This is a genomic window from Litorimonas cladophorae (assembly GCF_014652455.1).
Classification (GTDB): Bacteria; Pseudomonadota; Alphaproteobacteria; order Caulobacterales; family Maricaulaceae; genus Litorimonas; species Litorimonas cladophorae.
On record NZ_BMYV01000003.1, the window covers coordinates 343,742 to 399,298 of the forward strand.

Annotated in this window: 55 protein-coding genes (1 of these 55 running past the window's edge); 20 read left to right on the plus strand and 35 right to left on the minus strand. The window is 52.6% G+C overall.

Annotated features, from left to right (window positions below; all coding sequences use genetic code 11):
• Window positions 1-1,613, plus strand: the 3' portion of a protein-coding gene (locus IE073_RS13510) for an FtsK/SpoIIIE family DNA translocase (RefSeq protein WP_189587128.1). It extends 835 nt beyond the left edge of the window; the window shows 1,613 of its 2,448 coding nt (coding positions 836-2,448); its start codon lies beyond the left edge, outside the window; the stop codon is at window positions 1,611-1,613.
• A gap of 2 nt (window positions 1,614-1,615) precedes the next feature.
• On the opposite strand, the gene IE073_RS13515 is transcribed toward IE073_RS13510, so the two are convergent.
• Together IE073_RS13515 and IE073_RS13520 are read right to left on the minus strand one after the other, a co-directional pair.
• Window positions 1,616-2,764, minus strand: a complete 1,149-nt coding sequence (locus tag IE073_RS13515; protein ID WP_189587054.1) for a YaaC family protein — start codon at window positions 2,762-2,764, stop codon at window positions 1,616-1,618.
• Window positions 2,765-2,773: 9 nt separating this feature from the next.
• On the minus strand, window positions 2,774-4,009 hold the full coding sequence (locus tag IE073_RS13520; protein WP_189587055.1) for a M24 family metallopeptidase: 1,236 nt from the start codon (window positions 4,007-4,009) through the stop codon (window positions 2,774-2,776).
• 108 nt (window positions 4,010-4,117) lie between these two features.
• Here IE073_RS13520 and IE073_RS13525 point away from each other — a divergent pair, with 108 nt between their 5' ends.
• Window positions 4,118-4,381, plus strand: coding sequence for a TIGR03643 family protein (locus IE073_RS13525; protein ID WP_189587056.1), 264 nt, complete (start codon window positions 4,118-4,120; stop codon window positions 4,379-4,381).
• A 450-nt stretch (window positions 4,382-4,831) separates the two neighbouring features.
• Here the strand turns inward: IE073_RS13525 and IE073_RS13530 are convergent, their stop codons facing one another.
• From IE073_RS13530 to truB, 5 genes are all read right to left on the minus strand, one after another.
• Window positions 4,832-5,302, minus strand: coding sequence for an FKBP-type peptidyl-prolyl cis-trans isomerase (locus IE073_RS13530; RefSeq protein WP_189587057.1), 471 nt, complete (start codon window positions 5,300-5,302; stop codon window positions 4,832-4,834).
• Window positions 5,303-5,367: 65 nt separating this feature from the next.
• The gene (locus IE073_RS13535) at window positions 5,368-5,934 is read right to left on the minus strand and encodes a tetratricopeptide repeat protein (protein WP_189587058.1); all 567 of its coding nucleotides are present in this window, start codon (window positions 5,932-5,934) and stop codon (window positions 5,368-5,370) included.
• A gap of 189 nt (window positions 5,935-6,123) precedes the next feature.
• On the minus strand, window positions 6,124-8,322 hold the full coding sequence (gene pnp / locus IE073_RS13540; protein WP_189587059.1) for a polyribonucleotide nucleotidyltransferase: 2,199 nt from the start codon (window positions 8,320-8,322) through the stop codon (window positions 6,124-6,126).
• 191 nt (window positions 8,323-8,513) lie between these two features.
• A complete protein-coding gene (gene rpsO / locus IE073_RS13545) occupies window positions 8,514-8,783 on the minus strand; it encodes a 30S ribosomal protein S15 (RefSeq protein ID WP_189587060.1) in 270 nt (89 codons plus the stop codon).
• An 18-nt stretch (window positions 8,784-8,801) separates the two neighbouring features.
• On the minus strand, window positions 8,802-9,725 hold the full coding sequence (gene truB / locus IE073_RS13550; protein ID WP_189587061.1) for a tRNA pseudouridine(55) synthase TruB: 924 nt from the start codon (window positions 9,723-9,725) through the stop codon (window positions 8,802-8,804).
• Between the two features lie 119 nt (window positions 9,726-9,844).
• Between truB and IE073_RS13555 the strand changes: the two genes are divergently transcribed.
• Window positions 9,845-10,273, plus strand: coding sequence for a hypothetical protein (locus tag IE073_RS13555; RefSeq protein WP_189587062.1), 429 nt, complete (start codon window positions 9,845-9,847; stop codon window positions 10,271-10,273).
• Between the two features lie 67 nt (window positions 10,274-10,340).
• On the opposite strand, the gene rbfA is transcribed toward IE073_RS13555, so the two are convergent.
• Window positions 10,341-10,745, minus strand: coding sequence for a 30S ribosome-binding factor RbfA (gene rbfA / locus IE073_RS13560; protein WP_373298714.1), 405 nt, complete (start codon window positions 10,743-10,745; stop codon window positions 10,341-10,343).
• A gap of 206 nt (window positions 10,746-10,951) precedes the next feature.
• Here rbfA and IE073_RS13565 point away from each other — a divergent pair, with 206 nt between their 5' ends.
• On the plus strand, window positions 10,952-11,299 hold the full coding sequence (locus IE073_RS13565; protein ID WP_189587064.1) for a helix-turn-helix domain-containing protein: 348 nt from the start codon (window positions 10,952-10,954) through the stop codon (window positions 11,297-11,299).
• 188 nt (window positions 11,300-11,487) lie between these two features.
• Here the strand turns inward: IE073_RS13565 and infB are convergent, their stop codons facing one another.
• A complete protein-coding gene (gene infB, locus IE073_RS13570; protein WP_189587065.1) occupies window positions 11,488-14,112 on the minus strand; it encodes a translation initiation factor IF-2 in 2,625 nt (874 codons plus the stop codon).
• Between the two features lie 186 nt (window positions 14,113-14,298).
• Entirely contained in the window at window positions 14,299-14,985 is a 687-nt protein-coding gene (locus tag IE073_RS13575; protein WP_233350102.1) for an RNA-binding protein, read from the minus strand.
• A 225-nt stretch (window positions 14,986-15,210) separates the two neighbouring features.
• Here IE073_RS13575 and IE073_RS13580 point away from each other — a divergent pair, with 225 nt between their 5' ends.
• Window positions 15,211-15,801: a thymidine kinase gene (locus IE073_RS13580; RefSeq protein WP_189587067.1), complete on the plus strand. Its 591-nt coding sequence runs from the start codon at window positions 15,211-15,213 to the stop codon at window positions 15,799-15,801.
• 114 nt (window positions 15,802-15,915) lie between these two features.
• Window positions 15,916-17,292, plus strand: coding sequence for a pyridoxal phosphate-dependent decarboxylase family protein (locus IE073_RS13585; RefSeq protein ID WP_189587068.1), 1,377 nt, complete (start codon window positions 15,916-15,918; stop codon window positions 17,290-17,292).
• On the opposite strand, the gene IE073_RS13590 is transcribed toward IE073_RS13585, so the two are convergent.
• The 6 genes from IE073_RS13590 to gshB all read right to left on the minus strand — a co-directional run bounded on the left by IE073_RS13590 (window position 17,275) and on the right by gshB (window position 24,253).
• Window positions 17,275-18,003 (minus strand): sulfotransferase family protein, encoded by a 729-nt coding sequence (locus IE073_RS13590; RefSeq protein ID WP_189587069.1) that lies wholly within the window; start codon window positions 18,001-18,003, stop codon window positions 17,275-17,277. The two genes, IE073_RS13585 and IE073_RS13590, sit on opposite strands and share 18 nt — an antisense overlap.
• Window positions 18,004-18,141: 138 nt before the next feature.
• On the minus strand, window positions 18,142-19,797 hold the full coding sequence (nusA, locus tag IE073_RS13595) for a transcription termination factor NusA (protein ID WP_189587070.1): 1,656 nt from the start codon (window positions 19,795-19,797) through the stop codon (window positions 18,142-18,144).
• A 1-nt stretch (window position 19,798) separates the two neighbouring features.
• Window positions 19,799-20,365 (minus strand): ribosome maturation factor RimP, encoded by a 567-nt coding sequence (gene rimP, locus IE073_RS13600; protein ID WP_189587071.1) that lies wholly within the window; start codon window positions 20,363-20,365, stop codon window positions 19,799-19,801.
• 154 nt (window positions 20,366-20,519) lie between these two features.
• Window positions 20,520-21,866, minus strand: coding sequence for a CCXG family PEP-CTERM protein (locus IE073_RS13605; protein WP_189587072.1), 1,347 nt, complete (start codon window positions 21,864-21,866; stop codon window positions 20,520-20,522).
• Window positions 21,867-22,100: 234 nt separating this feature from the next.
• Entirely contained in the window at window positions 22,101-23,258 is a 1,158-nt protein-coding gene (locus IE073_RS13610; protein ID WP_189587073.1) for an AAA family ATPase, read from the minus strand.
• A gap of 47 nt (window positions 23,259-23,305) precedes the next feature.
• Window positions 23,306-24,253, minus strand: a complete 948-nt coding sequence (gene gshB, locus IE073_RS13615) for a glutathione synthase (RefSeq protein ID WP_189587074.1) — start codon at window positions 24,251-24,253, stop codon at window positions 23,306-23,308.
• Window positions 24,254-24,443: 190 nt separating this feature from the next.
• On the opposite strand from gshB, the gene IE073_RS13620 reads away from it, so the two are divergent.
• From IE073_RS13620 to IE073_RS13645, 6 genes are all read left to right on the plus strand, one after another.
• On the plus strand, window positions 24,444-25,136 hold the full coding sequence (locus tag IE073_RS13620; protein WP_189587075.1) for a fasciclin domain-containing protein: 693 nt from the start codon (window positions 24,444-24,446) through the stop codon (window positions 25,134-25,136).
• Window positions 25,137-25,281: 145 nt separating this feature from the next.
• Window positions 25,282-25,980 carry a fasciclin domain-containing protein gene (locus IE073_RS13625; RefSeq protein ID WP_189587076.1) on the plus strand — a complete coding sequence of 233 codons (699 nt, stop codon included), beginning with the start codon at window positions 25,282-25,284 and terminating at the stop codon, window positions 25,978-25,980.
• A 95-nt stretch (window positions 25,981-26,075) separates the two neighbouring features.
• Window positions 26,076-26,390: a YbjQ family protein gene (locus IE073_RS13630; RefSeq protein WP_189587077.1), complete on the plus strand. Its 315-nt coding sequence runs from the start codon at window positions 26,076-26,078 to the stop codon at window positions 26,388-26,390.
• Window positions 26,390-26,830: a YbjQ family protein gene (locus tag IE073_RS13635; protein ID WP_189587078.1), complete on the plus strand. Its 441-nt coding sequence runs from the start codon at window positions 26,390-26,392 to the stop codon at window positions 26,828-26,830. Before IE073_RS13630 ends, IE073_RS13635 begins: the two co-directional genes overlap by 1 nt.
• Entirely contained in the window at window positions 26,827-27,657 is an 831-nt protein-coding gene (locus IE073_RS13640; protein ID WP_189587079.1) for an alpha/beta hydrolase, read from the plus strand. Before IE073_RS13635 ends, IE073_RS13640 begins: the two co-directional genes overlap by 4 nt.
• On the plus strand, window positions 27,654-27,995 hold the full coding sequence (locus IE073_RS13645; RefSeq protein ID WP_189587080.1) for an ArsC/Spx/MgsR family protein: 342 nt from the start codon (window positions 27,654-27,656) through the stop codon (window positions 27,993-27,995). The genes IE073_RS13640 and IE073_RS13645 overlap by 4 nt, the downstream gene beginning before the upstream one ends.
• Before the next feature lie 33 nt (window positions 27,996-28,028).
• Here IE073_RS13645 and IE073_RS13650 read toward each other — a convergent pair whose 3' ends face one another.
• From IE073_RS13650 to rsmI, 3 genes are read right to left on the minus strand one after another with little or no spacing between them, the layout of a single operon-like run.
• Complete coding sequence (locus tag IE073_RS13650) at window positions 28,029-28,994, minus strand: BON domain-containing protein (RefSeq protein WP_189587081.1); 966 nt, start codon at window positions 28,992-28,994, stop codon at window positions 28,029-28,031.
• 57 nt (window positions 28,995-29,051) lie between these two features.
• Window positions 29,052-29,432 carry a YraN family protein gene (locus IE073_RS13655; RefSeq protein ID WP_189587082.1) on the minus strand — a complete coding sequence of 127 codons (381 nt, stop codon included), beginning with the start codon at window positions 29,430-29,432 and terminating at the stop codon, window positions 29,052-29,054.
• Window positions 29,433-29,442: 10 nt separating this feature from the next.
• Window positions 29,443-30,348 carry a 16S rRNA (cytidine(1402)-2'-O)-methyltransferase gene (gene rsmI / locus IE073_RS13660; protein ID WP_189587083.1) on the minus strand — a complete coding sequence of 302 codons (906 nt, stop codon included), beginning with the start codon at window positions 30,346-30,348 and terminating at the stop codon, window positions 29,443-29,445.
• Window positions 30,349-30,389: 41 nt separating this feature from the next.
• On the opposite strand from rsmI, the gene IE073_RS13665 reads away from it, so the two are divergent.
• Window positions 30,390-31,787 (plus strand): penicillin-binding protein activator, encoded by a 1,398-nt coding sequence (locus IE073_RS13665; protein WP_233350104.1) that lies wholly within the window; start codon window positions 30,390-30,392, stop codon window positions 31,785-31,787.
• Window positions 31,788-31,828: 41 nt separating this feature from the next.
• Here the strand turns inward: IE073_RS13665 and IE073_RS13670 are convergent, their stop codons facing one another.
• Both IE073_RS13670 and IE073_RS13675 read right to left on the minus strand, forming a co-directional pair.
• Window positions 31,829-32,443, minus strand: a complete 615-nt coding sequence (locus IE073_RS13670) for a hypothetical protein (RefSeq protein ID WP_189587085.1) — start codon at window positions 32,441-32,443, stop codon at window positions 31,829-31,831.
• Between the two features lie 60 nt (window positions 32,444-32,503).
• The gene (locus IE073_RS13675) at window positions 32,504-33,268 is read right to left on the minus strand and encodes a hypothetical protein (RefSeq protein ID WP_189587086.1); all 765 of its coding nucleotides are present in this window, start codon (window positions 33,266-33,268) and stop codon (window positions 32,504-32,506) included.
• Between the two features lie 793 nt (window positions 33,269-34,061).
• Between IE073_RS13675 and IE073_RS13680 the strand changes: the two genes are divergently transcribed.
• Entirely contained in the window at window positions 34,062-34,244 is a 183-nt protein-coding gene (locus IE073_RS13680) for a hypothetical protein (protein ID WP_189587087.1), read from the plus strand.
• Here the strand turns inward: IE073_RS13680 and IE073_RS13685 are convergent.
• The 5 genes from IE073_RS13685 to rdgB all read right to left on the minus strand — a co-directional run bounded on the left by IE073_RS13685 (window position 34,228) and on the right by rdgB (window position 39,800).
• Window positions 34,228-35,250 carry an endonuclease/exonuclease/phosphatase family protein gene (locus tag IE073_RS13685; protein WP_189587088.1) on the minus strand — a complete coding sequence of 341 codons (1,023 nt, stop codon included), beginning with the start codon at window positions 35,248-35,250 and terminating at the stop codon, window positions 34,228-34,230. The two genes, IE073_RS13680 and IE073_RS13685, sit on opposite strands and share 17 nt — an antisense overlap.
• A 160-nt stretch (window positions 35,251-35,410) precedes the next feature.
• Window positions 35,411-36,340 carry a D-Ala-D-Ala carboxypeptidase family metallohydrolase gene (locus IE073_RS13690; RefSeq protein ID WP_189587089.1) on the minus strand — a complete coding sequence of 310 codons (930 nt, stop codon included), beginning with the start codon at window positions 36,338-36,340 and terminating at the stop codon, window positions 35,411-35,413.
• A 25-nt stretch (window positions 36,341-36,365) separates the two neighbouring features.
• A complete protein-coding gene (locus IE073_RS13695) occupies window positions 36,366-37,874 on the minus strand; it encodes a L,D-transpeptidase family protein (RefSeq protein WP_189587090.1) in 1,509 nt (502 codons plus the stop codon).
• Window positions 37,875-37,976: 102 nt separating this feature from the next.
• Window positions 37,977-39,149, minus strand: a complete 1,173-nt coding sequence (gene hemW, locus IE073_RS13700; protein WP_233350105.1) for a radical SAM family heme chaperone HemW — start codon at window positions 39,147-39,149, stop codon at window positions 37,977-37,979.
• Window positions 39,150-39,155: 6 nt separating this feature from the next.
• The gene (gene rdgB, locus IE073_RS13705; RefSeq protein WP_189587091.1) at window positions 39,156-39,800 is read right to left on the minus strand and encodes an RdgB/HAM1 family non-canonical purine NTP pyrophosphatase; all 645 of its coding nucleotides are present in this window, start codon (window positions 39,798-39,800) and stop codon (window positions 39,156-39,158) included.
• A gap of 73 nt (window positions 39,801-39,873) precedes the next feature.
• On the opposite strand from rdgB, the gene IE073_RS13710 reads away from it, so the two are divergent.
• Entirely contained in the window at window positions 39,874-40,413 is a 540-nt protein-coding gene (locus IE073_RS13710; RefSeq protein WP_189587092.1) for a DUF2975 domain-containing protein, read from the plus strand.
• The gene (locus IE073_RS13715; RefSeq protein ID WP_189587093.1) at window positions 40,413-40,643 is read left to right on the plus strand and encodes a helix-turn-helix domain-containing protein; all 231 of its coding nucleotides are present in this window, start codon (window positions 40,413-40,415) and stop codon (window positions 40,641-40,643) included. The genes IE073_RS13710 and IE073_RS13715 overlap by 1 nt, the downstream gene beginning before the upstream one ends.
• An 8-nt stretch (window positions 40,644-40,651) precedes the next feature.
• Here the strand turns inward: IE073_RS13715 and IE073_RS13720 are convergent, their stop codons facing one another.
• Together IE073_RS13720 and IE073_RS13725 are read right to left on the minus strand one after the other, a co-directional pair.
• A complete protein-coding gene (locus IE073_RS13720) occupies window positions 40,652-42,706 on the minus strand; it encodes a protein-disulfide reductase DsbD family protein (RefSeq protein ID WP_189587094.1) in 2,055 nt (684 codons plus the stop codon).
• 139 nt (window positions 42,707-42,845) lie between these two features.
• Entirely contained in the window at window positions 42,846-43,634 is a 789-nt protein-coding gene (locus IE073_RS13725) for a SapC family protein (protein ID WP_189587095.1), read from the minus strand.
• Between the two features lie 143 nt (window positions 43,635-43,777).
• Here IE073_RS13725 and IE073_RS13730 point away from each other — a divergent pair, with 143 nt between their 5' ends.
• Entirely contained in the window at window positions 43,778-44,266 is a 489-nt protein-coding gene (locus IE073_RS13730) for a transcriptional repressor (RefSeq protein ID WP_189587096.1), read from the plus strand.
• 3 nt (window positions 44,267-44,269) lie between these two features.
• Entirely contained in the window at window positions 44,270-45,208 is a 939-nt protein-coding gene (locus tag IE073_RS13735) for a thioesterase family protein (RefSeq protein WP_189587097.1), read from the plus strand.
• On the opposite strand, the gene IE073_RS13740 is transcribed toward IE073_RS13735, so the two are convergent.
• The 7 genes from IE073_RS13740 to IE073_RS13770 form a co-directional block, all read right to left on the minus strand.
• Window positions 45,205-46,101 (minus strand): alpha/beta hydrolase, encoded by an 897-nt coding sequence (locus IE073_RS13740; protein ID WP_189587098.1) that lies wholly within the window; start codon window positions 46,099-46,101, stop codon window positions 45,205-45,207. The genes IE073_RS13735 and IE073_RS13740 overlap by 4 nt on opposite strands.
• 26 nt (window positions 46,102-46,127) lie before the next feature.
• On the minus strand, window positions 46,128-46,802 hold the full coding sequence (locus IE073_RS13745; RefSeq protein WP_189587099.1) for a metallophosphoesterase: 675 nt from the start codon (window positions 46,800-46,802) through the stop codon (window positions 46,128-46,130).
• 12 nt (window positions 46,803-46,814) lie between these two features.
• Window positions 46,815-47,513 carry a crotonase/enoyl-CoA hydratase family protein gene (locus IE073_RS13750; RefSeq protein WP_189587100.1) on the minus strand — a complete coding sequence of 233 codons (699 nt, stop codon included), beginning with the start codon at window positions 47,511-47,513 and terminating at the stop codon, window positions 46,815-46,817.
• Between the two features lies 1 nt (window position 47,514).
• Complete coding sequence (locus IE073_RS13755) at window positions 47,515-48,111, minus strand: FMN-binding negative transcriptional regulator (protein WP_189587101.1); 597 nt, start codon at window positions 48,109-48,111, stop codon at window positions 47,515-47,517.
• A gap of 58 nt (window positions 48,112-48,169) precedes the next feature.
• Window positions 48,170-49,333 carry an acyl-CoA dehydrogenase family protein gene (locus tag IE073_RS13760; protein ID WP_189587102.1) on the minus strand — a complete coding sequence of 388 codons (1,164 nt, stop codon included), beginning with the start codon at window positions 49,331-49,333 and terminating at the stop codon, window positions 48,170-48,172.
• Window positions 49,334-49,421: 88 nt separating this feature from the next.
• The gene (locus tag IE073_RS13765) at window positions 49,422-51,212 is read right to left on the minus strand and encodes an acyl-CoA dehydrogenase C-terminal domain-containing protein (protein ID WP_189587103.1); all 1,791 of its coding nucleotides are present in this window, start codon (window positions 51,210-51,212) and stop codon (window positions 49,422-49,424) included.
• A 12-nt stretch (window positions 51,213-51,224) separates the two neighbouring features.
• Complete coding sequence (locus IE073_RS13770; RefSeq protein ID WP_189587104.1) at window positions 51,225-51,746, minus strand: MerR family transcriptional regulator; 522 nt, start codon at window positions 51,744-51,746, stop codon at window positions 51,225-51,227.
• A 281-nt stretch (window positions 51,747-52,027) separates the two neighbouring features.
• Between IE073_RS13770 and IE073_RS13775 the strand changes: the two genes are divergently transcribed.
• On the plus strand, window positions 52,028-54,736 hold the full coding sequence (locus IE073_RS13775) for an SEL1-like repeat protein (RefSeq protein ID WP_189587105.1): 2,709 nt from the start codon (window positions 52,028-52,030) through the stop codon (window positions 54,734-54,736).
• 25 nt (window positions 54,737-54,761) lie between these two features.
• Window positions 54,762-55,229 carry a GNAT family N-acetyltransferase gene (locus IE073_RS13780; RefSeq protein WP_189587106.1) on the plus strand — a complete coding sequence of 156 codons (468 nt, stop codon included), beginning with the start codon at window positions 54,762-54,764 and terminating at the stop codon, window positions 55,227-55,229.
• Window positions 55,230-55,557: the final 328 nt, after the last annotated feature.

Below are 55,557 nucleotides of genomic sequence, written 5' to 3' on the forward strand. Positions count from 1 at the left end.
AGCCAATGGTTGCTCCGATCGCCGCTCCGGCACCTAAAACTCGAAAGACGCCAGCCAAGCGCAAGGCAGCCCAAAAATCAAATGGGCAGGTCAACTTTGACTTTTCCAATTCCGATGAGTTCGTTCTTCCAGGTCTCGATCTGTTAAAAGCTCCGCCACCCAGGTCTAATAACCATGATCAAGGCGCCCTGCGCCGTGCATCTGAACAGCTTCACAAAGTCATGGGCGACTATGGCGTGGACGGCGAAATGGGCGGCGTGAGCCCTGGCCCAGTTGTCACACTCTTCGAATTTGAGCCCGCCCCCGGTGTGAAATCACAACGCATTATCAATCTATCCGACGACATCGCCCGAAATATGAGCGCGCAATCAGCACGAATTGCCGTTGTCCCAGGGCGCAACGCAATGGGCGTCGAACTACCGAACCGCAAACGCGAGATGGTCTGGCTGCAAAATATGCTGGCCTCTGACGCCTTCACGCAATCCGGCGCGGCGCTTCCTTTGATCCTTGGCGAAGATATTGGCGGCACGCCTTTCATCGCTGACCTCGCGAAAATGCCCCATTTACTTGTCGCCGGTACGACGGGTTCGGGTAAGTCCGTTGGCGTCAATGCGATGATCTTATCGCTCATGTACACGCTCACGCCAGAGCAATGTAAGTTCATCATGATCGACCCGAAAATGCTCGAGCTTTCGGTCTATGACGGCTGTCCGCATTTGCTCGCACCTGTCGTGACAGAGCCGAAAAAGGCCGTTGTCGCGCTGAAATGGACCGTGCGGGAAATGGAAGATCGCTATCGCAAAATGGCTAAAATGAACGTCCGGAATATGGCGGGCTTCAATGAAAAAGTCGCAGAATTTAAGGCCTCGGGCGAAGTCATGACCAAGACGATCATGACAGGATACAACAAAGAATCGGGCGAGCCCGAATATGAAACCGAAGAACTCTCTTTCGAGCCCATGCCTTACATCGTCGTCATTATTGACGAGATGGCTGACCTGATGATGGTCGCCAAGAAAGACATCGAAGGCTCCGTCCAACGCTTGGCGCAAATGGCGCGGGCGGCGGGTATTCACGTGATTATGGCGACGCAGCGTCCGTCGACCGATGTCATCACAGGCACGATTAAAGCCAACTTCCCTGCCCGAATTTGTTTCCGCGTCGGGTCCAAAATTGACAGCCGCGTTATCCTTGGCGAACAAGGCGGCGAAGCGCTGCTCGGTAATGGTGACATGCTGTTCTCGGCCACGGGTCGGCCGCGTCGTTTGCATGGTCCTTTCGTCAGTGACGGCGAAGTTGAGCGGATTGCCAACTTCATGAAGGCACAAGGCGCGCCAAGCTATCTGGATGACATCACGACCGAACGCGAAGAAGGCCCGTCCGACGCCAAGCTGGCCGGCGGTGGGTCCGAAGGTGGTTCACTCTTTGATCAAGCCGTCGCCATTGTTGCCCGCGACCGCAAAGCCTCGACCAGCTATGTGCAGCGCAAACTCTCCATCGGATATAACCGCGCCGCAGATCTCGTCGAACGGATGGAAACCGAAGGCATGATCGGCCCCAGCGGCGCAGGCGGAAAACGCGAAATTTTTCTGCCTGAGGAAGAAGCGTTTTAGGGTTAAACTATTGCTGCTTTCGCCACCTCTTGTTCGGCAAATTCACTAGCCATCAGATATAACCATTGATCAGGTTGATTCTCTATGAATTCCGAAATGAATGCACCAAAATTTCCATCCAAGTAATGCTTTAACTTCTGAGGCCTGTATCGAGCCAATGAACCTAGATAGAAGAAAACTCCATAAATTGAACAGACTTGTGGCCAAGTTCGTTCGTCTTCCGATAAATAGATATAGTGCTTCCTGAAAGGCTTCTGAGTCGAAACCGAACTCCATAAATGATCCGAAACCAAACTCGATAATTTGTTGATTTTTTCTGATGGTCTTCCAGTAGAAATAGGGGACATTAATTCCAAAGAGATTAGGTCAGAACCTCTCTCCATTAGGGACCCATTCCTAAGCTCTTCGCATTTAACGACACGCCAATGATCACTAAGATACGTTAAATTAAGTAAGTCCCATTGGGTATATGCGAGCCTTCTATATTCCGATTTAGGCAAATTCATCTTCGCCCAAATGAAGCCTCCAGATTTATCGTGAAGATATTCAATTTCTGGAATATTAATAAATCTTTCTTTTTTTCCTGCCGCCGCACACCACAGTCGGTGTCCTACCAAAACTTGAGAAAACATATCCTTCATCGAGAATTCAAATCTTTGTTCCTCAAAACCTTCTGGATCATATTCCTTGTAGAAATCTTCAAATAAATTTGGAGGATTTCCGGTTCGACTTTTATGGCCAATCAGCTTAGATGTAGTAGGCTTATTTCCTAAGGTGCTAAATTTGAGACTTAATCCATGATGACTATCGCTTATAGTGACGTATCTACCACGCATTAGGAGCAGGCATTTTATCAAATTGTGAAATGAGTAATACACAAGCAATGGCTTGGCATTTTCCACATTAGCGTATTTTGATGCTTGATAAAAATCTTTGGCTTGATCAAAATATGCCAAAGCTTCCTTAATTCTCTTTTTGGATGCATCTGACTGAGATATCGACGTTCTTATTACATTAAATGGATCGCTGGCAAATACTCTTGGTTGCATTGAAAACTTCGTTGATTTTTTCTTCGCCGGCCAAAAAGAAAATCCTACCTCTCGACTGTTTATCTTGAGAGGTTCACCAATTCTATAATTTGCTACTTTCATTTCATCCCCCTAGAGTTTCACACCCCCAAACGGCTCATCCACCGAATGACTCGGCTGCGTGAACCACTTCGGTCCGTCTGCTGTCATGTAGAAATGATCTTCCAATCGCACGCCAAATTCACCCTCGCCGTTTTCTTTATACAGACAGATCATGGGTTCATTTGAGAAGCACATGCCGGGTTCCAAGATCGTATCGTCACCCCAATTCAGATAAGGCCATTCGTGAATGTCGAGGCCAATACCGTGACCTGTGCGATGCGGCAGGCCTGGCGTTTCATAGCCCGGTCCAAAGCCGCGGGATTCCAACTCGGCGCGCGCGGCCAAATCGACATCGCCACAACGCGTTCCGATTTGCGCGGCTTCGAACGCTTTGGCTTGGGCGGCTTTTTCCGCATTCCAAACTTTGCGGTGTTCATCCGTGGGATTGCCGAAAACATAGCTGCGCGTGATATCGGAAATATAATCATGGAGCTGACACCCCGTATCGATCAGGACCATGTCCCCAAATTCCAGCGTCTTTGGCTCGCGCACGCCATGTGGGAACGCGCTATCGGGACCGAATAACACGATCTTGAAGTAACTGCCTTTGGCCGCGCCAACTTTGCGGTGCGCGGCGTCCAAGAACGCGCCCACTTCGGCGGTGGTCATATGCTCGCCCAACATGGACGCGGTGGCTTTGTGAACCGCCAATGTCATTTCCTTGGCGCGGGTCATCAGCGCGATTTCGGCCGGTGATTTAATCATACGGCAGGCGGCCGTGACGGAGGCGCCGTTCGAGAATGTGAAGGCGGGTGAAGCTTTGGCGATGCCGTCGCTGACAAAGAATGGCGTGGCTTCGTCCAATCCAATTTGTCCAGATGTCACACCTGCCGCCGCGAGGTGCTCGGCGATCAAGCCATAGGGACTCTCATGTTCTTCCCATGTGGCGACCTCGCCCGGGACGGTCATGAATTGCAGAATCGTGCCTTTTTCGAAGGCGGGGGCAATATAGATCGGCGCACCTGTGGGAAGCAGCAACGCCCCCACCATGCGCTCTGAGCTATTCCAGCGCGTCCCCGTGAAATAGTAAAGCGACGTCCCCGCATGCAGGTAAAGCGCGACGAGGCCCTGCTCTGCCATCAAGCTCTGCGCCTTACTGATGCGCGCTTGAAATTCTTCCTCGGCGATGGGTTTGACCCCTGCCGTCATATCCGAGAGTTTTGCCAAGGCCTCTTCCGCCGTCCATCCGCCTACGCCTCTAGTCATCGCCTTGATCCTCTTTTTCTCGTTCTGGCTTTGCCTCTATCAAGGCTGGACTGCTAATTCTATCTGCGATGTTGTGGCTCTTTTGTGGGCGTGATGCGTAACTAAGACATGAGCACCACGACACCCGACCGAAAATTCCCCGATGATTTCATCCCCGCAACGCCGCGACCTGATGAGGGCGCGCTGACGACGTCAGAAATCGTCGCGATGGCGTGGGACGATGAAACCAGTTTCGACAACATCCTGGCGCAATCTGGCCTGTGCGAGGGCGAAGTCATCAAGATCATGCGCGGTCACATGAAACCCAGCAGTTTCCGTATGTGGCGCAAGCGCGTGAGCGGGCGCGCGAGTAAGCATGTAGCGAAACTCTAGGCGAGCAAAAGCCCCCACAGCCCACAATTTTTCAAAGAGGGTCTGCCAGATTACGCGATGTCCGATAAAATGGGACGTCCGCAGGATCGGCACTCACGACGGAATACCGAATAAGAGTTTTGTTTTTCGCAAGTGGTAATCCTGCGGCGATGCTTCTCGTGTAGCGGCCTCACTTGATTGCCGCCGTTACAGGCTGTCAGGCACGCGCTACCCGGCCCCTTGAAATCTGGCGTTACCCAAACCTCAATAGACACACCGTCTCTCGATACAAACCAGTCACGTATACTTGCCTGTCCCGTGTCCGAAAGAACCACTTAAACATAGGGGTAAAATGGGCGACGGGGATCAATCTCTTGTTATTTTTATAAGACCCTGAAAATGAGGGGTTATAATTCATCGAACCCAGGGATCATTTCCCTTTGGGCAGATGATAGGAGATTAAATCACGCTCTAGTGATGATGCCCGCCGACGCCGTGGGCATGACCGTGGGCGATTTCGTCGGCTGTGGCGTCGCGGCTCTCTGTGATCTCGACGTCGAAGTTTAGGTTCACCCCAGCCAGCGGGTGGTTCCCGTCAATGAAGACTTCTTCGCCCAAGACATTCACAACGCGAAAAATGGGCGAGGCAGGTTCATCATTGATCTTAAATTGAAGACCCGGTTTCACCTCTGTGCCCGGTGGAAATTGCGCGAGTTTTACGTTCATCTTAAAGGCTGGATTAACCTCGCCATACCCCTCTTTGGCGGGCAGCGAGACCGATTTTTTATCTCCCACAGATAAGGTCTGCATCTCCTTGTCGAGGGCTGGCAAAATTTGGCCACTCCCCGCGAGATAGAGCATCGGGTCACGCCCCGCCGAACTATCCAGCACCTCACCCGCATCGTTTTTTAGCGTGTAGTGAAATCCGATGACTTTGGTCATGATGGGTCGTCCTTTAATTTTGCAGGGGCGTGATAAGGGATGGAGCATGGTGGGCCAATAAAAATCTAGGTTTCACTTTCACTCCACCTCAACATTTCAGAATATAACGTAAACTTCTGACGCCCCTCGTTCGATAGGTCATCTCGATACAGTCCAATAAGGTACTCCAGCGCATATTCATAAAGACGACCTGCCGCGAGTTCGATGTAAAATAAGCCCTTTGCTTTATCTTGAGGAACGCCGACACCATCTCGCAGCCCTAAGCCATAGCAATATTGTGATTTTGGAAAACCTTGATCCGCCGACGCTTTGTACAAATTTACAGCGGCCTCGTGATCACCGCGCTCCCAGAGTCGACACGCATGTTGATACTGTGCCTCCGCGACGCCCGCTTCGGAACTTTGTCGCATTTTGTCGTTGTACCATGCCTCCATTTTCTCATCGGGCATGCCAGGTCGCGACAAATACGCCTCCAAATATGCGAACTTTTGGGGGTTAGACTTTAGAAGGCTAGCAAGTTTTTTGTCTGTTATTTCAAATATCAGATCGTAAGTTTCTGCATCGCAATAACCCAGCGCATCAATCAGGCACTCAACAAATTTGACGTTACTTTTGATTTCATCACTATCCATTTGCCGCGCTCCTCATTTTTCTGAAAATAGCACCGTGCCGTGTAAGATTAAGTAAACCGGTCGCCCAACAAAAAACCCGCTCTCTTTCGAGGGCGGGTTTTCTTTTATCTATCTAACTTGGTTACACCGACACGTTACCGTGTCGGCTAGCGATTGGAATTGATCCTATTGGATCAATTCCGGACATCGCTAGTCTTCGCGACGCTTACGTGGACGACGTGCGCGCTTTGGCTTGTCGTCTCCGCCATTGTCTTCGGCTGGGGCATCGCCCTCTTCGCGTGGGATTTCGAGACCTGTTTCTTGGTCAACGAATTTCATCGACAGACGCACTTTACCGCGATCGTCGAAGCCCATGAGCTTGACGTAAACTTCTTGGCCTTCAGCCAGGAAGTCAGATGGGTGGTTCACGCGCTCAGGTTTGATCTGAGAGACATGCACAAGGCCGTCTTTTTTGCCAAAGAAGTTCACGAATGCGCCGAAATCGACAACTTTCACGACTTTACCTTTGTAGATCGCGCCAGCTTCTGGATCAGCCGTTAGGCCGTGGATCCATTCGCGTGCAGCGTCGATGGACTTTTTGTCCGTCGAGGCGATCTTGATTGTGCCATCGTCTTCAACAGAAACGCGAGCGCCTGTTGTGTCAACGATTTCACGGATGACCTTGCCGCCTGTACCGATGACGTCACGGATTTTATCAACCGGGATTTTCATCGTTTCAATGCGTGGAGCAAATTCACCAACTTCTTCACGGGAAGAGGCGAGGCCTTTGTTCATTTCGTCGAGGATATGAAGACGACCTGCATTGGCTTGCTCAAGCGCAGTTGTCATGATCTCTTCGGAAATACCGGCGATCTTGATGTCCATCTGTAGGGACGTGATGCCTTCGGATGTACCCGCAACTTTAAAGTCCATGTCACCGAGGTGATCTTCGTCGCCGAGGATATCAGACAGAACAGCAATGCCGCTCTCTTCTTTGATGAGGCCCATTGCGATACCAGACACTGGACGCTTCAACGGAACGCCTGCATCCATCATAGCCAATGAACAGCCACAAACTGTCGCCATGGAAGACGACCCATTTGATTCCATGATCTCGGAGACCAAACGGATTGTGTAGGGGAAGTCTTCTGGTGTCGGAAGCACAGCCTGAAGCGCGCGCCATGCGAGCTTACCATGACCATGTTCGCGACGGGACGTGCCGCCCATGCGACCCGCTTCACCAACAGAATATGGTGGGAAGTTATAGTGCAAGAGGAACTTGTTTTTGATCGTGCCAGTCAGCTGATCAACGAACTGCTCGTCATCAGATGTGCCCAATGTCGCCACGCAAAGCGCTTGTGTTTCGCCGCGTGTGAATAAAGCCGAACCATGTGTACGCTCGAGAAGGCCAACTTGGCTTTCGATTGGGCGAACTTGGTCAAGCTTACGACCGTCGATACGTTTCTTTGTCTTGATGACAGTTGTACGGACCGTTTCGGATTCGATGGATTTGAACACGTCAGAAAAGACGTTGGACTTCATGCCATCTGGATTTTCGTCAGAGGCTGCAAGAGCCGCTTCAGCTTCAGCGCGAACAGTACGCAGAGCGTCTTGACGCTCCATTTTGTCTGTTTTCTTATACGCCGCTTTGATGCCTTTTTCGGCAATCTTTTTCATGGCTTTCTTCTCAGCCGTGTAATCTGGCGATTCAAAAGTCCAAGCTGGCTTGGCAGCTTGCTCGGCCAAATCGATGATCGCATCGATGACGTCTTGGCAACTCTCATGCGCGAACATAACGGCGCCGATCATTTGCTCTTCTGTGAGTTCGTCAGCTTGGCTTTCCACCATCATGACGGCGTCTTCTGTACCTGCAACAACGAGGTCGAGTTCGGATTCTTCGAGCTCTTGCAGCGTTGGGTTCAAGACATAGTCACCATCGATAAGGCCAACGCGGGACGCCGCGATTGGGCCCATGAACGGAAGACCTGAAATGGCCAAGGCAGCAGATGCGCCGATCATGCCGAGGATATCTGGCTCGTTTTCGAGATCATGCTGTAGAACTGTGATGACGACCTGAACTTCGTTTTTGAAACCCTTTGGGAACAATGGACGGATTGGACGGTCAGTCAGGCGGGAGATCAAAGTCTCGCGCTCTGTCGGGCGACCTTCACGTTTGAAGTAGCCACCTGGAATTTTGCCCGCAGCGTAGAATTTTTCTTGGTAGTTTACGGTCAGCGGGAAGAAGCTTTGTCCCGGCTTTTCGGATTTCGCAGCACAGACGGTTGCGAGGAGTTTTGTGTCGCCATAGGTCACAAAAACTGCGCCGTCAGCTTGGCGGGCCATGCCGCCGGTTTCGAGGGTCAGCGTACGGCCGGCCCAATCTAGTGATACTGTTTTCTTATCGAACATACGTGTGATTTCTTTCTTTCATCGTACTTGTTTTACTGTCTTGGCCTTTGCCTCAGAACAGTTTCCATCGGCGGTCATTCGCTTGGATGGAGAATATCGCCCCACCGTTTGAAAAGGAATTTTTCACAACGGTAAGTGCGCGAAAGGCCGCCAACTGGCGACCCTTGGTCTTAACGATAGGTTAGAGCCGATTAACGACGTAGACCCAAACGTTTGATGAGGTCCTGATAACGGTCCTCGCTCTTTTTCTGAACATAGCTGAGAAGGCTACGGCGCTTGTTGACCATCAACAAAAGACCACGACGTGAGTGGTTGTCTTTTTTGTTGGTTTTGAAGTGCTCTGTCAGGTTAACAATCCGCTCTGTGAGGATTGCGATCTGAACTTCGGGTGAGCCTGTATCGCCAGGCTTCGTTGCGTATTCTGTGATCAAAGCGGCTTTGCGCTCGGGTGTGATCGACATCGTATTTCTCCGGTGTAACTACATATTAAAAACGCGTTTCGGGATGAATAACCCGTCCTGCGGTGAGCAGAGCGAAATCAATACACCGTCCAATTCGGCCCGTATGAAATCGTCCATTTGAACGAGGTCTGGAGAGTTGGGCGGCGCGGTAATTCCGCGTCCATGTCTCAAATCAACTGCTTGGTCGGCTGTGATGGCCAGCACCGGGATGTCGTCCAGTGCGGTCGTCACGGGGTGCAGCCCCTCTGAGACGCGGGCCACTTCGCACATATCTTCCAACGCGTCCAGCGTTATTGACTGTGCCAAGCCGAACGGCCCGACACGTGTTCGACGTAAAACAGAGACATAACCGCAAGCGCCCAATTCAACGGCCAAATCCCGCGCCAGCGAGCGAATATAGGTGCCTTTTCCGCAATCAACTTCGAAAACAGCGGTGTCTGGCGTGGTCTTTACAAGGTCAAAATGGTCCACACGGACGGGGCGTGGTTTCATCTCGACGGCCTCCCCTGCGCGGGCGAGGTCATAAGCGCGTTTGCCATCAATTTTGATCGCAGAAAATTTGGGTGGAGCCTGCTCAATCTCCCCAATGAATTGCGGCAGGGCCGCGCGAATATCAGACTCGGTCGGGCGCACATCAGAGCTGGCCGTGACGTCGCCTTCAGCATCCTGTGTCGCGCGGGTTTCACCCCATGTGATCTCAAACATATAGGATTTGGCCGCATCCATCATAAAGGGAACCGTCTTGGTCGCCTCGCCCAGCGCAATCGGCAAAATGCCTGAAGCGAGCGGATCGAGCGTGCCCGCATGACCCGCCTTTTGGGCCTGAAACAACCACTTCATTTTACTAACCATCGGCGTCGACCCGACACCATAAGGCTTGTCCAGCACTACCCAGCCATGGACGGGGTTGCCCTTTTTTCTTTTGCGTCCATTCGGGTCCATGCGGAGGCTCTCTTAAGAGTTGCAATTATTCATTTTTCTTGCGTGATCTGCCTTGATTGCAAAATGAAATCACCCAATAGAAAGGACCTAACTTTAATTGGGTCAGGGGACCACATAATATGAATATCAAACTCATCGCTGCTCTTGCGGCATCTATCAGCCTTTCCGCTTGTTCAACCATCGCAAACGGCAAAAACCAAGCCGTTCAATTCACAACGGGGGACGTTGAAGGAGCAGATTGCGTTGTATCCGGCGGTCGTGACGGCGCCGTAAATTTGAAATTCTCAACGCCTGCAGAAGTTCAGGTGCGCCGCGCTAAAGCTGCGATTGATGTAGAATGCAGCAAAGCTGGTTATGAAACAGCGTCACGTACAGTGGAATCTAAAATGGAAGGCTCAACTGGCGGCAATGTTGTGGCTGGCGGATTTGTAGGCCTCGGCGTTGACGCGATGACTGGCGCAATGTTCAAATATCCTGACACGATCATCGTCAAAATGAAGCCCGTTGGAGTGACAACGCCGACGGTCACGGGGGAACCAATCTCTTAGGCTTTCACATAGATTGAACATTTGGACCCTCTCCGTTTCACGGAGGGGGTTTTTATTGGGTGAGAATCTACTCGGACTCTTTTTTCAAATCCTGCGCGATATGTGGGTCTTGCAATAAGCGGGTCATATCCTCTGCGGTTTTAAAGCTCTCGTCTTTCATGAAACGGAGGCGCGGCGTCGACTTCATTTGCATTTCTTTGCCTAAGCGCCCGCGTAAAAACGACTGGCTGCGTTGTAGAGCCTCCATGATGACATCATGATCGTGGTCGGTGCCCAAAGGTGCAGCATAAACGATCGCATGTTTCAAATCGGGGGAGGCACGAACTTCGGAAATCGTAATGGACACGCCCCGCAAATCCGGATCGCGCAAGGGTTCGCGCGATAGAATTTCAGCCAGGGCGCGGCGGATCAATTCGCCCGCTTTAAGCTGACGTTGGGATGGTGGACGGTTTTTGGACATGGACGGGTCCATAGAGCCAGATGCCACATTTTCCAAGACCCATATACGCTTGGGGTTCAGCTAGGGTCAGAACAGCGTCACGGGCTACATCAGACAACGTTGACAAATAAGTGATAGAAGTGTCAGTTTACTTGTTATAGCCCTACACATTAATTTAAAATTGTGCCAAGGGTAAGCAAGGCTGATGGGGGCAACCATTCGCCAATGAGGGCAAAATCATGAAGAGAGACGTCAGAACGGCCACAGAGGTCGATGCTTTTGTAGGCGCAAAACTCAAAGAGTTACGTAAGTCTGTTAAGATGAGCCAAACGGACCTCGCGACGCGTGTCGGCGTTACATTTCAACAAATTCAAAAATATGAGCGTGGTACAAATCGTATTGGTGCAAGCCGCCTCTGGGATTTTTGCAAAGTTTTCGATGTCAAACCCGGTCGTTTTTTTGAAGGTGTAGAAGATCACCTCGCCGACGATTTGCAAATGTCGAACACGGCCCATGTAGCTCCCATACAGAGCATCTCTAAAACCGTGGTGTCGAGACAGGTTAAGATGGCGATGTCGTCCGACTGAGTCGATACTGATCCTGCAGACACCAAGATTATCCGCAATCCCGATGGGTCGATAAGATTAGACGAATACTTTGGCGGTGAAGCCTGTTCACTATCCTCATCACCATTTCCCCCGAACCCACTATTCCAAATGAAAAAAGCCGCCCCGTAGGACGGCTTTTCTTATATGATTTCGAAATGATCGACAGCCTAGTCGAGTGTGCGGTCTAGCATCTCGACGGTGAAGCACTCGATCTGATCGCCTTTGCGCAGATCGTGATAGCCTTCAAAGCCCATACCACATTCCATACCGGCCTGAACCTTTGGCACTTCGTCTTTGAAGCGTTTGAGCGTGGAGAGGTAACCTTCGTGAATGACGACGTCATCACGCAGCAAGCGCACGCCTGCACCGCGTTCGACACGGCCTTCGGTAACTTTACAACCCGCGATTTTACCCAGCTTGCTGATATCGAAGATTTCCAGCGCTTCGGCGTAACCGATGAAGGTTTCTTTGCGTTCTGGCGCGAGCATACCTTCGAGCGCACCTTTGATCTCCTCTAGGAGCTCATAGATGATCGAGTAATAGCGAATTTCGACGCCTTCACGCTCTGCCAGATCTTTGGCTTGGCGGTTGGCCCGTACGTTAAAGGCGATAATTGGAGCGCCCGAAATTTTCGCCTGCTGCACGTCGCTTTCGGAAATACCGCCAGCCGCCGAATAGACAACCTTGGCGCGGACTTCGTCATTGCCGAGCGCCTCAAGGGAGCTCTTGATCGCTTGCGCGGAACCTTCAACGTCAGCTTTGACGAGAAGTGGGAGATCGGAAACCTCTTTGTTCTGCAATTTCGCCATCATTTGTTCCATCGACGCCATCGCGCTTGGGGGCTCGATTTCAGCATCCTTGCGTTTCTGAACACGATATTCGCAAATCTCACGCGCTTTTTGCTCGTCTTCCACAACCGCGAAAGGTTCGCCTGGCATAGGCGCGCCGTCGAGACCCATGAGTTCAATCGCTTCGGACGGGCCAGCTGTTTTCAACGTCTTGCCTTTTTCGTCCATCATGGCTTTGACTTTGCCCCAATGTTCGCCAGCAACCACAACGGCACCACGTTTAAGCGTACCGCGTTTAACGAGAAGCGTCGCAACAGCGCCGCGACCTTTTTCAATTTTGGATTCGATGACCAAACCATCGGCATTACGCGTTGGGTTGGCTTTCAATTCCATCAATTCAGCTTGGTTGACGATGGCTTCAGCCAGATCTTGTAGACCTGTCTTTTCCTTCGCGGAGACCTGAATGGCCTGCGTTTCGCCGGACATGCTTTCGGTGATGATATTGTGCTGCAAGAGGTCCGTCTCAACTTTCGTTGGGTTGGCCTCATAGGCATCCATCTTGTTAATCGCGACAATGATCGGCTTGTCTGCGCTTTGAGCGTATTTGATCGACTCGATTGTCTGCGGCATGACACCATCATCGGCAGCCACAACCAGAACCACAATATCGACCGCTTCGGCACCACGTGTCCGCATTTGGCTAAACGCCGCGTGACCTGGGGTATCAAGTACAGTGATCTTGTCGCCAGATTTCAATTTGATCTGATAAGCACCAATATGTTGGGTAATGCCACCGGCTTCGCCAGAGGCCACATCTGTCGTGCGCAGAGCGTCCAACAACGATGTTTTACCATGGTCAACGTGACCCATAATCGCAATGACGGGCGCGCGCGGCTTACGATCTTTTTCGTCCGACGGTGTGTCGTCGATGATGAAGTCATGCTCGACATCGGCATCAGAGACACGTTTGACGATGTGACCAAAATCTTCGACAATCAATTCCGCCAAATCCGCATCGATGACGTCATTCACGCCGTGGCTTTCGCCTTGTTGCGAGAGGTATTTGATAACCGCATTGCCACGTTCTGACATACGGTTCGCGAGATCCGCAATTGTCAGCGTTTCAGGAATTGTAACTTCGCGTTGGACCTTATCGGCACCGCGACCACCACCACGTTGACGTGCTTTTTCACGCTCACGAGCCCGCTTCATAGAGGCGAGCGAACGTTGACGGTCATCATTGCCTGACAGGGCAGAGACGATTGTCAGCTTACCGCGACGACGCTTAGTTTCGCCCTTGGAGCGAGTTGGCGGCGGCGTTGCGCGCTTCTTCTTCACACGGCCGCCAGCTTTTTCTAGCTCGGAGCGCTCATCAGATTTCGGCGCATCTTTCTTCGCCAACGGAGAGCCGACCGCTTTTTTCTGTACCTTGGCAGCCGCTTCGGCTTCAGCCTTTTTCTTCGCGGCCTCTTCCTCTTCGAGCCGTTTCATCTCAATGGCTTCTTGCTCGCGACGTTTTTCTTCCAGTAGCGCACGCTCTTCTTCGACGCGGGCGAGACGGGCTTCTTCTTCGGCCTTGCGAAGTAGAGCGCGTTCTTCCTGCTGTTTCTGAGCAGAGCTCAGCGCGGCTTGGCGCTTAAGGAATTCAGCCTTGGACAAACCGAGCTTACGGGCAGCCTCTGCGGCGGCATCAACATTGCGACGCTGCTGCGGCTTTGGTGCGATTGCGGGCTTAGGGGCCGCAGGCTTTTTAGGGGCCATAGGCGTCATTGGCGGCTTAGGCCCTTTTGAGGCGCCGGATGAAACTCCAGGCACAGCACCAGGCTGCGGACCTTTCGGTTTCGCCGCGCCCGTTCCCGGACGCATAATGATTTTTTTCTTCTTCTCGACCACCACTGCCGAAGGCGAGCTAGAGCGACGAGGGCTGCGGTTTGGTCCGCCAAGCGTCAATGGACGCCTTGCGCCAGGTTTGGCACCGGGTTTGTTGTTATTGTTGTCTGTCATATCTTTATCCTGCGAAGCGGGGCCGGGTCATAACGCCGGGTGGCCGTTTCGCGTGTAGGTTCCTTGCTCGCGCGGAAAGTGCGCGTAACTTAGGGGAATTGGCGCATTTGGCAACATAGAATCACCGCTCGCCGTAAAATGTCTATTCCGGGCATAACCGCCCCGGTCACGGGACCTATACGCGCATTAGAAAGCTTCGTGCTGAGCGTCTGCCCAGCCCTCCGGTACAAGCGGAATAAACCCGCTTAAGCGTCGAGCAGAAAAGCCCAATGATTTCGCAATTCGGCCATGCGGAATGGCGCAATGAATGATCGCTTCACGCCCCACAACGGCCCCAATTTCTTGGCTGTTAAAACATCCGATTACGCGTGGCAGCGGCAATTCAACTTCATGTGCGATGGCCTTGGACAGCGTGCGGATTTTTCCGCGCGCGCCGGCTGCGCCATCAAACGCCTCAATGCGCCAACCCAGCGCATCCGCGCGGGCCGCTGACATAACTTGGTCAAAGCCGATAAAGAGCTTGCCAGATTTTTTGGCCATCCCAATCAGGGACAGAACATGTCGACGCAAGCCATCAACGACTTGATCTTCTAAATCTGCAGGGACTTTGATATTTCCCTTAAAACCGCGTTTGAAGCCACCCTTTTTGGTGGCGACCTCAAGATCTTCACGGGTTGAACTCACCCACACACCACGGCCGGGTAATTTGCCAAGGATGTCAGGATAAACTGTATTCTCTGGCCCCACCACAAATCGGATCATCTCACGCGGGTCGCGGACCTCATTTCGAGACACACAGCGACGCTCACGCGATTTGTGACCGCGCGTGTCAATGTGGTCATCAGGGACAATAACTTCAGGTTGGCTCTTCAAGAGGCGCGATATGGGGGCTGGAGCGAGGAAAGGCAAGGTTTGTGTTCTCTGCACACCGCATGACCCTGTTTGTATCACGTCTTGTCCGGCTAAGTTAATTTTGCCCCAGCTGCCGTCACCATAATCACCTACATTTGCAAATCCCACACAGCCTGATGCCGCTGGGGTCTGGATTCACTCTGACTGATTTTGCATAGTCGAGCTTCGATTCGGGACCCTCGCACTATGGCTAAGCTCTACTTTAATTACTCAGCCATGAATGCTGGCAAGTCGACGATCTTGCTGCAATCTTCCTATAACTATCATGAACGGGGGATGCGGACGCTATTGATCAAGCCGACGATTGATACGCGTGAAGGCGTTGAGGCCCAAATTAGCTCCCGTATCGGCCTCACCGCACAGGCTGACCTGATAACCCCCACTCAAGATTTGGAGGTTCATATTCGGGATACGCATGCGGCCAATCCGATTGATTGCGTACTTGTCGATGAAGCGCAGTTCCTGTCTGAAGCCCAGGTTTGGCAACTCGCGAAGGTCGCCGACGAATTGAGGATGCCAATCATGTGTTACGGGTTGCGCACCGATTTTCGCGGTAAATTATTCCCGGGCAGCGCCGCCCTCCTTTCAATTGCTGATAATGTCAAAGAGATTAAAACGCTCTGTTGGTGCGGGCGCAAAGCCACCATGACCTTACGCGTCAGCAAAACAGGCTCCGCCGTGACACGCGGCGCACAAGTCGAGATCGGCGGCAATGATCGCTATGTCTCTCTGTGTCGAAAACATTGGGTCGCAAAAGAAATTCGCCAAGAGAGCTAAGACCGCAGTTTTATTCCGCTGCGCGATAAAGCGCGCTAACATTGCGCATGTCATTGGGCTGTATTGCTGTTAAGTAGCCTCTCACCCCGACTTTTAAATGAGGACGCTGCGCACATGGAACAGAGTTTAGAGATTTTCAATCGGCTGGTCACCGACCTTCTGGCCGACGAAGCCAAGAACCCTGTCGCAGAATACGTACCTTCGGCAACCCTCTATGAGCGCCTTGACCTGAAGCTACAGAATGAAGGTTTAAGTGTGGCAGAATTGGAGGCCGCGCTGAAAGACCTCGTCTTCACCACCCCGCGAACAGGCACGCCTGCGTTTTTCAACCAGCTTTTTGGCGGCCGAAATGAGAAAGCAATCCTCGGCGATCTCTTAGCTGTCATTCTCAACAATAGTATGGCGACGTATAAGGCCGCAGGCCCGCAGATTGGCGTTGAGAAAACGGTTCTGCGCGAGCTTTGCAATCTGATTGGCTGGGATGAAAATTCGGATGGAACACTCGCGCCAGGTGGCTCCATGACAAATTTCATGGGCATGTTGATGGCCCGGGACCGCTTTAACGAGAAAACCAGATATGAAGGCGTTCATCAAAAAATGACGGTCTATACGTCGGTGGAAAGCCATTACAGCACGCCGAAAAACGCCGCCTTTGCAGGGATTGGCCGTGACAATGTTCGAAAAATTGGGACCGACGCCAACGGACGCATGGACAATAAATTACTGCGTGAAGCGATTGAAGCCGATATTGCAAATGACCTGCACCCCATCCTTATTAATTGCACAGCCGGTACGACCGTTTTGGCGGCTTTTGATGATCTAGCGGGCGCCTCGGAAATTGCGAAAGAGTATGGTATTTGGCTGCATGTGGATGGCGCCTATTGCGGCTCAGTCATATTCAGCGAGAAATACAAACACCTGATTAAAGGCGTCGAAAACGTCGACTCTTTCACTCTGAACGCGCATAAAATGATGGGCACGCCGCTGAGCTGTTCCCTAATTGTCGTTAAAGATAAGAAACATCTCCATGATTCATTCTCGAACGATGCGACCTATTTATATCAGACCGACCATGATGAGTTTAATCCCGGTAAAACCTCGATTCAATGTGGGCGTCGAAATGATGCGCTAAAGTTTTGGGTGCTTTGGAAAAGCGTCGGGACCCGTGGTCTTGCCCAGATTGTCGAGCAGGAGTTTTCACTCGCCGATGTCGGGCGTGATTATGTCCGAAACCATCCTGATTATGTCGACTATAGTGTCGATGACACGGTGGCGGTTTGTTTTAATTACAAAGGCATTCCCGCCGAAGACATTTGCACGAAACTTTATGAACATTCCGAGCTCCTTGTCGGATATGGATCCTTCCGAGACACGACATTTATCCGCCTCGTCACGATTAATTCAGGCAATCAAAAAGAAGATATTTTGCTGTTCTTCAAGAAGCTGGAAGCGTTTGTGGAAGAGAATGCCGCGTTATTTTCCTTGAATTAAGCCCCGCGTTTCAGATTGATCTTCTGCAAAAAGGTCATTGAGGAAAACTTGATCGGTTTTTGAAAGCGCTGGCAAATTCTGAGCCATCGCGACTGGTCTTACGAAGCTGGGTTCAGTTAGGTAACTTGGGACACCCAAAAAATTCCATATTCTGTCCATCTCAACGCTATGATTATTCAGCAGGTCCTCTTGCTGGAGGATGTGAACATTTTTTCGCCCGAAGAGATCAAATGCGCGCCTTAATTGCGGGGCGTAAAATCCGCGCTCTACATATGAGAACACACGGAGGCCGTTTCCGAGAGAGACGCGGTTTCGGCCCTCTCGGATGGCCTCCGAAAATGAAAGGGTTTCTTTGCCTTTCGAGACGCGCATAGCCCAGTGTGAGAAGGCGCGGTGTGTTGGATCCCTAAGGCAGATGATCATCCGCATGTTTGGGTTATAGGCCGCGATACGTTCCATTGAGTTAGGCCAATACGTGTAAGCGGGAGTGGCTTCGCCTCTAATTTGGGTCGCGGTCGCACCAACAAAGTTTTGATGATAGGTGTCGTAATTGGGGTTCGTCCAATCCCGCGTTTCTTTGTCGAAAAAATGAAGCTCCTTTGTCTCCGACATAAAAATCTCAGGGTTTTGTTTGAGAAAACTCTGGAGCGCCGTAGTTCCAGATTTTTGCATTCCCGCAATTAAAAAGTCGATCGGTTTCATATCTAACATTGATTTCGTCTGCTTCGGTTTCGGCTAGCAAAGTACTTAGATTACTGCCTCGCAGCAACTCGTTAACGAGAAAGCCAGGCAACAAAAAACCGCCGCTCTTTCGAACGGCGGTTTAATTTATTCAGCGGTTGGAACGCTCTAGTTAAAGAGCGTCTCGGCTGTCGGTTCCGCTGCAACGGCGTCTTCGGCCGCGGCTTCTTCTTCACCTTCAACAGGCTCTGGCTCTAGCGCTGACTCGTCGATCCAACCGGCTGCGACGCGGGCCATCATGATGAGGCGTGTCGCTTCGACATCGGTCAGTTTCATGTCTTCGATCATGCCCGCTTCATGCGTGCGTTCGCCGTTTCTATATTCGGAGTAACCGTTCAGGTCATCCGGAACGAGGCCAGCCACATCTTCGACAGTTTTGATTTCGTTCTCACCGAAGCGCACAGCCATTGGCAGTGTAACGCCTTCGATTTGGAGAACGCCATCTTCGACGCCGAGTTCGACGCGTTTGGCGTCTTGCTCTGCAGCGATGGTGTCCAGATATTCACGGGCACGAACCTGTAGCTCTTCGGCCGTCTCGTCATCAAAGCCTTCGATGGAGGTCAGGTCAGCCAATGCGACGTAACCGACTTCTTCCATCGTTTCGAAACCTTCGGAGACGAGAAGCTGTGCAACCATTTCGTCGACGTCGAGGCCTTTCATGAAGAGCTCGGAACGCTCTTTGAACTCTTGCTGGCGACGCTCAGACTCTTGCTCTTCCGTCAAGATATCCAAAGCCCAACCTGAGAGTTGCGAGGCAAGACGCACGTTTTGGCCACGACGACCAATGGCGAGCGAAAGCTGCTCTTCTGGGACAACGACTTCGATTTTGCCATTGGCTTCATCGATGACAACTTTCGAAACAGCGGCAGGCTGCAACGCATTGACGATGAACGTACCCATGTCTTCTGTGTAAGGAATGATGTCGATCCGTTCGCCTTGCAGCTCATTGACAACGGCCTGAACGCGGGAACCGCGCATACCGACGCAGGCCCCGACGGGGTCGATGGAACTGTCATTGGAATAGACAGCGATCTTGGCGCGGGAGCCAGGGTCGCGTGCGACGCCAACGATTTGGATGATACCTTCGTACACTTCTGGCACTTCTTGCGCGAAGAGTTGCGCCATGAATTGCGGATGCGCGCGAGACAGGAAGATTTGGCTGCCGCGCGGCTCTTCGCGGACGTCCATGATGTAGGAGCGGATACGGTCACCAGATTTGACGTTCTCACGCGGGAGAGCTTGATCACGACGGATGACGCCTTCGGCACGGCCAAGATCAACAATGATGTGACCATATTCGACGCGCTTGACGATACCATTGATGATTTCGCCAACGCGGTCTTTGAATTCCATGAATTGACGCGCACGTTCGGCATCGCGGACTTTGCCCATGATGACTTGTTTTGCCATTTGCGCTTGGACGCGGCCAAATTCGAGCGGCGGGAGCGTTGTCGAAATCAGATCGCCAACTTCTTGTAGCTTATTATCCATCCGTGCGGTGGAGATGCCGACCTGTGTCGTTTCATTTTCAACGGCGTCATCTTCGACGACTGTGATCACGCGAGCCAAAGTTTGCTCACCCGTGGCTGGGTTGATCTTGGCGCGAATGTCGAGCTCTGCACCATAACGGAGGCGAGCGGCCTTTTGGATCGCTTCTTCGATAGCTTCCAAGACGATAGACTCGTCGATGGATTTCTCGCTGGCGACAGCTTTGGCAATCTGGATAAGTTCCAGCTTATTGGCGGAAATTCCTGCGGTGGACATCTTAGTCTTCCTTTTCAGCAGTTGAATTTGAATCCGCTGACTCAGAATCTTTCTGGGCAGCTTCTTTGGCCTCTTGGCCCTTTTTAATGAGTTCGTCGGTAATCAACAGTTTCGCTTCGGCAATCCAATCGAAAGGAATGGAGGCGGTGCTATCGGATTCACCGTCGAGATTAATATCGACATGACCATCTTCGACACCCGCCAAAGTCCCGCGAAAGCGTTTGCGACCCTCGACGAGGCGGTCCAACTCGATACGCGCCATATAGCCTTCGTAAAATTCAAAGGCGGCAAGATCGGTGAGCGGACGGTCCAGCCCCGGAGAGCTAACTTCGAGCATATAAGGATCGCTGATTGGGTCTTCGACTTCCATGATCGCGGACAACTCACGCGAGAGGTCAGCGCAGTTTTCAACGCTCATGAGACCATCTTTGATACGCTCGGCCATGATTTGCACGGTCTGACGTTTGCCCGCCATGACGCGCACCCGCACGATATGCAGACCTAAATCAGCGGCAATTGGCTCGGCCAGCGCGAGAATACGCTCGTCTTTATTTGTCTTGGTCTTCATATGAAGTCCGTCTTTCCACCCTATTTCAGGCAATAAAAAAAGCGACCCGAGGGCCGCCCTGTCAGCATCTTGTGCTGCGGGATTGTTTTTGTTGATCCTTAGATAGGCTAGACACGCGGGATTGGCAAGCCCCAAACGCGTTGCGCCCCACAGCTCAATCCAAGCGCCCCAAAATTCGGATGGAGAAGCTGGGTTGATCTCCGCTGTCATTGGGATTGAATTCGCCTGAGGGTGTGAACCGTACGTGGGTGACGTCGCCGTCAAATGGGGTGGATGGGACATAGGTGAAATCTGTACCATCTATAGAAAAGGACACATTGTCGCCCGTATCTGTAGGACCACCATAAGTGAAGCCCAAGCCTGACGGGACGGCGCCATCATCGAATTGAAACACCCTTGTCCCCGTGGTCATGAGGGACATATTAGGTGGGAACACATCGGTCAGTGCGATTGTGCCTGCATCAACTTTTTGCCCGGGGTTTGTGATTTCCAGATCGTAACGCGCAATCGCACCGGGGATAAAATATGGCGTCGGACTGGATGCGTCCATCACGAGGGATTTGGTCGCCCCCAATTCTGTGCTGCAACTCTCGGCGCTGGCTTTGGCCACGCTCACCGTCGTCGCGATACAGCGCGAGGCCCGCAGGGAGAAGTTTGACGAGGACAAGTCCTGCCAAGGTCCACCCGGGGCGCGCGCTTGAAACCCCGTGGGGCCATCGCAGCACCCTTCAAAACCCAGAGCTTCATAGCGGTGCCAGCCTTCGGGCAGGAAGATGTCGCCCTCTAATGTCTCCGCGGTATTGCCGTAATTATTTGCCCACCACAGATCGTCATTCCATTGTTCTTCTAACTCGACCCCACGCACATAGAGATGCCCGCCGCGTCCGAAATCCCCGCCATAGCGAAAGCCCCACGTGCCTTCTGTTGCGGAAGTGACGTTTAAAACCGCGCTGACGCACCAGCCATAATTGCCATTTGTTCCGCCCAGCGCGCGATTGTTCAGTCCCGAAATCGTGGTGCGGACACTGTCATCCACGTCGACCGTCGCGGCGCTAAATTGCGCGAGCCCATCGGCAGGACTGATCGGGTCAGCGGTGGAGACGCGACTGCGCAGACGCACGCCTACATCGGGGAACACGGCCCCTGCATTATTCCCAGAAGGCAAGCTTTCATCGCCCAAATAGATATACAGGGTCTCGCTTGTGCCGGGCGGTAAGGTCGGCAGGCGGACATAAAAACTCGCTGTGCGCGCCACACTGTCCCAGCCCGCCACGACGAAATTCACAGGCGTCAGATCATCGCCCAAAAAGACGCGGGCATCATTCCCGGCCAGCGAGAAATTATAACTGGCTGGAATATCGGCACTGGTTAAATCAATTCGGATTTCATCGGCGTGGCCCGCTGCGCCCGCCGTAATGGTGACGGGAATACGGTGACGGAAGCTACAGCTTTGTTCTGGCCATTCGGCATAGGCCAGCTGGGCCTGAAAGCTGAGTGTCAAAACACTCAGACAAACCAAAAGAAACCGCGCCAGAGCGAGGTGTCGAGAATATACGATCCTCTCCGTCCACATGCGCAAGAGTGTGAGGGGTTATGGTTAATTAGGGGTTTATGGGGTTTTGGGGGTGGTTAGAAGGTCGCCCTGTCAGCATCTTGTGCTGCGGGATTATTTTTGTTGATCCGTAGATAGGCCAGACACGCGGGATTGGCAAGGGGGGAGTTCAGGTTGCTCCCGTTATCGACTGGGCCACGCCCAATTGGTTTGATTGTCCAAACTCACTTCTGTTTCGCCGTGATCTTTCTTCAACGGAATAATCTGGCACTGAATTTCTGTTGTCAGGTAATCAATTAGAATTTTTGAATGTGAAATAATCAAAATCTGCGATTCCTCTGACGCCCGCGCAATCAAGCGCGCAAGTGGCGCGAGCAAGTCTTGGTGCAAGCTGGTTTCAGGTTCATTCAACACCAAGAACTCTGGCGGTCGAGGGCTTAATAGTGCAGCGACCAACAGTATATAACGCAGTGTCCCATCGGAAAGCTCGCGTGCCGACAACTGTCGCAGCAATCCATATTGCGACATGAGGAGCTGGAACCGTCCGTCCCGAATATCAAGAGATAGGGACGCACCAGGGAATGCATCTTCGATTGTAACGTCCAAGGCTCGACGATCGCCAATTTCCATGATTGTCTGAACCGCGGCGGCCAAATCACTGCCATCAGGACTAAGAATCGGGGTCCGCGTCCCAATTTGTGATTGACGGGCGGGCGCATCTTCGTCCGTGCGAAAATGATCATAAAACCGCCATTCGCGCATTTTCTCGCGCATCAGTAATAGCTCCGGCGCAAGGCGTGGGTCGACGCCATGCATCATCATACTGTCAAATGACGCAATGTCTGAACCGGTCGTATGCCATGCCCCTGTTTCATTATCCTTTAGTGATACATGCGGCCCTGCCCGTTTCGCAATCGTAGTTGCGGGGCGCAGAACCTCGCCGACCCAAACAATTTCTTGTTTGATGACCGGATCATTTGCAAAAATGGATGACCCTGGAACGGGCAAGCCCAAATCGACGAGGTAACTGTAATCCTCGCTGGCGTAACCCAGTTTTAGCGCGACAGGTTTTTGTCTGACCGTTCCTTGAAGCGGGTGCTCACCACTGCGCATCGCGCGGGAGATATTTTCGGGGCCTGCCCAGAGCGTTGACGGAAAGCCGCCCTCTTTCGCGAGGGACGAAAACAACTGCCCGCGCGAGGTCTCAGTTAAAAGTTTCAGCGCCTTAAAAAGAGAAGATTTCCCACTGCCATTCGGCCCTGTAACAATATTCACATTCTCCAGGTGGAGTTTCACATCTCGTAGTGAACGGTAACCAGAAATAGCAAGTTTTGTGATCATAGTTTACGTATGACAGCTATGGGTTGCGGATTTCTAAATTAATGCGCCTAGTTTAATTTAGTCGCTATGGCGTCCCAACATAAACTCGCCGCATCAACCCCACTGAATCGCTTAAGTTCCTGCACGCCCGTTGGGCTGGTAATATTTATCTCTGTCATTTTATCGCCAATGACGTCGATGCCGACCAAGATTTGACCGCGTGCCTTTAGCATTGGGCCGATGGCGTTGCAGATGCGCAGGTCGTCTTCGGTCAGTTCGGTGGGAACCGCTTGACCGCCAACATGCATGTTGGAGCGGGTTTCGCCCTTTTGCGGGACGCGGTTGATGGCGCCCACGGCTTCGCCGTCGATAATTAGAATGCGTTTGTCGCCCTTGACGACCAGCGGGAGAAAGGCTTGGGCGATGACGGGTTCGCGCGAGCTTTCCATGAACATTTCAAAGATCGAGCTGTAATTCGGGTCGCCCTTTTTGATACGGAAAATCCCCGCGCCACCATTGCCATAAAGCGGCTTGAGGATGATGTCCTTATATTCGGCGCGGAAGGCATCAATCGCCACGCGGTCCCGAGAGATCAGCGTCGCCGGCATCAGCTCTGGGTAATCCAGCGGTAGGATTTTTTCGGGGCAGTCGCGGACCCATTTCGGATCATTCACGACAAGGGTCTTGCCCTCTAGCCGCTCCAGAATATGGGTCGCCGTGATATAGGACATATCGAACGGCGGGTCTTGGCGCATCCAGACGACGTCAATATCGGTTTCCAGATCAATCAATTCACGTTCGCCAAAGATCGCAGGTTGGCTCTGATCGCGCTGAACCGTCATGGGTCGCGCGCGCGCCAAAATCCGTCCACGATCATAGGTCAGATGTTCTGGCCCATATTCCCACATCGTCCAACCGCGCGCTTGGGCGACTTCGGCCAAGGCGAATGTGGTGTCCCCGTCAATATTGACAGTTTCCATTGGGTCCATTTGGAAGGCAACGTGCTTGCGGGCCATAAGTTTAGTCTCGTTTCAGTTTGGTCTTAATTGGGACGGATAGGGCGGGAACTCAACCGCGCAAATGCGTGTTGTATGATTTAGCACGTCCGCGTGCAGGCATCGCGGCACTCGCCCCTGCGACAGTCTGTCTTGGAACATATCGGTCCCCCAATCGTACTTGAAGTAACCCCCACACTAGGAGACATACATGACTAACTTTTTGAAACTCGCTTCCGTATCTGCTTTGGCACTCGCGCTCACAGCTTGCGCCTCCACAGATAACAAATACTCCGTCGGCGTTGATGACAATGACCAGTATAGCTCCACAGCCGATGGGTCAGATGTTGAACTCTCCGATGCGCAAACATTTGGCATGGATGATGATGATCAGTTTGAAGCCACAACAGACACGAAAGCCGAAGGCGTAATGTTCGGCGGTGCGATGATGTATCCCAACAAGACAATCGTCGAGAACGCCAGCGCCGCAAACAATCTGACGACATTGGTGGCTTTGGTGAAACAAGCGCAACTCGTCGAGACATTGTCCAGCGACGGCCCGTTCACGGTCTTCGCCCCAACCGACACAGCTTTTTCCTATGTCCCATCCGAAACAACGACGGCGTTGATGCAAGATGAGAACCGCGAATTGCTGCAAGGCGTCCTGACCTATCATGTCGTCGCCGGTAAAATCACAGCGGCCGATTTGATTGGCAAAATTGAAGCCAATGGCGGGTCATTCTCCGCAGACACCGTCGCGGGGTCGCCCCTGAAATTCCGCGTCATGGACGGCAAAGTGAAAGTTATTGATGCCAAAGGCAACATGGCGACCGTGACAAACGCCGATGTCATGCAATCTAATGGCGTCGTTCACGTGGTGAACTCGGTCTTGATGCCGAAATAGCGCAACACAAACTCTAACAACGGTTCCGGCGTCTCTTCCCTCCCCGCCGGAACCACCCCTACCGAAGCTGTTGGCCACAAAAAAGCCTTAGACGCGTGTCATAGACCGCAGTCCAGCCCCCTCCCCCCACAATTGGAGACTTAATATGACTAACTTTTTGAAACTTGCATCCGTATCTGTCCTTGCTCTAGCGCTCACCGCCTGTGGCGCAGAAGATTCCAAAATGGCCGATAAGGTCGCCGAAACAACCGTCGCCGCAGAAGCCGATATGAAAGCTGCTGCCGCCAAGGCTGAGGCCGAAATGAAGCAAGCTGCCGCAAAGGCAAAAGCGGAAGCCGACAAATTGCAAGCCAGCATGAACGTTAACGTCATGGTCGGCGGCGCAGCCATGTCGCCGACAAAGACAATTGTCGAAAACGCAAGGCAAGCCGATAATCTGAAAACCCTCGTCGCCTTGGTCAAACAAGCGCAGCTTGCCGATACGTTATCGCGCCCCGGTCCTTATACCGTCTTCGCGCCAACCGACGCAGCGTTCAAAGCCGTCCCAAAAGAAACAACGGCCGCCCTGATGAAGGACGAAAACCGTAAAACACTGCAAGGGATTCTGACCTATCATGTGGTTGCCGGCAAAATGACCGCGTCAGATCTGGTCAAACAAATCGAAAAGAACGGCGGGTCTTACACAGCCGAAACTGTTGCAGGCGGCGATTTGAAGTTCCGTTTGGATGGGTCAAAGGTGAAAATTACGGATGGAAAGGGCGGTGTGTCCACCGTCACAATCGCCGATGTGATGCAATCCAATGGCGTTGTTCATGTTGTCGACACAGTGTTGATGCCGAAATAAATCTCAAAGCGTTTTAAACGCACTTCGCCCCGTCGCGCCTTGCGCGGTGGGGCTTTTTTGTGTCAGGGAATAGAGCAACTTATAAAGGCTACCGCATGATCCTCTCGAACACTGAAACTATTCCTGGTTCTGAAATCACCCGCCACATCGGACTGGTTCAGGGCAATACTGTCCGCGCTAAACATGTCGGGCGCGACCTGATGGCGGGTCTGAAAAACATCGTGGGCGGAGAGCTGCGCGGATATACGGAATTGCTTGAAGACGCGCGCAAAGAAGCCACCGCCCGTATGATCGAAGCGGCCCAGATCCGAGGCGCAAATGCTATTGTTAATGTTCGCTTCTCGACCAGTGCCATCACAAATGGGGCGTCAGAACTTTATGTTTACGGCACGGCTGTGGTGATCGCCTAATGTACGAGCTCGGCTTCAGTGCGCTCTTGCTAATTATCGGCGTGATATTTGGCACGCGGGCACAACGAAAACATATTGAACAATTGGACAGGCGCGAAGCTGCGCTATCCTATTTGGTCGTGACTAATTTGAAAACGATCCCTGATGGCCTGGGCCAGCCCTTGCTGGTCACAGGGTCAGTCGTGATCGCATTTGATTATTTCCGTCGCTTTATCGCCTCCATTATCATGTTAGTCGGTGGAAATATTTCCATGTATGAGGTGATGTTGGACCGTGCGCGGCGCGAAGCCCTTGTCCGTTTATTGGAACAAGCAGACGCCGCAGGCGCGCGCGAGGTTCATAATGTGCGTTTCGAATTTTCGCGTGTGGGGTCTTCCGCACAGCAAGCCGGTGTCGGTGGTGGCGCGGAATTATTCGCTTATGGGACAGCTGTACGATGAGTGATTTTACCTGCAACTCCACCGACGGGACGCAACTCATCGGACGTCATTGGCCCGTCGAGGCACCCAAAGCGGTCATGGCGCTCGTCCATGGATTTGGTGAACATTGCGGCCGATATGAACTGATGGCGACCTATCTTAATGCGCATAAGATCGCCGTTGTTGGAATCGATCTGCGCGGACATGGCCGCAGTCCCGGCCCGCGCGGGGTTATCCATCATTATGATGACTTCCGCGCCGACTTGGCTGCCCTGCTAAGCAAAACCCGAAAATTCTATGTCGACACGCCGATGGTGCTTTACGGACATTCCATGGGCGGTGGATTGGTCTTGGACCATGATTTGCAAAGATTAGATAAGATGCCGATCATCGCCAGCGCACCGTTAATTAAATTAACCGAGCCCATTCCAAAGCCAGTGCGGGTCATCGCGAAACTGATTGGAAAAATAAACCCCAATGGCGCGATGTCTCAACCGATTGATGGGACAAAAATCTCGAATATTCCCGCTGAACAAGCCCTCTATATGGAAGATGAGCTTTGTCATGGCAGGCTAGGATTCCGCTTAGCCGAGGGTATGGTCAGCACGGGTGAAAATATTGAAGCCCGAGCAAGCGAATGGGATCGACCTTTATTACTGCTCCATTCAGAAGCCGATCAGCTGACAGGGTTTGACGGGTCGGCGAGATTCGCGCACGCAGCGAAACAAGTGGAGTTTCACGCTTTTGAGACGCCGCAACACGAGATGCATAATGATCTATCCCGAGACGACGTTTACACCTTAATGCGCGACTTCATCCTGTCGCAGAGCGAGCCGAAAACCGCATGAAAATCTATCACCTAAAAACCTGCGACACGTGCCGCAAAGCCATCAAAGCGTTGCGGGCAGCAGGTCACGACCCCGTATTACACGACGTCCGCGCCGACGGTCTGGATCGGCCCACCGTTGAAGCTCTTGAAGCCACCCTTGGGTTCGAAGCGTTGGTTAATAAGAAGAGTACAACTTGGCGTGGTTTGAGTGATGAGGTCAAATCAGGTCTATCGCGCGACACTGCGGTCGCGCTGTTGATTGAAAACCCGACACTCATGAAGCGCCCCGTCATTGAACATAACGGACGCTATACGGTCGGTTGGACAAAGGATGTGCCCGCGACTTACGGCTGTTAGACGTTAGATCGTTTGTAACGACCTTCGACCAAGCTAACGAATGACGAGGGGCAACATATTTCCATCGGCATCATAACGGATAGGAATTTCTTTACCCGTGTCTGGATCAACGTAGTAAGGCGCGCTCTCGATAACAGAAACGGCTTCACCCGCTTGACCCGTGCGATAAGCGCCCAACTCATCATCTGTTGGCAATTCTTTGCCAAGGCGTTCTCCCATCTCAATATGTTGAGGTGCCGTTGGCGCGTTAAATGGGATGGGTTGGTTTAAAGGCACATTGGTAATCGGTGCAGGGCCTTGGGCATCATAGGAAGGCGCTTGATATGTCGGCGCTTGGGGAAGCGGACCATCTGGGGCGACCTGCAAAATGCTAGGTAACTGACGTCGTGGGGTAATGATGGCGTCGGCTTTGGCTTGCAACTCTAAGCGTTTCGAAGCGGGGAGATCTGCAATACGTGCATAAGAAATAACCTGCCGTGTACCACGTGTCGTGGCAGCAATTTCTGCGGCACGCTTTAACTCTTGATCGGTACGGGCGACGCCCATCAGATAGACAATGCCATCATGCGTTTCGACGTTGTAGTTCCGCGCTTTCACCAGCTTGTCCGCTGTCAATCTGGCGCGAACCGACTTTTCTAAAATTCCGTCTTTTGCATTGCGAACGAATGATTGCTTACCTTTGATCAGGACTTCATTCCCAACCTGTTGAATGCCGCGCGCTGACCACGCAATGCGGGCAGCTTCGATTTTATCTTTTTGCGTCGGAACATTCCCAGACAGAAGCACAATGCCCTCAGCGACTTCGACGTCGACACCTTTCAGGTTGAAATCCAACGCCCGTGTCATACGCGCCTCGATCACGCGGCCCGCGTTAACGTCTTTAACGGATCGCACAAAGCTACGCTCGTCTCCCTTGGTTACGCCCGCCGTCGCAACGGCGCATCCAGAGAGGGTCGCAGCCAAAAAAAGAGCAAAACTAGGGCGGATGAGATGTTTCATAACCAGAAGTGTAAAGGAACAGGGTGAACGGAAGGTTACCCGAACTGGCACATTCTATTAAAACCCTGTAAACGCATTAGCCGTGTAATGCACGCGGGAGAAGGACGTTAACCGCCCTTCGATCACCGCCAAATCAAAGCGGATTTCGAATTCTGTGCCAAGGGTTTCAAAGTTCCGCTCGACCCAGATTTCGGCGGCTTCCATGACGCGAGAAATATTGCTGGCGGTTAAGATATCTTCTGTCTTTGAGATGCGGTCACGCTGTTTGACCTCGACAAAGGCAATCACATCTTTCTTCCGGGCGATAATGTCGACCTCGCCTTCAGGTGTTTTGAACCGTTGAGCCAGAATTCTCCAGCCGCGAAGCTTTAGCCAACGCGCCACATGGTCTTCGGCTTTACGGCTTTCGGCTTCGATTTGACGGCGGCGTTCACTCATGCAGGCAAGTTCACTTTTTAAGAGATAAAGCCAGCGCGTAGACATCGCGTTTCGCCCATCCCGACATTTCGGCGACTTGCGCACTGGCGCGTTTGACTCCGTCTTCCGGGATGATTTGCTCGAGGGCAGATTGCACGCGCGCGTCGTCCCAGCCCGTGTCTTCGCCCGGAGGGCCGACTAAAAGCACCAATTCGCCGCGCGGTTGATCGACCTCAACCGAAGCAATCAACTCGGCAAAACTGCCCACCCGAGACTCTTCATAACGTTTCGTGAGTTCCCGGGTTAGGACCACATCCCGTTCACCCAGAACTTCGGCCATATCGGTGAGACAAGCTTTGATACGCGGACCAGTTTCGAAGAAGACGAGCGTGGCTTGCACCGATTTCAGGGCTTCGACCTCCCGTTTTCGTCCTGCGGATTTGGCGGGCAAAAACCCCGCGAAGAGGAAGCGATCACTTGGAAGCCCCGACTTCACCAAACCTGCCAAGACGGCCGACGCCCCCGGCAGCGGAAATACATTATGCCCTTGGGCCACAGCTTCGCGGACGAGCTTGAATCCTGGGTCTGACACCAACGGGGTCCCCGCATCACTGACGAGGGCTACGCTTTGCCCCTCGGCCAGCCAGCCCATGACCTGCGGGATTCGGGCTGCCGCATTATGGTCATGATAGGCGGTTAGCTGGTTTTTGAGGTCATAGGCCTCAAAGAGTTTGCCTGTCTGTCGGGTGTCCTCGGCTAAAACGCGGTCCGCTGCGCCCAAAACATCAAGGGCGCGCAAGGTGATATCGCGAAGATTGCCAATGGGCGTCGCCACGACATAGAGGCCAGGCTCCAAATGAGGTGTATCAGGCAGGCCCAATTCCCTTATCGGGTGTTGCGGGCCGGGCTGGTGCGGCTTAGAAGATGAAATAGACACAATGATGATCCGCGCGAATGCGTAAGAAAGTTAGACCGAACATGCCCAACCCAAATCCGTTTGGCCACTCTTTAAAAATTGCGCTCCTTTTGGCGTGTACGGCCCTTGTTTCGGCCTGTACCACCACGGGCCCCACAACCACGCAAGGCCCGGCCCCTGTCGTCCAGCGTCCCGTCGATCCGGTCGTCACGACGCCCACAGATGCGGAAACGGAAGTTCCAGACGAAACTGAAACGGTCGTCAATGAAACACGCGCCGAAAGCACGGACATTCCCGATGAGCCAGAACGCGTACAAGCCGTTCCCGAAGGCACCTATTACAATAACCGCGATGGCCTGACCCCGCCACATATGGCTGGGCGCGACACCAAACGCCTCGCGCTTCTCTTGCCATTCTCGACGTCCTCCTCGCGCCTCGCACAAGAAGCGCAATCTATGTATCGCGCGGCTGAAATGGCCGTATTTGCGCGCGATGACACAGATGTCTTGCTGATTGCACTGGACACCAAAGGCACAGAAGACGGCGCACGTTCGGCGACCAAGGCCGCAATTTCAGCGGGGGCAGATGTCATCCTCGGGCCAATTTTGGCCAATAATGTGAAAGCGGCCACAGCCGAGGCCCGCCGCTCCAAAACGCCTGTTATTGCATTTTCAACGGATCAAAATGTTGCGGGCAATGGCACCTATTTGCTGTCTTTCCCGCCGGAGGCCGAAGTTCAGCGCATTGTTGATTATGTCTCTAGCACAGGCACGACCCGCTTTGCCTTCCTAGGCCCTGACAGCGCCTATGGCCGCCGTGTGAAGGCCGCCTATGAAGAGCGTGTTCAACAGAACTTTGGCGAAGTCACGGCCTCCGAAACCTATCAAGGCAACGACATCAGCGTCATGCAGGCGCCTGCGCAAAAACTCGCGCGCTTCCACGCCGAAGGGGAAGCGCTCGCGCGACGAAATAATAATACGACACCGATGAGTTTTGAAGCCATTCTCCTGCCCGAAGGCGGAACCGCTTTACGCTCCCTTGCCCCGCTGCTGCCCTATTATGATATTGATCCAGCAGACGTGCAATTTATCGGCACGTCACGTTGGGCCGATCCCGACACCGTCCGCGAACCCGCCCTCAGCCGCGGTTTGTTCGCAGGGCCAGATAAGGACACGCAACAACCGTTCTTGGATGCCTATGATCGTACCTATGGTGAAACAGCTTCAACGCTGGCAAGCCTTGCCTATGATGCGGTGATGATGGGCGCTTATGTTGCCGATGGCGACCCGAAGAAGCGCTATGATCGCGCGGAAAATCAACAAGGCTTTTACGGTGTAGACGGCCTTGTCAGTTTCGACGCAGACGGACGTCCAGAACGCGGCCTCGCGGTTTACCAGATCTTGAACGGACGCTTTGTTGTGGTGGACCCTGCCCCACGCACAGTAATCGGCGGGAGTTAAGGCCCGCCTTCCGCTTTATTTTGCATTGGAACCCAACGAACTCAGTGTTGACCTCTATTGTTTGGGCCCAGCATTGACCATATTTGAGCCCAATCTCCGTCGGCTTTGACGTATAAAAAGACACAGAGCGTAATAACCTGCAAGAGCGCGACAATAGCGATGAGCTGTGTCGCATATGGCCAATTTCCTGTGTCAGGTCTTTCCGGCGAAATGTCGATGTCAGTCGCACCTTGAGCCGAAACCCAGGCGATCTGACTTGCGGGCATGATGGTGCGAAGACTAGGCGCTTTGACAAATGACAATTCCACAGATTTGGCATCCCAATACCACCGCTGTTGCCATCCTTCTATGTCGGTAAAAGGCACGAAAATAGGGCGGTGAAAAGGGGCGAGCCAGCGAATTGGTTTTAATCCGATACCATCCGAATAAACGCCGATCGTCAAAATTCCTGCATATGTCCGGGCGGGTTTACCCTTGGCATATAGGACCATGGACCTCCGTTTCTTGACAGCAATCGGCCTTCTCCAAGACCTTCCATAGGCGCCTGCGAGCACCTCCCACTCTTCAGCGTGACGTTTGTAAATGAAGCCACAAATCGTCACGACGAAGACAGCGCCAAAAATGAAAGTGATGGTTTTTTGAATGAGGTCAGCCAATGGCTCGACCTTCGGCTTTTTGATCGGATATCCCCAAATTATGCGGCGAATTTGTCATCATCACGCACCGTCTAAGTTTCTTTTTATGAAGTCGATGATGTGGAGTTCAGACGCATCTGGATCACGCGCGTAACCCGAAGAGAATGGAGTTGTAATTCCAGCCGGTCTTTCCAAGGTTCTGTCTTCATAATAATCGACAAGCTGATCATCCGTAGGCGTGATTAGCCGCAGTTCATATTTTTTCCCAACATGAGTATTGCTCCGCAGAAAAGACGTGTTGGAGCCCTCTGCGAAAATTAAGACAGGCTCTTTCAGGTTCAATACCGCGTGAATTGAGTCGGGAAGATCGCGGCAGATTGGGATGTTTATTTTTCGCGAAAGGGTTTTCCCCGCAGAATGCGAATGGCAAAATTCGGCACGTCGATATTGCCGATAAGCTTTGGCGAGCCGATCATTCTCAACTTGCGGAAATTGAACCATGCGGCTTTCTTTTTTTATCAAATCAATATGCGATTGATGGTAACGTCCAACCGTAACAAATTTTCTCGGCATGCGTCCGGTGAGAGAAATTCTCTCCAATTTGGCGAGCTGTTCCTGCCTTTGATCGGCTTTCCTATCCGCCTTGAAATGTTGAAACTTAATTGCCAGAAACGGGAATGAAATGATGCCAAGGCCGATGGTTAGAAGAATTGTTTTGCCGACAATCCCTCTGGATTTGAAAGCCGTTGCGACAAAACCTAATCCAACGCTCAAAAACCCGAGATAATATAATACGGCCACCAAGAGCAGCGGAAACACCAATATCCAGAATGCTAAGTTGTCCACCCGAACTGACCTCCCAGCGCCAAACCTAATATAGCTTCGTAAAAATTAACTGAATTGCAGGCTGGAATTGGTTTCCAATTCAGATGTCACGATGTCCATATCGGCAAAACGCCAACACCCGAAAGGGTCTTTCGACCGAGGCGGGCCCTAATAATCCAGCTTATTGCGCAACCTAGATACAATCATTTCAATTGCTTATAGAAAATTTTGACAATCGTCTCCCCGTCGTCGAATTCTGCGTCATTTTAAGATGGTCTTTTCACAACGGGCGACCAAGCGTACGTTGTCTTGTTCGGTGGGAAGCGGCGCTTGTCATTGGAGTTTCGCGGGTAACGTCGTAGGATTTGGGTGGCCTAACGAGAGCTATTTGTCGCGAGACTGGATGGTATGGCCAATTCGTCCATTTCTGTTTTCACAAAAAATAGAAATATCGAAAAATGGGCAGCCTTGGCCCAATATTCGATCCTTAATTAACAGAATTGCACCAGGAGAAAGGCGTCGTCGCGTGGGGTCTTTACAATGGAAACAGTGGGAAGGCTCAAAACTAACTTTTAATGGGTTCCACCCGAGCCTGACCACCCGCGCGAACACACCGTTTTACGGGCTAAAATCTTTCCCAAAGTAATTGAAAACGAAACGAAGGCAGCACGGAAATGAGGCAAAGATGCCCCGACAAATAAACCCGCGCGCGCTGCGGCGACGACTGTGAAATTTGCAGGCTGAAGATGCCTGCCAGCAAATATATCTGACGCGCGCGAAACGGCGGGCGGAGCGAAGCGTCGAAACGCGCCTAATGGCGACGCCAAATTACGGGCAATTGCGCCGTGCTGTTACCAATGCTGACGTTCAGATCATCATCGATGATCTGGAATTAAAGGTGACCAATGCGGAACGCTCTGCTATGGGACTGCCGCCGCTCAAGATCCTCTTCGAAAACCAAGCGCCGATAGAAGCCGGCGTTACGCATCCGTCATAAGACCCAATTCAATGACCAGTGGAAAATGGTCTGAACCCGAAGCATCTAGCCTTCGGACATTTTGCAGCGCGAAATGATCCGAAATAAATAGATGATCTAGCGGCCATCTTACGAGCGGGTTTTTCGCATTATAACTATTGTAAAGCCCGCGTCCCCGACGCGGATCCAACAAGCCACTGATGCGCAGGAACGCCTTGGTTGTTGAGGACCACCCGACATCATTCAAATCACCCGTCACAAGGATTGGGCTCGCATGTTGACCCGCTTCCTCGGCAATCAAGATAAGTTCCTTATCCAGATCGGCGGTGTCATCTTCGGGACGCGGCGGACGCGGGTGGACGCCGTAGAACCGCAAGGGTTCACCCTGCCCAATATCCAGATCAATCGTCAGAGACGGAATATGATCCTGTACCAAATAACGTTCATCCACCTTCAATATCGGAAATTTTGAGTAGAAAAGCATGCCATTGAAATCTTCCAGCGGCAGCAGATAAGTGTGAGGAAAGCGCGACTTGAGGACGGCGAGGCCGTCAGCCCATTTCTGATCTGTTTCAACAAGAAACACGATGTCTGGGTCATGTGTCTCGATCTTATCTAACATGGCATCAAAGCGGTCATTCTCCATCAGGACGTTGCCTACCAACAGCCGCAGAGGCATGTGACCCTGATCAGGGTTGAGCGTCGGCACCTGTTTTTGACCTAGCGATGTGAATGGTAAAATATCTCGTAAACACAAAATGGCGCACAGGATAAAGGCGACCAAAAGCGCCAAATGCCAAGAATTTTGCAAACCATATCCTAAGATCAGGATAAGTGCCGTGATCGTCAGCAGCGCCAGCATTTGCAAACGCGCATAGGTCCAAGCCCTCAACCAGTAGGTTTGCTCTGGCATGAGGGGGATCAATGAGCCCACGATGAGGCCGGCACTCCAAATATAAAAAACGATATCAATAATGTTCGTTCGGCCTTCTGGTAGGGAGAAGACAACCCCAAAAAGGTCAGCCAATCTCACGATTCATGCCAAGTTTGCGGCGCCAAAGCGCCCACATACTTTTAAGGCGGCTCATTCTACCAAACCGCAAAGCCCGGAAAGGTTCCCGATCTGACCAATAATCCTACGGCCCGTCGCTTTAGGCCGAATAGATAAAGTTCAAAAATGGCGGAGTCTAACGTCCCCAGCGCGCGGAATATCCGCGCGAATCAATATGAATGAAAGGGCCATGCGCGGAAGTAGACCCATAGATACCGATGCCGCCAAAAGGCCAATCACGGCCGCCTTTCTTGGCGAGGCTTTCGGCAAGGCTAGCTAACTTTCGCGCGTCATCCTTATCAATTTTACCGTCGCCATTGAGGTCATCCATGCGACCATCACCGTCACCATCCAACCAAACGTCAGCCGCGCCGCCATAAAGATGTCGAGAAGACGTCGTACGGTTCCCGATAGAGCGGTTGTAATGGGGCGTCCGAAAGCCGCTCATCACATGCAGCGTATCGGCCTTCCAACCCCGGGCTGCCGCTGCTTCTAGAAGTGTCTCAAGTTTGATCAAGGTTTCTGGCCTGACAAGCAAATATGTCGGATCATGCCCAGGTTGTTGCTTGCAGATGAATTGTCCCAAAGTGAAATGCGGCGAGATTTTTAAATCCGCGGGGCCATCGGATAAGTCAATAAACCCTCTCGGCGCAGCATAGGTCGGCAGGTCCTTAAACAAGGTCTTGCGATAGGCGCCAATTTTATAACCATTAAGCGACGCGTTTTCGGCGTTTTTAAAGGGCGTCAGGACGAAAATTTGAAGTGTTATTTTCTCGCCATCTTTATCAAAGGTCATCTCATGACGTCCCGGTTCAGACGGGGCTTGCCATTTCCAGCCTTTGTCTGAAAAACTCAGATCACCAGCGGCGACCGTCGGGCTTGCTTGGCTTTTCATAATGAGGGTTTCGGACGGCATGACGCTGGTCATCAAGATGGACAGGTCGCTTGTGATGCCCTGAAAAGAGATCGTAAACCCAACCCTATCGGCGGCATGTGCCGTCCCAGAAGAGAAAGCTAGACCGCTAACGCCGAGTGCGGTCGCGATCATCGATTTCATTTTATTCATATAGGAAATGCCTTTTAAATAGACGCTAAGACGTCCGAGGTTTTGCATTAAGACCAGAGAGCACCTTGGCGTCGCGGTCGTAAATATCATCCAAATATCGCACGCCAAACTCACCCTCACTCACGGTCGTGAAATAAAGAATATGAACAGGCACGGGCTTGGGCAGATTGACGCGGGTTTCTTTTCCCGTCGCCACGACACTATCAATGCGCGCGCGATCCCAGTCGGGTGAATTCATAAGCCACGCTGAGAGGTCCAGCGGGTTTTCTGTACGTAAACAACCTGAAGAAAACGCACGTTGCCTTTGGGCGAAAAGGCCTTTGGTTGGCGTGTCATGAAGATAGACATTATGGACATTCGGGAACATGATTTTGACTTTCCCCAAAGCGTTCAAATCGCCGGGGCGCTGACGAATGCGATAAGGAAAGTTTTGTGGACTAACATTGTTCCAATCAATCGAAGCCGAAGGTACAGGCTGGCCTTGACGGTCCAAGATCTGAAAGCCGAGGCGCTCGACCGCAGACGGATCCTTGCGGAATGTCGGAAGTTTATCGCGGGTCGCCAGCGAATTTGGCGTTTCCCACCACGGGTTCAAAACAATATATTCGACAACGTCAGAAAAAACAGGTGTCTTCCGATATGTGCGCCCGACAATCGTCAAATGGGTGCTCTCTTGCACGCCTTCATTCCAAGCTGTGACGTTAAAGCCCGCAATATTTGCGCGCAGGTGACGTGTTCCCAAATTATCTGGAAGCCAACGCCACCGCTCCATGTTCACACGCAATTGATTGCGCTTGCCAGCCGTGCCCCGATTAAGCGCCGCCAAGGTCGCCGGACCCACGGCGCCATCATCATCCAAATCCGTAGCGAGTTGAAAGGCTTTCACGGCCTCTGTCGTCGCACTATCCATAAGGAGGCCATCAGAGGCGGCCGTCAAATACCCAAGTTCGACCAAGCGCAATTTGAGGAGGCCCACACGTGCATTTGACATGTTCGGCTTCAGCGTCTCCCCCGTCGGGATCAATGTCTGTGGCTTTTCGGCGTCTGCGCGCAGGACGGCGAGTTCTTTTTTTAACGCAGCGTAGCTGGGCTGTTTGGGCGCAAATTGTTCCAAACTGCTGGCAACCGTCCCCGCGTTTAACGCAGCCAGAAGAGCTGCAGGGAGATCGGCCTCACGTCGCGCCGCTGTCCAATCGGGTTCGACCGATGTCGGATTAAGTTTTCCGTAAAGCATATGGGCGGCTGCGGAAAACCACGCATCGGTGGCAAGTTGATCTCTTTTTTCGTCTGCAATCGTTGACGATTTCAACGCGTCCAAGTGATAGTCATTTGGGTTTAATCCATGCGCGCCTAGACCGTCCAAGGCCTGCAGTAGGGCCGAGAAATTGGCCTCACTTTTCCAGACAGTTTTGGTGGGGGATTGGGTGTAAAATTTAGACGTCGCAACGGGCGCATTCAAAGGCGTGACCTGGGCCAAAGCTTGAGACGCCAACGTCGTCAATACGACACTTAGTGCTAAAGATCGAAAAATCATGGAATACCAAACTGGGCCGCCCACGGTAGGCAAAGGCCTCTCTATACAATGCAATATCCTACGCTAATTGCGAAATTTCGGAAATAGATTTTGCAGACCCCGTCAAGCCAGCAGCAGACGTTCCGTTACGGCGTTGAGTAGAAGTCGACCGTGGGAGGTGGCCTTTAAATTGTCGTCGGCGCGTGTCAGGAGACCGTCTTCTACGAGGGCATTTAGCTCAATTTCATTTAGGTCCTCACCCAATATTTCATGATATCGCCGCAGCGAAATACCCTCATCAATCCGCAATCCCATGAGGAGATACTCAGATGCCCAATCAGAGGCGCTCAACACTTCACGGCTATCTATGCCCGCACCCGTTTCGGTGACTGCGCGCGCGTAAGCGCCCGGCGTCAAATGCGCGATCGTTGCGGTGCGTTTGTTGTTTTGCGTTACGCGACCATGCGCGCCCGGCCCCACACCAACATAGTCCAGACCCTGCCAATAGGCGAGATTATGCCTGGACCGATGTGACGGTTTAGCAAAGTTTGAGACTTCATAATGCTCAAAGCCCGCGTCTATTAATGTGTCGCGTACGAGATCATAGAGGTCAGCCGACAGGTCCGTATTGACAGCTCGGGCTTGCCCACGGCCCTCCGCTTTCGCGAAAGCCGTTCCGTCTTCAATGGTGAGCTGATAAGTTGAAATATGTTGGGTGCCCGCATCCAGGGCCCTCCGCAAATCATCGGCCAACATCCTCGGCGTTTGTCCCGCCCAACCGAAGATTATATCTGCAGAAACAGATGGAAATATGTCCAGAGCCAGATCCAGCGCCGACTGGGCGGTTGTGCCATCGTGATCACGTCCCAAAAATTTCAACGCAGGATCATGAAAAGTTTGAATTCCGAGCGACATGCGCGTCAGGCCCGCATCGCGATAACCGCGCCAATCCGCAGCGCTCATTTCGTGCGGGTTGGCCTCCAGCGCAATTTCAGGGGCATAGAATGTCCACAGGTCGGCAACTTTATCAATAATCGCACCGACTTGGACGGGCGACATCAGCGACGGCGTTCCGCCCCCAAAATGAATAGAGGTAATTGTCCGTGATCCCGTCAACTCTCGCCAATGTTCGAGGTCACGCAAAATGGCAGGCAAGAGAGCCGTGTCCTCTTTGCGCTTATAGACATTGAAATCACAATAGGGGCAGATCCGTGCACAGTAGGGCCAATGGATATAAATCGCGAGCGGCGCGCTGGCCCCCTCCATAATTCTATTGGGAATGATCTGAGAGCTCATCTAGCGCTAGGCATCATGATCAGGAAATTGATCTGCGAGAAATTTTGCGAAAGCGTCGGCGCGATGGCTGACAGCATGTTTCGCCGCGGGGTCAATTTCCGCGAATGTTTTTGTCTGTCCCAGCTGTTGGAACATCGGGTCATACCCAAAGCCCTTCTCGCCACGTGGTGGCCAGATCATTTCACCTTCAACAGTGCCTTCATAGACGAAAGTTTCGCCCTTCGGCCACGCCAAACAAAGCGCGCAGATAAAGCGGGCGTTGCGATTTTTGGTGTCGCCTAATTTATCGTTCACATGCCACATCGCCATGTCAAAATCACGGCGCTGCCCATAGGTCTCGGCTTCGATACGCGGCAATTCTGCCCAACGTGCGGCGTAGATTCCAGGTTCGCCATTTAATGCGTCGACTGCCAAACCGCTATCGTCCGATAGAGCTGGCAGGCCTGACGCATCTGCGGCCGCAACGGCTTTGAGCCGCGCATTGCCGGCGAAGGTCGTCTCTGTCTCTTCGGGTTCGGGCAGGTTTAATTCTGCCGCACTAACTGTGATTAACCCGAAAGGCGCAAGGAGATCGCGGATTTCACGAACTTTGCCTGCATTATGTGAAGCCACAACAATTTTAGTACTGGGTTTAAGCGCGTGTTTTGTCATGGAGGCGGCTTAGAGCGCTCAGACGATGTCCGCAATGCTTGCATGTTAGGGATTATTGTTTATCAATATGTGTATGAGAATTGAAACTGAAATAGGACCCGCCGACGCACCGATGGCAAAGTTGCTGGCGATCTTGTTAATCGTTGGGCAGGTCGCACTGGGCATTGGCTTCGTTATCTTATTATTGATGGCGATTATTATGGTGGTGCCAAGCGGGCTCCGCGAAAGTCTGATTGCAGATTCCGCACGCCCAATAGATGCGGGTAGTCTCTCTGCGCGCTGCTTCGCAGGGGCCGTTGTCGCCGCGGGCTGGTTCTTTGTTTTGGCGGTTTTGCGCCGCGTCGTCGCCGCGGTGATCCATGGCGATCCGTTCCTGCCTGAAAATGTCGCGCGGCTTCGCAACATTTGGATGATCATTGCCGCAACAGAAGTTTTTCGCATGATCGCCTTTTTCGTCATGGGCGGTGATGGTGATGCAAGTTGTGGTAATGTCGACGGCTCTCGTCTTGATATCCGCGTGGGCACTTGGTTCTTTATCTTCATCATTGCAGCAATTTCGGAAGCGTTCCGACACGGTGCGGCGCTACGCGCTGAACAAGAGTTGACGATCTGATGGCGATCAAAGTCAATCTTGACCGGGTGTTATTGGACCGGAAAATGTCGCTCACGCAGCTCGCCGACCAAGTCGGAATTACGCTCGCGAATTTGTCGATCTTGAAGACAGGTAAAGCCCGCGCTGTGCGGTTCTCAACCCTTGATGCGCTCTGTCGCGAGCTGGACTGTCAGCCCGCCGACATTCTCGTTTATGAGCCTGACGAAGACATAAAGCTAGCTGCCGAATAAAGCGTGTTCTATTCGAGCGCATCTTTCAAAATATCATGCGTCAAGAATTGCGGCAGAATTTCAGGCGCTTCCACCCCTGGTGAATACACAAGGTAGAGTGGCACGCCCGCCCGTCCAAACCGCGCCAATTCTGCGGCAATAACATCATCCTTATTTGTCCAATCCGCGATCAGGAATTGCGTATCCGTACGGTCAAACAAGTCAGCTGTTTTCTTGGTTTTCAGAACGCGCATTTCATTGACTTTGCATGTCACGCACCACGCCGCCGTGAAATCGACGAAGACAGGACGTCCCTCCGCACGCGCCATCGCTACGGCTTCTGCTGACCAACTCCTAGAACTCAGGGCGGCCTCGCCATTAACGGCTTCTGGTGCTTTCACGCTCAGTGGTAACGCAATCGATGCGGCGAGCGCCAAGGCGCCAAGAACTTTGGACAAGCGACCACCTTTGCGAAACAACCAAATTGCAAAAGACAAAGTCAGCCCACTCAGCAGGAGTTTACCGACCCCGTTGGCATCCGTTTGAATGCTGATGACCCAGACCAACCAAATGGCCGCAGCGAACATCGGGAAGGCCAAAAATTGTCTGAATGTCTCCATCCAAGGCCCAGGCTTAGGCAGCCGCCCAAGTAGTCCCGGTGCGTAAGCCAGTATTAGAAATGGCAAAGCGAAACCAAGGCCCAGCGCAAGGAAAACCGCGAAGCTTGCGGCGGCAGGGCTTACCAATGCATATCCTACCGCACCCGCCATGAATGCAACGGTACAGGGTGTCGCGACGATGACGGCCAAGACTCCAGTCAAGAAACTCGAAATTGGACCTCCGTCATGGGCTATGTCTGCACCCACATTTTGAAACCGCCCGCCGATTTCAAAGACGCCAAGCAGGTTCAGCCCAATCGCGAAGAGAAGCAGAGCCAAAACCCCCACCAGCCATGGGGATTGCATTTGGAAGCCCCATCCCACGGTCGCCCCTGCGGCCTTTAACCCGATCAAAAGCAGAGCAAATACTGCGAAACTGATTAAGACGCCTGCCGTATAGGCCCAGCCCGCGATGCGAACGGCGCGGCGTTCACCATGCGCAGTTTTTGCCAGTGACAACGCTTTGAGAGAGATAATCGGAAAAACGCACGGCATGAGGTTTAAAATCAAGCCGCCCATCAATGCCCCAAACACGGCGCCCCAGAACCCGAGACCTGCCCCGTCGCCGATTGCCGCAGAATCCATATTTGATATCGCGCCGATATTGACCGAGCCGTTGGTCGTAATCGGCACAATTTCTGCGCGGCCATCTGCATTGACAAGTGTCGCTGCGAAGTCAGCGGGCGTTTCTTTATCCCATCCATAACCCGGGGTCGCAGTGTAACGGACGCCATTCGCGGCCACGGTCCGCGAGATGGGGTCGCTATGGGCGAGAATGGGGTTTTTATGTGGAAATATCTCAGCTCCAGCAAAGTCTGTCTCGTCGGATTGAATATCGATCCGCAGCTGGCCTGCTTCTAACAGGGCAGACCCGTTGGCCGCCCCCATCTGAGGAATTTTTGCGAGCGCCTTTTGAACTTTTGGCGCACTCTTTGGATTTAGAACAGCTTTGCCAAGCCCCATTGGCAAAGACAGCGCGCCGTCTTCAGGCACGCAAACATCGTCACAGACCAAGAAATAAGCATGCGCGTTCAAAGTCATGGGGCGCGATATATCGACAGAAGCGTCGACTTTGATCTCAACAGGCAACCAAACATCGCCTCCCATCGCGTAAGACACGATTGGCCCGACCGATTTAACCTTTGGCGCAGGCCATTGAATAGGCCCCGCGCTCACGCCATCGGGCAGGGTCCAATCAATCCGCAGGGCCTCACCGCTGTCGCCTGCATTTCGCCAATAGGTATACCAATCGCCATCAAATTGCATCCGCAGGGCCACGGTAAAACTCTGCCCTGCCGCAACCGTGTCGTGGTCGGACACCAATGAGATCTTTGTATATCCCGTATCAAGCGGGAAGCTTTGACGAGCCGTTGCCGACCCAGCCATCATCCAAAGACTTAAAGTGAGTATAATCCAGCGCAACATAGCCCGTTCTTTAGCCCGTGAAGCTTTAACATACGATGCACATTTTCGTGGGGTTAGACACTCGGTTCCCACTCACGAAAGCTTAGGCATAAAAAAACCCGACCTCTTGGCCGGGTTTCATATCTATTCTGCGTCGGCCTTAAGCTTTGGCTTCAGCCGCTTGTGCGCGGCGCAGTGTCATATTCACGAGACGCTGCCAGTTACCCAAGCTGATCAAGTGAGCATAAGCGACCGCAAGATATCCGTTTTGCGAAAATTCTGCGAGCTTTTCAGCTGGGAGCGCTTTGAGCTTGTCTTCGGAGATGGCGAAGTAGTCAGCAATTTTCTGCTGTGGCGCAGGTGTGCCGTCAGCGTTGTTGCCTTGGAAGTTCATTTCTTTTGGCTCAAACAAATCAAGAGCTTTAAACGCTTCGATCATTTTTGTCGTCGCTTGGCGATCACGTTCGAAAGATTGCAAGAATTGAAAGGCTTCTTTCGTAAATTGCGATGTGTCTTCTTTGTCGAAGAAAAGCTGGTCTGGCTTCTTATCGGTAACACATTCAGCGGCCTCATCGACACAAACGACGAAACGGTCATTTGCGTTATCGCCCGCAAGGACGAAAGGATAACGGCGTGCGAAAGCAGGCATGTAAAAGTCGATTTCATACTGGCCTTCATTGACGAAGAGGTTCTCGCCAGAACGAATACCCATAACGGCCAATGGTGCGCGCTCTTCACCCGCGAAAATGATCGGCATGGACGCAGACGCTGGACCGAATTCTGGCGCCGTAAGCGGTAGGAAATGCTGACCCTTCATGAACGCAAATGGCTGATCCACTTGCTGAACACCGAATTTGGCGTGCTTTTCTTTCGTCAGTGGTACTGGCTGTTCGTAGAACATGACATTTCCAGAGACTTCTGGCTGTTTGGCTTCGTCTTTCTTGGCCATGAATTTCCCCATTTCGGCTTACGGTCAAACTGCGCTAATCACACGCATCTTAGAATTAAGCCGCGCCCATACCCTTTTCAATCGCCCCCATCAACACTGGATTGCTGTTGGACCCCCGCCCTGCATTGACCTATAGAGCCCGCATGACCGAGACCCACCTTCACGAACACCCACTTCTGGATCTACCTGCCCGCATCGAACAAGCGCGCCGCATCGTCGAGGGAACCGGTGAACGCTTCACACCGCTGCGGGCCCATGTTTTAGAATTAATCATTGAAGATGGAAAAGCTGTCAAAGCTTATGATCTTTTGGACCGCCTGAAACCCGATGTCGGCAGCCCAAAGCCGCCCACGGTCTATCGCGCGCTTGATTTTCTCTCGCGGCATGGATTGATCCACCGCGTCGAGGCCCTGAACGCCTTTATCGCCTGTGACCACAATCATCTGCATGATCACGATCATGATCACGGGGGTGGCTCGCACCGCCATTTGGCTGAATTTTTTATCTGTGAAAAATGCCACGATGTTGAAGAGCGCCACGCGCATGATCACACGGCGTGCAAACCTGACGGGTTCAAAATTACACGCTCTGTTGTTGAACACTATGGCACCTGTACGCGCTGCGCCCCTTAGATCATGACCTCAGATATATTGATGGGTTTCACCCAAACATGGGCGGGCGAATGCTCGGCTTGGGAGTGTGATGAATTAGGTCACATGAATATGCGCCATTACGCGCATAAAATGGACGAAGCGCGGCGTGGGCTGGTGATCCGTTTAGGCCTTACCAGCGCCTACCACCCTGGAACCTCCAGCACTGTGCGCTGCCGAGATTTTCACATCAAATATCAAGGCGAAGCCCGTCCCGGCGCGCCTCTGCGGATCGACTCGGCTCTGCTTGAGCTCGGCGAATCCACTGCGCGGCTTTGCCATATCATGACCCATCGGGATGGGCGTATCGCTGCCACGGCCGTTGAGACGGTAGAGCATGTTTACATTCCCGAAGATAAAATCTTTCCTTGGCCCACACGGGTCCAAGCGGCGGCACTAGGTTTTACTGCCGACCTGCCGTCACCCGCCAAGCCCAGGAACATCGACGGCACGTCCGCACATATTGGCATGAGCAAAGCTGCGCTTGAAGCGGCGGGTGCGAAATTTATTGGCACAGGGGTCTTTAGTGCAGCGGAACTCGATATCTCCAATTGCGTGACCATGGGAAGTTTCTTTGGCCGCACGACCTCTTCCATCGGGTGGTTTAGTGAAGGTTGGCCCGAATTCGAAGATGAAGCCTATATTGGGAGCGGAAAAAGTGGGGCGCTTTTAGAAATGCGCGCTGTGGTCCATCGTTACCCGCGACAAGGCGACATCTACATTTACGCTGCCGCTATCACGTCGGCCAATGCTTATACGCGTGAATTCGTCCATAATCTGGTCGATCCCATTAGCGGCGACAGCTGGGTTTCCATGCAAGCGAGTGCCTGCAAATTTGATTTAAAGGCCCGCGCTTTGATCAAATCAACGGAAGAAGACCTCGCCTTTCTGGAAACGAATATGCTCAAGGCCGTCAAAGCCTAAGCCGCTGCGATGGCGTCCCGTAAGGCTTGCGTCGCAAGCTCCGTCTGCACGAATGGAAACAGGTGTCCCAGTTCATCATCGTAACGCACGTTGATTTTCGGCTGGGCTTGTTGAACGGCGCGTCGTGTCCCTGGCGTTGAAACAGGCACGCGACCGCCGGCGAAAATAAATGTCGAATTATCAGGCAAATCGCGGGCCGCTTTGAACAAGTTATGCCATTGGGCCACGAATATGGTTTGCTCCCATTTCGGGTCACAGGCCAATTCCCAGCTTCCGTCAGAGCGCTCGACCAAACCTCCCGAAATATAATCGCCCAACACAGCATCATCCATGCCGCGAAAGGCACCGCGTCCCTGCCAACGCTCAAAAGCGGCCTCGGGACTGTCAAAGACGGATTTCCGCCGACCCGCATTACGCGCAATCGGAACCCGTTTTCTCATATAAGGTCGTCCCCCCGGCAGGGCGGAGGTCAGGCGAAAAAGGAACGGCACAGACACAGGGTCCAGACCGACGTAACCGCTGATGCGCCCCTTGAGTTCTGGGGCGGCCAAGACCGCTGATACAGCGCCAAAACTATGCCCGCCCAAGACAACGGGCTGGTCTGTTAGCTCGGGGAGGTGGCGGTCAAAAAACTCGACACAATCATCGCGAAAGATATGCCAGTTCGGGATGTTTAACGGCTGGGGCATATCTCGGCTCTCCCCGTGTCCACGCATGTCAAAGACAACGGCGTGAAATTTAGGGTCCTGACAGAGCGGTTCTATCACGGCGCGATATGCCTGGGCATTAAATCCATTTGCATGGAGAAAAACGAGCTGAACGGCTGCCGAAACATTGCCAAAATGAAGCGTCGAAAGTGTACCGTCACGTAATTGATATGTTCTGCGTTCCATATGAGCGGCTTAGACCAATCTAATTATTATGCCAGTGCGGCAAAGTCTCGATACCCTTGAACAAGTGTGGCGATGTTCATAACCGTTAGCTTGTCACCGTCACCTGCGCCTGTATCCAGAAAATACCGATTCCCGATGCGGCGCATTTTGGGCACGGGCGTATGTCCGTGGAGCGTGATATCAACTCCGATAACAGGACGCGGGTCGACATCGCCGCGAAGGACTTTCCGGCCCCACATCATCTGTTGATGACAAGTAAGATCGTCGATCATCGTCGCCCAATCATGTCCGCAGGGTTCAGCGTGACATATGCCGACTGTGGAAGTTTCACCTTTGAGAGTTATCGCAATTGGCAAGGACATCAAACGCTCCACCCAAGCTGCGATTTCCGTCCGCTGCAATTCTTGCGTCCACGTGCCATAGTTTCGAATCCAACTTGGGAAAGCGTCACATGAAAACCAGTCGATCATCATCTGCTCGTGATTGCCACGAACGGCGTAGAACCAAGGCTCATCTAATAATTTTAGACAGTCTAAACTCTTTGGCCCACGATCAATTAAATCACCCACGGAGAACACGCGGTCTCGCGATGGATCGAAGCCCACGTAGGATAGTTCTTCCATCAGCAGGTCAATATGCCCGTGAATGTCGCCAACGGCAAAATCACGCCCTGATTCATTTTTAGATATGAGACTATGCACCAAGCGTATGGCTTAGATCGCGTGGACTTTGGCGGGGTCTAAATCGTCCTCAATCGCTTGGTCAAGGATGGCAAAAAGCGCTTTGCGGGAGCGAAACTTTGTCTCGCGGAAGGCTTTCGGATTGGCTTGGCCAAACATTTGACCCACCATTGGGATGGCCATTGGCCATTGCTCTTCCGGCACGACGCGGTCGAAGAACCCCGCGTGCATCGCGCCTTTAGGATCAAAGATTTCACCGTTAATAACGCAACGGTTGAAGTGGCTTTTATTCAGCGTTTCACGCGCCAGCTCGATGCCGAAATTATGCATGGTCATCCCGATCAAAGTCTCATTCAATCCGATTTTAAAACTGCCAGCTTTGATCATGGAGTAATCACAGGCCAGCGCCAAAAACGCACCCATCGCGATTGTATGTCCCGTCGCCGCCATAATGACAGGGCGCGGATGCGCCATAATACGACGGGCAAATTTGGACCCTTTGGAGGTCAACTCAAGCGCGTTTTGTGGTCCTTCACCCATTTCTTTGAGATCAAACCCGCCGGACATCACGCCGTCACGTCCCGTGATGACGACGATCGCGTCATCTTTTCCCGCCATGTCCAAAGCTTCATTCAGCTCGGCCCACGTTTGGGATCCCAGTGCATTGGCCTTACCATCATTCAGTGCGATAACGGCGACGCCGTCTTTGAACGTATAAGTGAGCTTTTCCATCTTACGATTTCCTTATTAGATCGATCTCATCTGCGAGACCGTCAATTCCCTTGGCGCGCAAATCTTTGATTATTCTGGCTTGCGTTGCCGCGTTTTTATTTTGGCTTAATTTACGGATACCACGGACCCTGTCCATGCGCATTTCGAAATAGACGATATGCGGGAAGAGACGTGACGCGTAGCTAGCGGCGTCTTCCATTGCCCACCCGTCTGGACCCTCATATTTTTCGGTTAGTTCCACCATGCGATCGACGCTCTTTTCTGGGTTTAAAACTGTCGTCACGCCGTGAACATGGACGGCCGTGTAATCCCAAGTCGGCACGGATTTTTCAGGTTTATCGTAGAGTGTCGCAGAGATGTAATCATGCGGACCATGAAAGGCCGCTAGGAAGACCATACTGGTTCCCAAAAACTCCGCCATTGGGTTATTCGCAGCGATATGACCGTAGAGATATTCGCCGTCCCGCACCATGGGCAGATGCGTCGCCAGCGGGCCTTCGACATTGGAGGATGTCAGCAGCGGAAAACCATATGTGTCAATAATACGATTTGTGTATTCGGTGTCGTTGTCGACGTAATGTGGCGGTGGATAGCTCATAACGTCAAATACACGTCACACCGACGCGAGCAAGCCCGCGTCGATGTGATTGAATTAATTAAAGCGAGCGCGCGATGACCATTTTCATGATCTCGTTGGTGCCGCCATAGATACGCTGTACGCGGCTGTCGCGATACATGCGGCCGATGCGATATTCATTCATGAAGCCATATCCGCCATGTAGCTGGAGGCAGCGGTCAATGACTTCGCACTCTTTATCCGTAACCCAGTATTTTGCCATGGACGCAGTGACCGTATCTAGCTCTCCGCGCAGATGTTTGGCGGCGCAATCATAGACAAATGTCTTGGCGATTGTGACGATGGTTTTGCATTCAGCCAATTCGAACTGTGTGTTCTGGAAGTTCAAAATTGGCTGGCCAAAGGCTTTCCGCTCTTTGACATATTCAATCGTTGCTTCGAGGGCCGCTTCCATTTGCGCGACGCCTTGGACCGCGATGTTCAAACGTTCCTGCGGCAACTCTTTCATCAGCTGAACAAAACCGTGGCCTGTTTCGGGGCCAAGCAACGCGTCCGCTGGAACTTTCATATCGTCAAAGAACAGCTCTGCTGTGTCTTGGGCGTCCATGCCAACTTTGTCGAGGATACGACCGCGGCGGAAACCTTCGAGGTCATCTGTCTCGATAACAAATAGCGATTTGGAGTGTTTACCCTGTCCGCCAGTATCGGCCACAACCACGATTAGGTTCGCAGTCCCACCATTGGTGATGAAGGTTTTGGAACCATTGATAATCCAACCATTTCCGTCTTGCTTGGCGTTGGTTTTGACGTTTTGAAGGTCGGAACCCGTGCCTGGCTCGGACATCGCAATCGCACCGACGAGCTCACCCGTGGCCATTCTTGGCAACCATTTCTGCTTCTGCTCTTCCGTACCGTAATGCAGGATGTAGGGCGCAACGATTGCGTTATGAAGTGACAGACCGAACCCATCGACATTAGCTTTGATCAACTCTTCTTGGATAATCATTTCGTGGCGATAGTCACCACCGCCCCCGCCGTACTCTTCGGGGATCGCGCAATTGAGGAGACCCATGTCGCCCGCCATATTCCAAAATTTGCGGTCGACTTTTTTGTTCTTACGGAACTCTTCTGAATGCGGTGCCATTTCACGCGCATAGAAGCCGTGAACGGCCTCGCGGAAGATGTTGATGTCTTCCTCATCATACCAGTCTGGGTTCTTAAAATCGATTGCGGCTTTAGCCATTGCGTCTCTCCCGTGGGTTTACTTTTATTATTTAAATGCAAATGGCCCCGACGATCCGTCGAGGCCTGAAGTTAGAATTTTCTGACGTTTAAAACGCAGCCGCTTCCAGCGCCATAACAGGTTCTGCACCCGTCTTGATTTTGGCAAGGTGACTATCGAGCATCGGCAACATACGGAGCATGAAATAGCGGCCCGTGATGATTTTGTTCGGGTAGAACTGATCATTGCTGCCTTCGTCGATTTTGGCTTGTGCCACAACGGCCATTTTTGCCCACATATAAGCCAGCGTCGCCAGACCCAACATGTGCATATAATCGACAGAACCGGCGCCCGCATTATTCGGGTCGGACATGCCATTTTGCATCAACCACATCGTGGCTTCTGTGAGTTTCTTCTGCGCACCGCCTAGGCCGTCAATGAATTCTGGAAGGGCTTCATTGTCTTTATTCTCAGCAATGAACGCAGCGATTTCTTGGTTGAGCGTCATCAACGCACGGCCACCATTGCGGGCGAGTTTACGACCAACAAGATCAAGTGCTTGGATACCGTTGGCACCTTCATAGATAAGCGCAATACGGTTATCGCGGACGAACTGGCTCATGCCCCATTCTTCGACAAAACCGTGACCACCAAAAATTTGCTGGCAATCAATTGTCGTCTTCATGGACATATCTGTCAGATAGCCTTTGACGACGGGGGTCAACAGACCAAGATAGTCATCACATTTTTGCGCCAACGCTTCGTCGCCAGAATGCTTTTCCATGTCTTCGTGTTTTGCGGCCCAATAGAGGAGTGCACGACCTGCTTCGTTAAAGGCTTTGGTTTCCATCAACATGCGGCGCACGTCAGGATGGACGATGATCGGATCAGCTGGCTTGTCTTCGTTTTTTGGCCCTGTGAGCGCGCGGCCTTGGATACGGTCTTTCGCGTAGATCGCTGCATTTTGGTAAGCGACTTCGGATTGGCCCAAACCTTGGAGGCCAACACCGATACGGGCTTCGTTCATCATAACGAACATGACGCGCAGGCCTTTGTTTTCATCACCGATGAGATAGCCTTCCGCTTCGTCGTAATTCATCACGCAAGTTGAGTTGCCGTGAATGCCCATCTTTTCCTCGATGGAGCCGCAGGACACAGGATTGCGTTCGCCTGGGTTTTCATTCTCATCAAGTTTAAACTTCGGAACGATAAAGAGGGAAATGCCTTTCGTGCCTGCTGGCGCACCTTCGATGCGGGCGAGGACAAGATGGACAATGTTGTCCGCCATATCATGTTCGCCGGCCGAGATGAAAATCTTCTGACCGGAAATTTTGTATGTTCCGTCGCCGTTTGGAACAGCTTTGGTTTTCAACATACCCAAATCCGTACCGCAATGCGGCTCGGTCAAGTTCATCGTGCCAGTCCATTCACCGGACATCATTTTTGGCAGATAAGTTTGCTTTTGCTCTGGCGTGCCGCCGACCTGAATGGCTTTGATCGCGCCACCTGTCAGGCCTGGATACATTGCGAACGCCATGTTGGAAGATGTCCACATTTCGGAGGCTGCGATTTGCAACATGCCCGGCATGCCTTGGCCACCATATTCAGGGTCCATAGATAAGGACGTCCAACCGTTTTCGGTCATTTGCTTATAGGCGTCTTTGAAACCTGTTGGCGTGGTTACGGACCCATCTTCATGGCGTTTACAGCCCTCATGGTCACCCACAATGTTTAGGGGCGCGAGCACTTCTTCGGAAAACTTGGCAGCTTGCTCCAAAACCGCATCGGCCAGATCGGCATCAACTTCGGAGAAGGCATCATAATTAGTTAGCTCTTCGAAGCCGAGAACTTCGTGGAGCAAGAACTGCATGTCTCGGACGGGGGCTTTATAAGATGGCATAGTGAGGTCCTGTTAGGTAGATAGTTGTGTTGTTTTGGGGTCTACATCTGGCGACGGGCCAGACATGAAATCGATAGGGTTGCCTGTTGTCGTCGTATCAAAAGCAGCTTGATATCGGGCGGCCAAGTCGGCCACATTGTCGTTATCAGGCGCATTCGCAAGAGCCTCTTCGGCAATTTCAATGACGTCTGTCATATCAGCATGCATGATATCGAGATCGCGACGACGCTCCGCCAGTCCCGCAACAACAGCTTCAAAGTTTTTCTTGCGACGCAAAACTTCTGCGCGCTCGGTAACGACGCCATCCGTGATGTCGAAAACGGACCGAATGTCTTCCAGCGAGAATCCCATACGCTTGCCGCGCATTATCTTCTCAAAACGCAATCGATCGCGCGGGCCAAAAACGCGCACGCCGCTTTCACGACACGGCGTCAGCAACCCCTTGTCTTCATAAAAACGGATCGTACGCGGCGTTACGCTGAACATATCAGCGAAAACCTTGATACCCCATTTGTGTTCAACGGCTTCAGTCATGTGCGCGTCATAGCTTACGTTAACGTTCACGTCAACGTTAACGTAAAGGTCAAACCCCGCGACATGTCGTCAGAGCCGTTTTCACCTCTGTTCAGCGCTTTAAACCGCCGTCGAGACTATTATCTGCGTTCAAAGGCGGCGTTGCGTCCAAAAAGGTTAACAGCTTAACGCCGTGTTAACCATGCCGGGGGTTAAACGGAAGAAACCGTCGCCCGATTTGCGTCTCCTTATAGGCGACTTTGGCCGAAACTTAGATCGAGACCCTGGGGAAGACTGCGTTAATGCCAAGCAATGCCGCAAATTCAGAGACCCGCGAGGCAAAGTCCGAAGCGTCAAAAACGACGACTTCCGCTGTCGGCACAAAAAAGCAGACCTCTAAAAAGGCCTCTGCCGCTCGCATCTCAAAATCGCCTCGTCGCACAGTTGCGACCTTAACCGCCGACCTAAAGTCTCTCGAATCTCGACTAAAGGGCGCGGACACAAAAAATCGGAATGCGCTCAAATCCCTCGAAGCGGTTGTCGCAGAGCTCCAATCTGCAACACAGTCATCGAATTCAACACAGAAGGCCGCACTGACGCGGGGCCTGAACGCGCTCGAAGCGCGCATGGAAGTCTACCTGACCCGCGCCTCAGAACAGGCCCGCGCAGGTGTTCGCCAAGAACTGGCCGCCGTGACCGCGCCAAACGCCAGCATTGAAACGTTAAACCACGCCGTCCAATCCGCTCACATCCGGCTGAACGAAATGGATGTGTCCCAGCGTGAGTCCATTGTCCGCCTGAACCGCCATATCGCAGGGATCGCCCTATCCGTTGAAAAACGCCTGATCGGCGAAGCGAAGGCGCGCAAAGCCTCTGCCGCAGCGCTGGATACCAAAATCGACAGCGTTCGGAAAACACTCAACATCCGCGTTGATCAAGTCGAGACAGAGACTGCCGACGCCTTAAAGGTCGTAGGCGACCGCATTTCGGAATTCGCCTCTGTTCTGGAACAGCGTTCCCATGCCTCTGATGCCGATACAGCTGCGCGCTTGGCCGATTTGGCCCAAGAAACTCACGCCGACTTCAACCATGTTCAAACCGAAATGACGGCGCGGTTGGAAGCTCTGGAAACCATCGCAGCCAATTGGTCACCTGTTGAGGCCGTTTTCCCAGCAAATATGGAAGACCCGCGGGTTGATGAAATGGTGGGTTTGGTTGGCTCCCTCCAAGACGAGTTGGGACGCATGCACGCGCGCTTGGCCCTTCTCCAAGATCAACAACAACTCGCATCGACTGCCAGTGTTGACCACGCTTACACACCGTCGAATGTTGTACCGATGGCCGCGCCACAGCCGGCCACGGCTTATCATCCAGATAATCCTTACGCCGATGCGGCGCGCGCACTTGAAGCCTCCATCGCAGAAGCCACAAGCGAGGGGGCTTCGACTGACCAACCGAAACCTTCAAAGTTTCGCCGAAACAAGGACGCCGCAGCGCCGTCCAGCCACGTCCCGCAAGAATTCGACCCCGCGTCATTCTTAGCCTCTCACCCCGCCGCTTCGCACCCGGCCTATGAGGGCGTTCAGGACGGACCACCGAACCAGCCGCCAAGCCTCGAAATGCCGCCGAATTTGGGCGGACCAATCCCGACACCCATGGCACCGCCCGTTGCGCCGGCCCCGCCTGTCGCGCCGCCGATGGCCAGCGTCGGAGCACACTCTGTCCAGTCGCAAGTTATCGAACCTGTCATGCCGGCCCCGATGCCTGTTTCCACCTACGCCGATCCCGCCTATGCCGAAAGCGATGACATGCGGGCCGAACGCATTGGCGGAGAAAACCGTCGCAAACCTTCTTTGCCAAAGCTCCCGATTACGGGACGCAATCTGCGCGTCGGCGCCTTGGCCGCTGGCATCGCTGTTGTCGGCCTGATCGCAGGGAAGACCTTGCTGGGCGGGACCGAAGGTCCAAATTTGCAAGTTGGCAATAATTCCCCGTCGCAGAACATCTCACCCCAAATGGATCAAAACCCGCAGCGGGTGAATCAAAACGATCTAATGGCCAACGCTGGGCAAACTGCGGATGGCCAAATTTTGGAGACGCAGGCCTTTGGCGCGCCGACCCCGCCAATCGGGCAATATGCCGAGATGCGAACACCCAATATCCAGCCCGGATCGCAAGATACGCTTGATGGTGCCGTCGCCGCAGGCAATCCGATTGCCCAATTCCAAAAAGGCCTTGTCCAACTGCAAGCGGGACAGATGGAAGAGGGCGCACGTCTGATCCGCCTCTCTGCCAATCGCAATCAACCCGCCGCCCAATATCGCCTCGCCAAACTCTATGAGAGTGGCACGGGCGTCGCCAAAGACATTGTCACCGCCCGTGAATTGGTCGAACGCGCGGCCATTGGTGGCAATCGCATCGCTATGCATGATCTCGGCAATTATTACGCTTATGGCCAAGGCGGACTTGAGCGCGATATGAGCCAAGCGCTGGAGTGGTTTAGCAAAGCCGCCGAACGCGGCGTTGTGGATAGTCAATTTAATGTCGCCTTCCTGCGCGAAGGGAATGAAGGCGTCGCGGCCGATGCCGAAACCGCGCTGTTTTGGTATTACATCGCCGCGCGCCAAGGCGATCAAGGTGCACCTGAACGTATTTCGGTTCTGGGCGCGCAAATGGACGCGGCCACGCAAGCTGAAATAAAATCCCGCGCAGACCGCTTTGTCCCGAAACCAATCGACGAAGCCGCCAATGGCGTCTTCCGCGATGTGCCTTGGGCCAAAGCCGCGAAAACAGCGGCCGTTGACCCTGCGCGCTCTGCTCAAATCCTAAAAATCCGGGAAGCCCAGACCTTGCTGAGCGACCTCGGCTATCAGGTCGGTAGACCCGATGGCGCCGCGGGTCCAAAAACTAGGGCTGCCATTAAACAATTCGAAGCGGTAAACGGCTTGCCCGAAACGGGCGCTGTCACGGACGAGTTGCTCCAACGTCTTGAAATCGCGGCTGGCGCTTAAACGACGGCGGCCTTAATCTGAGCTCATGTCAGATGTTCAAATAAAACGCGCAGACACCCCGCAAGACATAGCGGACGTTCGCGATATATTTATTGAATATCTAAATTTTGTCGAAGCCTTTCTGGGGCAGTCTCTGGCCTTTCAAAATACCGATACGGAATTTGCCGATTTCCCGCACACCTATGATGCTTTGTTTCTGGCAAGTTTGGGCGCTGAACCTGTGGCAGCCTGTGGGATAAAACCGTTCAACGGAAAAATTTGCGAATTAAAACGCCTCTATTGCCGACCCGCAGGGCGGGGGCATGGGCTGGGTCGCAAGCTCACAGAAGCCGCCATTTTGGCCGCACGAAAGATGGGCTATACCACCATGTATCTGGACACAGATCACGGGTTAACCCACGCAAATTCGGTCTATGAATCCATCGGATTCCGCGACATCGAAAAATACTACGACAATCCAATGGACAGTCGGTTTATGGCGCTGGACTTATAAGCCAGCTTTTTCAACCTCGGCGCCGCCCACAAAAACATGGGGGCGCTTGTATCTCTTAGTCTTCACTGTCTGCGTTGGAAAAATGCCCCGAAAGTCGGGATGTTCGCGAGTGTATTCTAGGGTCCAGCGGAACTGGATAAGCTAATTTTGTTTTCGACCCCGAAGGGACACTCGCGACGACGCCTTTTTCCAAGATCGGCCGAGCGACCCAGTCGTGGGGTCAACAGCTCACAATCCGCCACCCAACTTCACTGACATTACCCAGTGTCATCCAATGACAAGCGCCGCTCCTTTCCAGTTAAGTCAATGTGCACCTGACTGCCCGTTG

Excerpts from the sequence above, each read along its gene's own strand:
- IE073_RS13515 (WP_189587054.1), bottom strand. The coding sequence starts at position 2,764 with ATGAAAGTAGCAAATTATAGAATTGGTGAACCTCTCAAGATAAACAGT.
- IE073_RS13520 (WP_189587055.1), bottom strand. The coding sequence starts at position 4,009 with ATGACTAGAGGCGTAGGCGGATGGACGGCGGAAGAGGCCTTGGCAAAA.
- IE073_RS13525 (WP_189587056.1), top strand. The coding sequence starts at position 4,118 with ATGAGCACCACGACACCCGACCGAAAATTCCCCGATGATTTCATCCCC.
- IE073_RS13530 (WP_189587057.1), bottom strand. The coding sequence starts at position 5,302 with ATGACCAAAGTCATCGGATTTCACTACACGCTAAAAAACGATGCGGGT.
- IE073_RS13535 (WP_189587058.1), bottom strand. The coding sequence starts at position 5,934 with ATGGATAGTGATGAAATCAAAAGTAACGTCAAATTTGTTGAGTGCCTG.
- pnp (WP_189587059.1), bottom strand. The coding sequence starts at position 8,322 with ATGTTCGATAAGAAAACAGTATCACTAGATTGGGCCGGCCGTACGCTG.
- rpsO (WP_189587060.1), bottom strand. The coding sequence starts at position 8,783 with ATGTCGATCACACCCGAGCGCAAAGCCGCTTTGATCACAGAATACGCA.
- truB (WP_189587061.1), bottom strand. The coding sequence starts at position 9,725 with ATGGACCCGAATGGACGCAAAAGAAAAAAGGGCAACCCCGTCCATGGC.
- IE073_RS13555 (WP_189587062.1), top strand. The coding sequence starts at position 9,845 with ATGAATATCAAACTCATCGCTGCTCTTGCGGCATCTATCAGCCTTTCC.
- rbfA (WP_373298714.1), bottom strand. The coding sequence starts at position 10,745 with ATGGACCCGTCCATGTCCAAAAACCGTCCACCATCCCAACGTCAGCTT.
- IE073_RS13565 (WP_189587064.1), top strand. The coding sequence starts at position 10,952 with ATGAAGAGAGACGTCAGAACGGCCACAGAGGTCGATGCTTTTGTAGGC.
- infB (WP_189587065.1), bottom strand. The coding sequence starts at position 14,112 with ATGACAGACAACAATAACAACAAACCCGGTGCCAAACCTGGCGCAAGG.
- IE073_RS13580 (WP_189587067.1), top strand. The coding sequence starts at position 15,211 with ATGGCTAAGCTCTACTTTAATTACTCAGCCATGAATGCTGGCAAGTCG.
- IE073_RS13585 (WP_189587068.1), top strand. The coding sequence starts at position 15,916 with ATGGAACAGAGTTTAGAGATTTTCAATCGGCTGGTCACCGACCTTCTG.
- IE073_RS13590 (WP_189587069.1), bottom strand. The coding sequence starts at position 18,003 with ATGTTAGATATGAAACCGATCGACTTTTTAATTGCGGGAATGCAAAAA.
- nusA (WP_189587070.1), bottom strand. The coding sequence starts at position 19,797 with ATGTCCACCGCAGGAATTTCCGCCAATAAGCTGGAACTTATCCAGATT.
- rimP (WP_189587071.1), bottom strand. The coding sequence starts at position 20,365 with ATGAAGACCAAGACAAATAAAGACGAGCGTATTCTCGCGCTGGCCGAG.
- IE073_RS13610 (WP_189587073.1), bottom strand. The coding sequence starts at position 23,258 with ATGATCACAAAACTTGCTATTTCTGGTTACCGTTCACTACGAGATGTG.
- gshB (WP_189587074.1), bottom strand. The coding sequence starts at position 24,253 with ATGGCCCGCAAGCACGTTGCCTTCCAAATGGACCCAATGGAAACTGTC.
- IE073_RS13620 (WP_189587075.1), top strand. The coding sequence starts at position 24,444 with ATGACTAACTTTTTGAAACTCGCTTCCGTATCTGCTTTGGCACTCGCG.
- IE073_RS13625 (WP_189587076.1), top strand. The coding sequence starts at position 25,282 with ATGACTAACTTTTTGAAACTTGCATCCGTATCTGTCCTTGCTCTAGCG.
- IE073_RS13630 (WP_189587077.1), top strand. The coding sequence starts at position 26,076 with ATGATCCTCTCGAACACTGAAACTATTCCTGGTTCTGAAATCACCCGC.
- IE073_RS13635 (WP_189587078.1), top strand. The coding sequence starts at position 26,390 with ATGTACGAGCTCGGCTTCAGTGCGCTCTTGCTAATTATCGGCGTGATA.
- IE073_RS13640 (WP_189587079.1), top strand. The coding sequence starts at position 26,827 with ATGAGTGATTTTACCTGCAACTCCACCGACGGGACGCAACTCATCGGA.
- IE073_RS13645 (WP_189587080.1), top strand. The coding sequence starts at position 27,654 with ATGAAAATCTATCACCTAAAAACCTGCGACACGTGCCGCAAAGCCATC.
- IE073_RS13650 (WP_189587081.1), bottom strand. The coding sequence starts at position 28,994 with ATGAAACATCTCATCCGCCCTAGTTTTGCTCTTTTTTTGGCTGCGACC.
- IE073_RS13655 (WP_189587082.1), bottom strand. The coding sequence starts at position 29,432 with ATGAGTGAACGCCGCCGTCAAATCGAAGCCGAAAGCCGTAAAGCCGAA.
- IE073_RS13665 (WP_233350104.1), top strand. The coding sequence starts at position 30,390 with ATGCCCAACCCAAATCCGTTTGGCCACTCTTTAAAAATTGCGCTCCTT.
- IE073_RS13680 (WP_189587087.1), top strand. The coding sequence starts at position 34,062 with ATGGCGACGCCAAATTACGGGCAATTGCGCCGTGCTGTTACCAATGCT.
- IE073_RS13690 (WP_189587089.1), bottom strand. The coding sequence starts at position 36,340 with ATGAATAAAATGAAATCGATGATCGCGACCGCACTCGGCGTTAGCGGT.
- IE073_RS13695 (WP_189587090.1), bottom strand. The coding sequence starts at position 37,874 with ATGATTTTTCGATCTTTAGCACTAAGTGTCGTATTGACGACGTTGGCG.
- hemW (WP_233350105.1), bottom strand. The coding sequence starts at position 39,149 with ATGAGCTCTCAGATCATTCCCAATAGAATTATGGAGGGGGCCAGCGCG.
- rdgB (WP_189587091.1), bottom strand. The coding sequence starts at position 39,800 with ATGACAAAACACGCGCTTAAACCCAGTACTAAAATTGTTGTGGCTTCA.
- IE073_RS13710 (WP_189587092.1), top strand. The coding sequence starts at position 39,874 with ATGAGAATTGAAACTGAAATAGGACCCGCCGACGCACCGATGGCAAAG.
- IE073_RS13715 (WP_189587093.1), top strand. The coding sequence starts at position 40,413 with ATGGCGATCAAAGTCAATCTTGACCGGGTGTTATTGGACCGGAAAATG.
- IE073_RS13720 (WP_189587094.1), bottom strand. The coding sequence starts at position 42,706 with ATGTTGCGCTGGATTATACTCACTTTAAGTCTTTGGATGATGGCTGGG.
- IE073_RS13725 (WP_189587095.1), bottom strand. The coding sequence starts at position 43,634 with ATGGCCAAGAAAGACGAAGCCAAACAGCCAGAAGTCTCTGGAAATGTC.
- IE073_RS13730 (WP_189587096.1), top strand. The coding sequence starts at position 43,778 with ATGACCGAGACCCACCTTCACGAACACCCACTTCTGGATCTACCTGCC.
- IE073_RS13735 (WP_189587097.1), top strand. The coding sequence starts at position 44,270 with ATGACCTCAGATATATTGATGGGTTTCACCCAAACATGGGCGGGCGAA.
- IE073_RS13740 (WP_189587098.1), bottom strand. The coding sequence starts at position 46,101 with ATGGAACGCAGAACATATCAATTACGTGACGGTACACTTTCGACGCTT.
- IE073_RS13750 (WP_189587100.1), bottom strand. The coding sequence starts at position 47,513 with ATGGAAAAGCTCACTTATACGTTCAAAGACGGCGTCGCCGTTATCGCA.
- IE073_RS13755 (WP_189587101.1), bottom strand. The coding sequence starts at position 48,111 with ATGAGCTATCCACCGCCACATTACGTCGACAACGACACCGAATACACA.
- IE073_RS13760 (WP_189587102.1), bottom strand. The coding sequence starts at position 49,333 with ATGGCTAAAGCCGCAATCGATTTTAAGAACCCAGACTGGTATGATGAG.
- IE073_RS13765 (WP_189587103.1), bottom strand. The coding sequence starts at position 51,212 with ATGCCATCTTATAAAGCCCCCGTCCGAGACATGCAGTTCTTGCTCCAC.
- IE073_RS13770 (WP_189587104.1), bottom strand. The coding sequence starts at position 51,746 with ATGACTGAAGCCGTTGAACACAAATGGGGTATCAAGGTTTTCGCTGAT.
- IE073_RS13775 (WP_189587105.1), top strand. The coding sequence starts at position 52,028 with ATGCCAAGCAATGCCGCAAATTCAGAGACCCGCGAGGCAAAGTCCGAA.
- IE073_RS13780 (WP_189587106.1), top strand. The coding sequence starts at position 54,762 with ATGTCAGATGTTCAAATAAAACGCGCAGACACCCCGCAAGACATAGCG.